General features: G+C 74.2%; 41 protein-coding genes, 1 tRNA gene and 3 rRNA genes (2 of these 45 running past the window's edge). 21 read left to right on the forward strand and 24 right to left on the reverse strand.

The window, feature by feature from the left end:
- From ilvD to aceB, 5 genes are all read right to left on the reverse strand, one after another.
- Positions 1-1,088 carry the 5' portion of a dihydroxy-acid dehydratase gene (gene ilvD / locus MF406_RS13140; RefSeq protein WP_242894566.1) on the reverse strand. It extends 622 nt beyond the left edge of the window, so only the first 1,088 of its 1,710 coding nucleotides appear in the window; it begins with the start codon at positions 1,086-1,088; its stop codon lies beyond the left edge, outside the window.
- A 446-nt stretch (positions 1,089-1,534) separates the two neighbouring features.
- Positions 1,535-1,651 (reverse strand): 5S ribosomal RNA (gene rrf, locus MF406_RS13145).
- A gap of 95 nt (positions 1,652-1,746) precedes the next feature.
- Positions 1,747-4,865 (reverse strand): 23S ribosomal RNA (locus MF406_RS13150).
- Between the two features lie 299 nt (positions 4,866-5,164).
- Positions 5,165-6,691 (reverse strand): 16S ribosomal RNA (locus tag MF406_RS13155).
- The 16S, 23S and 5S rRNA genes sit together here, the layout of an rRNA operon.
- A 787-nt stretch (positions 6,692-7,478) precedes the next feature.
- Positions 7,479-9,086: a malate synthase A gene (gene aceB / locus MF406_RS13160; protein WP_242894568.1), complete on the reverse strand. Its 1,608-nt coding sequence runs from the start codon at positions 9,084-9,086 to the stop codon at positions 7,479-7,481.
- Between the two features lie 565 nt (positions 9,087-9,651).
- Here aceB and MF406_RS13165 point away from each other — a divergent pair.
- Entirely contained in the window at positions 9,652-10,200 is a 549-nt protein-coding gene (locus MF406_RS13165; protein WP_242894570.1) for a DoxX family protein, read from the forward strand.
- A gap of 303 nt (positions 10,201-10,503) precedes the next feature.
- Here the strand turns inward: MF406_RS13165 and gatB are convergent, their stop codons facing one another.
- The 4 genes from gatB to MF406_RS13185 all read right to left on the reverse strand — a co-directional run bounded on the left by gatB (position 10,504) and on the right by MF406_RS13185 (position 14,458).
- Positions 10,504-12,012: an Asp-tRNA(Asn)/Glu-tRNA(Gln) amidotransferase subunit GatB gene (gatB, locus tag MF406_RS13170; protein WP_242894571.1), complete on the reverse strand. Its 1,509-nt coding sequence runs from the start codon at positions 12,010-12,012 to the stop codon at positions 10,504-10,506.
- The gene (gene gatA / locus MF406_RS13175) at positions 12,009-13,517 is read right to left on the reverse strand and encodes an Asp-tRNA(Asn)/Glu-tRNA(Gln) amidotransferase subunit GatA (RefSeq protein WP_242894573.1); all 1,509 of its coding nucleotides are present in this window, start codon (positions 13,515-13,517) and stop codon (positions 12,009-12,011) included. Before gatA ends, gatB begins: the two co-directional genes overlap by 4 nt.
- Positions 13,514-13,813, reverse strand: a complete 300-nt coding sequence (gene gatC, locus MF406_RS13180) for an Asp-tRNA(Asn)/Glu-tRNA(Gln) amidotransferase subunit GatC (RefSeq protein WP_242894575.1) — start codon at positions 13,811-13,813, stop codon at positions 13,514-13,516. Before gatC ends, gatA begins: the two co-directional genes overlap by 4 nt.
- 228 nt (positions 13,814-14,041) lie before the next feature.
- A complete protein-coding gene (locus MF406_RS13185) occupies positions 14,042-14,458 on the reverse strand; it encodes a pilus assembly protein CpaE (protein ID WP_242894577.1) in 417 nt (138 codons plus the stop codon).
- Between the two features lie 201 nt (positions 14,459-14,659).
- Here MF406_RS13185 and MF406_RS13190 point away from each other — a divergent pair, with 201 nt between their 5' ends.
- The gene (locus MF406_RS13190) at positions 14,660-15,949 is read left to right on the forward strand and encodes a phosphatidylserine/phosphatidylglycerophosphate/cardiolipin synthase family protein (RefSeq protein WP_242894578.1); all 1,290 of its coding nucleotides are present in this window, start codon (positions 14,660-14,662) and stop codon (positions 15,947-15,949) included.
- Between the two features lie 51 nt (positions 15,950-16,000).
- Here MF406_RS13190 and MF406_RS13195 read toward each other — a convergent pair whose 3' ends face one another.
- Positions 16,001-16,507: a GNAT family N-acetyltransferase gene (locus MF406_RS13195; protein ID WP_242894580.1), complete on the reverse strand. Its 507-nt coding sequence runs from the start codon at positions 16,505-16,507 to the stop codon at positions 16,001-16,003.
- A 439-nt stretch (positions 16,508-16,946) separates the two neighbouring features.
- Positions 16,947-19,373: an NAD-dependent DNA ligase LigA gene (ligA, locus tag MF406_RS13200; protein ID WP_371744496.1), complete on the reverse strand. Its 2,427-nt coding sequence runs from the start codon at positions 19,371-19,373 to the stop codon at positions 16,947-16,949.
- Between the two features lie 246 nt (positions 19,374-19,619).
- Here ligA and MF406_RS13205 point away from each other — a divergent pair, with 246 nt between their 5' ends.
- The 4 genes from MF406_RS13205 to MF406_RS13220 all read left to right on the forward strand — a co-directional run bounded on the left by MF406_RS13205 (position 19,620) and on the right by MF406_RS13220 (position 25,708).
- A complete protein-coding gene (locus MF406_RS13205) occupies positions 19,620-21,068 on the forward strand; it encodes a sensor histidine kinase (protein WP_242894582.1) in 1,449 nt (482 codons plus the stop codon).
- On the forward strand, positions 21,065-21,742 hold the full coding sequence (locus MF406_RS13210) for a response regulator transcription factor (RefSeq protein WP_242894584.1): 678 nt from the start codon (positions 21,065-21,067) through the stop codon (positions 21,740-21,742). Before MF406_RS13205 ends, MF406_RS13210 begins: the two co-directional genes overlap by 4 nt.
- Positions 21,743-22,190: 448 nt before the next feature.
- The gene (locus tag MF406_RS13215) at positions 22,191-22,988 is read left to right on the forward strand and encodes an ABC transporter ATP-binding protein (RefSeq protein ID WP_242894586.1); all 798 of its coding nucleotides are present in this window, start codon (positions 22,191-22,193) and stop codon (positions 22,986-22,988) included.
- A complete protein-coding gene (locus tag MF406_RS13220) occupies positions 22,985-25,708 on the forward strand; it encodes an FtsX-like permease family protein (protein ID WP_242894587.1) in 2,724 nt (907 codons plus the stop codon). Before MF406_RS13215 ends, MF406_RS13220 begins: the two co-directional genes overlap by 4 nt.
- 232 nt (positions 25,709-25,940) lie before the next feature.
- On the opposite strand, the gene MF406_RS13225 is transcribed toward MF406_RS13220, so the two are convergent.
- Positions 25,941-26,093 (reverse strand): hypothetical protein, encoded by a 153-nt coding sequence (locus tag MF406_RS13225; RefSeq protein ID WP_242894589.1) that lies wholly within the window; start codon positions 26,091-26,093, stop codon positions 25,941-25,943.
- Between the two features lie 479 nt (positions 26,094-26,572).
- Here MF406_RS13225 and MF406_RS13230 point away from each other — a divergent pair, with 479 nt between their 5' ends.
- Complete coding sequence (locus MF406_RS13230) at positions 26,573-30,181, forward strand: FtsK/SpoIIIE domain-containing protein (RefSeq protein WP_242894591.1); 3,609 nt, start codon at positions 26,573-26,575, stop codon at positions 30,179-30,181.
- A 61-nt stretch (positions 30,182-30,242) separates the two neighbouring features.
- Here MF406_RS13230 and MF406_RS13235 read toward each other — a convergent pair whose 3' ends face one another.
- Entirely contained in the window at positions 30,243-30,821 is a 579-nt protein-coding gene (locus MF406_RS13235; protein ID WP_242894593.1) for a hypothetical protein, read from the reverse strand.
- 259 nt (positions 30,822-31,080) lie between these two features.
- Between MF406_RS13235 and MF406_RS13240 the strand changes: the two genes are divergently transcribed.
- Entirely contained in the window at positions 31,081-31,329 is a 249-nt protein-coding gene (locus MF406_RS13240; protein ID WP_242894595.1) for a WhiB family transcriptional regulator, read from the forward strand.
- Positions 31,330-31,523: 194 nt separating this feature from the next.
- Here MF406_RS13240 and MF406_RS13245 read toward each other — a convergent pair whose 3' ends face one another.
- Positions 31,524-32,972 (reverse strand): sensor histidine kinase, encoded by a 1,449-nt coding sequence (locus MF406_RS13245; RefSeq protein WP_242897790.1) that lies wholly within the window; start codon positions 32,970-32,972, stop codon positions 31,524-31,526.
- A gap of 185 nt (positions 32,973-33,157) precedes the next feature.
- Between MF406_RS13245 and MF406_RS13250 the strand changes: the two genes are divergently transcribed.
- Positions 33,158-33,652, forward strand: coding sequence for a DUF2505 domain-containing protein (locus tag MF406_RS13250; RefSeq protein WP_242894597.1), 495 nt, complete (start codon positions 33,158-33,160; stop codon positions 33,650-33,652).
- A 24-nt stretch (positions 33,653-33,676) separates the two neighbouring features.
- Here MF406_RS13250 and MF406_RS13255 read toward each other — a convergent pair whose 3' ends face one another.
- Positions 33,677-35,110 carry a glucose-6-phosphate dehydrogenase gene (locus tag MF406_RS13255; RefSeq protein WP_242894598.1) on the reverse strand — a complete coding sequence of 478 codons (1,434 nt, stop codon included), beginning with the start codon at positions 35,108-35,110 and terminating at the stop codon, positions 33,677-33,679.
- Between the two features lie 65 nt (positions 35,111-35,175).
- On the opposite strand from MF406_RS13255, the gene MF406_RS13260 reads away from it, so the two are divergent.
- Positions 35,176-35,607 carry an OsmC family protein gene (locus MF406_RS13260; RefSeq protein ID WP_242894600.1) on the forward strand — a complete coding sequence of 144 codons (432 nt, stop codon included), beginning with the start codon at positions 35,176-35,178 and terminating at the stop codon, positions 35,605-35,607.
- Entirely contained in the window at positions 35,604-36,278 is a 675-nt protein-coding gene (locus MF406_RS13265) for a hypothetical protein (RefSeq protein ID WP_242894602.1), read from the forward strand. The genes MF406_RS13260 and MF406_RS13265 overlap by 4 nt, the downstream gene beginning before the upstream one ends.
- A gap of 100 nt (positions 36,279-36,378) precedes the next feature.
- Here MF406_RS13265 and MF406_RS13270 read toward each other — a convergent pair whose 3' ends face one another.
- Positions 36,379-36,867 carry a flavodoxin domain-containing protein gene (locus MF406_RS13270; protein WP_242894604.1) on the reverse strand — a complete coding sequence of 163 codons (489 nt, stop codon included), beginning with the start codon at positions 36,865-36,867 and terminating at the stop codon, positions 36,379-36,381.
- A 681-nt stretch (positions 36,868-37,548) separates the two neighbouring features.
- On the opposite strand from MF406_RS13270, the gene MF406_RS13275 reads away from it, so the two are divergent.
- Complete coding sequence (locus MF406_RS13275) at positions 37,549-37,971, forward strand: Hsp20/alpha crystallin family protein (RefSeq protein WP_242894606.1); 423 nt, start codon at positions 37,549-37,551, stop codon at positions 37,969-37,971.
- 292 nt (positions 37,972-38,263) lie between these two features.
- On the opposite strand, the gene MF406_RS13280 is transcribed toward MF406_RS13275, so the two are convergent.
- Positions 38,264-38,644 carry a hypothetical protein gene (locus MF406_RS13280; protein ID WP_242894608.1) on the reverse strand — a complete coding sequence of 127 codons (381 nt, stop codon included), beginning with the start codon at positions 38,642-38,644 and terminating at the stop codon, positions 38,264-38,266.
- Positions 38,645-38,875: 231 nt separating this feature from the next.
- Here MF406_RS13280 and MF406_RS13285 point away from each other — a divergent pair, with 231 nt between their 5' ends.
- Together MF406_RS13285 and MF406_RS13290 are read left to right on the forward strand one after the other, a co-directional pair.
- On the forward strand, positions 38,876-39,700 hold the full coding sequence (locus tag MF406_RS13285; RefSeq protein WP_242894610.1) for a thymidylate synthase: 825 nt from the start codon (positions 38,876-38,878) through the stop codon (positions 39,698-39,700).
- Between the two features lie 9 nt (positions 39,701-39,709).
- Positions 39,710-40,198 (forward strand): dihydrofolate reductase, encoded by a 489-nt coding sequence (locus tag MF406_RS13290; RefSeq protein ID WP_371744498.1) that lies wholly within the window; start codon positions 39,710-39,712, stop codon positions 40,196-40,198.
- A gap of 25 nt (positions 40,199-40,223) precedes the next feature.
- Here the strand turns inward: MF406_RS13290 and MF406_RS13295 are convergent, their stop codons facing one another.
- From MF406_RS13295 to MF406_RS13310, 4 genes are all read right to left on the reverse strand, one after another.
- Entirely contained in the window at positions 40,224-40,601 is a 378-nt protein-coding gene (locus MF406_RS13295) for a type II toxin-antitoxin system death-on-curing family toxin (protein WP_242894613.1), read from the reverse strand.
- Positions 40,598-40,801 (reverse strand): CopG family transcriptional regulator, encoded by a 204-nt coding sequence (locus tag MF406_RS13300; protein ID WP_242894614.1) that lies wholly within the window; start codon positions 40,799-40,801, stop codon positions 40,598-40,600. Before MF406_RS13300 ends, MF406_RS13295 begins: the two co-directional genes overlap by 4 nt.
- Positions 40,802-40,945: 144 nt before the next feature.
- A tRNA-Met gene (locus MF406_RS13305) sits at positions 40,946-41,022 on the reverse strand.
- Between the two features lie 142 nt (positions 41,023-41,164).
- Positions 41,165-44,272, reverse strand: coding sequence for a UPF0182 family protein (locus MF406_RS13310; protein WP_242894616.1), 3,108 nt, complete (start codon positions 44,270-44,272; stop codon positions 41,165-41,167).
- Positions 44,273-44,654: 382 nt separating this feature from the next.
- On the opposite strand from MF406_RS13310, the gene MF406_RS13315 reads away from it, so the two are divergent.
- Complete coding sequence (locus MF406_RS13315) at positions 44,655-45,212, forward strand: PPA1309 family protein (RefSeq protein WP_242894618.1); 558 nt, start codon at positions 44,655-44,657, stop codon at positions 45,210-45,212.
- A 36-nt stretch (positions 45,213-45,248) separates the two neighbouring features.
- Here the strand turns inward: MF406_RS13315 and MF406_RS13320 are convergent, their stop codons facing one another.
- Entirely contained in the window at positions 45,249-46,469 is a 1,221-nt protein-coding gene (locus MF406_RS13320; protein WP_242894620.1) for a PDZ domain-containing protein, read from the reverse strand.
- A gap of 310 nt (positions 46,470-46,779) precedes the next feature.
- Between MF406_RS13320 and MF406_RS13325 the strand changes: the two genes are divergently transcribed.
- From MF406_RS13325 to MF406_RS13350, 6 genes are all read left to right on the forward strand, one after another.
- Positions 46,780-47,109, forward strand: coding sequence for a PadR family transcriptional regulator (locus MF406_RS13325; protein WP_242894622.1), 330 nt, complete (start codon positions 46,780-46,782; stop codon positions 47,107-47,109).
- Complete coding sequence (locus tag MF406_RS13330; protein WP_242894624.1) at positions 47,109-48,275, forward strand: hypothetical protein; 1,167 nt, start codon at positions 47,109-47,111, stop codon at positions 48,273-48,275. The genes MF406_RS13325 and MF406_RS13330 overlap by 1 nt, the downstream gene beginning before the upstream one ends.
- A gap of 332 nt (positions 48,276-48,607) precedes the next feature.
- A complete protein-coding gene (locus tag MF406_RS13335) occupies positions 48,608-48,925 on the forward strand; it encodes a hypothetical protein (RefSeq protein ID WP_242894626.1) in 318 nt (105 codons plus the stop codon).
- Positions 48,926-49,489: 564 nt separating this feature from the next.
- The gene (locus MF406_RS18755; RefSeq protein WP_256463894.1) at positions 49,490-52,429 is read left to right on the forward strand and encodes an HNH endonuclease signature motif containing protein; all 2,940 of its coding nucleotides are present in this window, start codon (positions 49,490-49,492) and stop codon (positions 52,427-52,429) included.
- Between the two features lie 110 nt (positions 52,430-52,539).
- A complete protein-coding gene (locus tag MF406_RS13345) occupies positions 52,540-54,135 on the forward strand; it encodes a zinc-dependent metalloprotease (protein WP_242894628.1) in 1,596 nt (531 codons plus the stop codon).
- 195 nt (positions 54,136-54,330) lie between these two features.
- On the forward strand, positions 54,331-55,485 hold the full coding sequence (locus MF406_RS13350; protein ID WP_242894630.1) for a ThiF family adenylyltransferase: 1,155 nt from the start codon (positions 54,331-54,333) through the stop codon (positions 55,483-55,485).
- A gap of 98 nt (positions 55,486-55,583) precedes the next feature.
- Here MF406_RS13350 and MF406_RS13355 read toward each other — a convergent pair whose 3' ends face one another.
- On the reverse strand, positions 55,584-55,973 hold the full coding sequence (locus MF406_RS13355; protein ID WP_371744499.1) for a WhiB family transcriptional regulator: 390 nt from the start codon (positions 55,971-55,973) through the stop codon (positions 55,584-55,586).
- 436 nt (positions 55,974-56,409) lie between these two features.
- A protein-coding gene (locus MF406_RS13360) for an ATP-dependent helicase (protein WP_242894632.1) crosses the window boundary here: on the reverse strand, positions 56,410-57,671 show its 3' portion. It continues 766 nt past the right edge of the window; only the last 1,262 of its 2,028 coding nucleotides appear in the window; its start codon lies beyond the right edge, outside the window — the gene reads right to left on this strand; it ends in the stop codon at positions 56,410-56,412.

Here is a 57,671-nt window from a genome sequence, read left to right on the forward strand (position 1 = left end):
GCGACGGTCTTGCCGGTGACCGTCAGGCACTCCCCGTCCAGCAGCCCCGCGTCCAGGAGCGTCTTCATGACGACCTGGATCCCGCCGACCCGGTCGACGTCGTACATCACGTACTGGCCGTAGGGCTTGAGGTTGGCCAGGTGCGGCACCTTGGCGCCGATGCGGGCGAAGTCCTCGAGGGAGAGGTCGACGTCGGCCTCGTGGGCGATGGCCAGCAGGTGCAGCACCGCGTTGGTGGACCCGCCGAAGGCCTGGACGACGGCGATCGCGTTCTCGAACGCCGCCTTGGTCATGATGTCGCGGGCGGTGATGCCCTGGCGCAGCAGCCCGACGACGGCCTCGCCGGCGCGGTGGGCGGCGGCGTCGCGGCGCCGGTCGGCCGAGGGCGGCGTGGCCGAGCCGGGGATGGACATCCCCATCGCCTCGGCGACGGTGGCCATGGTGTTGGCGGTGTAGTAGCCGCCGCAGGCGCCCTCGCCCGGGCAGATGGCCCGCTCGATGCGCCCGAGGTCCTCGTTGCTCATCAGGCCGCGGGCGCAGGCGCCGACGGCCTCGAAGGCGTCGATGATCGTCACGTCCTTCTCGACGCCGTCGCTGAGCTTGACCCGGCCGGGCATGATCGAGCCGGCGTAGATGAACACGCTGGCCAGGTCCAGGCGGGCGGCCGCCATCAGCATCCCGGGGAGGGACTTGTCGCAGCCGGCCAGGAGCACGGAGCCGTCGAGGCGCTCGGCCTGCATGACCGTCTCGACGGAGTCGGCGATGACGTCGCGGGAGACGAGCGAGAAGTGCATGCCCTCGTGGCCCATCGAGATGCCGTCGGAGACGGAGATGGTGCCGAACTGGAGGGGGTAGCCGCCGCCGGTGAAGACGCCCTCCTTGGCCGCCTGGGCGAGGCGGTTGAGCGAGAGGTTGCAGGGGGTGATCTCGTTCCACGAGCTCGCGATGCCGATCTGCGGCTTGGCGAAGTCCTCGTCGCCCATGCCGACGGCGCGCAGCATGCCGCGGGCGGCGGTGGCCTCGATGCCGTCCGTCACCTGGCGGCTGCGCGGCTTGATGTCCGGTGTCGTTGGGGCCTGGATGGTCATGGGGGCGAGTGTAGGACCGGGCGCGCGGGTGCCGGCTGCGGGGTCGGCACGTGGGATGCGGCTGCTCGACGCCGCCGCGAGAGTCGACGGGGTGCAGGGCGTTGCCGGTGCAGGCCCACGGCGGTCCCGGCCGCCGGGGGCGGCGCGCCATCGCGGGCTGACGGCGGCAGCGCGGCGTCGACGTGGCCGGTCGACGGCGGCACCGCGGCGTCGACGTGGCCGGTCGAGGGCGGCAGCGCGGCGGGCCGGGCCGACCGCGGCAGCGCCGCCTCGACGTGGCCGGAGATGAGCGTGCCGCAGTGGGAGAACGGCAGCAGGGGCGATCCGAGGGCGCCGCGGGCCGGCGCCCGTGTCGACGGCTCCAATGCCGAGCCACGGGGCCGAGTACCGAACTGGAAATGCCGAGGAGGCCGCAACGTGGGTTGCGGCCTCCTCGATGCACGGGTGTTCGGCGGTGTCCTACTCTCCCACACGGTCGCCCGTGCAGTACCATCGGCGCTGAGGGGCTTAGCTTCCGGGTTCGGAATGGGACCGGGCGTTTCCCCCTCGCTATGACCGCCGTAACTCTATGGAGATATCAACCACCGGCGGGGGTGGGTATCTCGGGAACCGTACAGTGGACGCTCGCACCCAGCAGCCAACGTTGTGGTGCTGGTTCGTGGTTAAGTTGTCGGCCAATTAGTACCGGTCAGCTTCACGGGTTGCCCCGCTTCCACGTCCGGCCTATCAACCCAGTAGTCTGCTGGGGGCCTTCCCACCACAAGGGTGGCGGAAACCTCATCTTGAAGCAGGCTTCCCGCTTAGATGCTTTCAGCGGTTATCCCTCCCGAACGTAGCCAACCAGCCGTGCTCCTGGCGGAACAACTGGCACACCAGAGGTTCGTCCGTCCCGGTCCTCTCGTACTAGGGACAGGCCTTCTCAAGTTTCCTGCGCGCGCAGCGGATAGGGACCGAACTGTCTCACGACGTTCTAAACCCAGCTCGCGTACCGCTTTAATGGGCGAACAGCCCAACCCTTGGGACCAGCTCCAGCCCCAGGATGCGACGAGCCGACATCGAGGTGCCAAACCATGCCGTCGATATGGACTCTTGGGCAAGATCAGCCTGTTATCCCCGGGGTACCTTTTATCCGTTGAGCGACGGCGCTTCCACAAGCCACCGCCGGATCACTAGTTCCGACTTTCGTCCCTGCTCGACCTGTCAGTCTCGCAGTCAAGCTCCCTTGTGCACTTGCACTCGCCACCTGATTGCCAACCAGGCTGAGGGAACCTTTGAGCGCCTCCGTTACGTTTTAGGAGGCAACCGCCCCAGTTAAACTACCCACCAGGCACTGTCCCTGGTCCGGATCACGGACCGAGGTTAGATGTGCAGTACGACCAGAGTGGTATTTCAACGGCGACTCCACGACCACTGGCGTGGCCGCTTCACAGTCTCCCACCTATCCTACACAAGCCGCACCGAACACCAATACCAAGCTATAGTAAAGGTCCCGGGGTCTTTCCGTCCTGCTGCGCGAAACGAGCATCTTTACTCGTAGTGCAATTTCGCCGAGCTCGTGGTCGAGACAGCAGAGAAGTCGTTACGCCATTCGTGCAGGTCGGAACTTACCCGACAAGGAATTTCGCTACCTTAGGATGGTTATAGTTACCACCGCCGTTTACTGGGGCTTAAATTCTGAGCTTCGCCACTCGCGTGGCTGACCCGTCCTCTTAACCTTCCAGCACCGGGCAGGCGTCAGTCCGTATACATCGTCTTGCGACTTCGCACGGACCTGTGTTTTTAGTAAACAGTCGCTTCTCTCTGGTCTCTGCGGCCCGCAAGAGCCAGCCAGCAATGTGGCCTCACCCCGCGGGCCCCCCTTCTCCCGAAGTTACGGGGGCATTTTGCCGAGTTCCTTGACCACGATTCTCTCGATCGCCTCGGTATACTCAACCTGACCACCTGGGTCGGTTTAGGGTACGGGCGGCTAGTCCCTCGCGTCGAGGCTTTTCTTGGCAGCATAGGATCACCCTGCTTCCCCCCTACGGGGTCACCCTCGGACCTCAGGCGTATGGGGTGCGGATTTGCCTGCACCCCGCCCTGCATCCTTGGACGTGCGTTGCCACTAAGCACGCGGTGGCTACCTGTCTGCGTCACCCCTGTTAACACGCTTACCTACTGACGGATCGGGTCCCACGCTCCCCCACCCAGCTCCCCGAAGGAAGACGGGCGGGTTCGGGTGGTCAGCATCACCGGGCTCGGTATGGTCGGTCCTTCGCCGGTACGGGAATATCAACCCGTTGTCCATCGACTACGCCTGTCGGCCTCGCCTTAGGTCCCGACTTACCCAGGGCGGATTAGCCTGGCCCTGGAACCCTTGGTCAATCGGCGGACGGGTTTCTCACCCGTCTTTCGCTACTCATGCCTGCATTCTCACTCGTGCGGGATCCACCGCTGGGTCACCCCGCGGCTTCGCCTCCCGCACGACGCTCCCCTACCCACCCGCGCCCCTGAACCACGCAGCAGTGCCGCGTGGCTGGGGTCATGCGCAGGTGCCACGGCTTCGGCGGTGTGCTTGAGCCCCGCTAAATTGTCGGCGCAGAATCACTTGACCAGTGAGCTATTACGCACTCTTTCAAGGGTGGCTGCTTCTAAGCCAACCTCCTGGTTGTCTGTGCAACTCCACATCCTTTCCCACTTAGCACACGCTTGGGGGCCTTAGCCGGTGGTCTGGGCTGTTTCCCTCTCGACGACGAAGCTTATCCCCCGCCGTCTCACTGCCGTGCTCACACTTACCGGCATTCGGAGTTTGGTTGACGTCAGTAACCTGGTAGGGCCCATCGGCCATCCAGTAGCTCTACCTCCGGCAAGCAGCACACGACGCTGCACCTAAATGCATTTCGGGGAGAACCAGCTATCACGGAGTTTGATTGGCCTTTCACCCCTACCCACAGGTCATCCCCTCAGTTTTCAACCTAAGTGGGTGCGGTCCTCCACGCGGTCTTACCCGCGCTTCAACCTGCCCATGGGTAGATCACTCCGCTTCGGGTCTAGAGCACGCGACTGTGTCGCCCTGTTCGGACTCGCTTTCGCTACGGCTCCCCCACGACGGGTTAACCTCGCCACGCACCGCTAACTCGCAGGCTCATTCTTCAAAAGGCACGCCGTCACCCCCACCAAGGAGGCTCCGACGGGTTGTAAGCACACGGTTTCAGGTACTCTTTCACTCCCCTCCCGGGGTACTTTTCACCTTTCCCTCACGGTACTTGTCCGCTATCGGTCACCAGGGAGTATTTAGGCTTACCAAGTGGTCTTGGCAGATTCGCACGGGATTTCACGGGCCCCGTGCTACTCGGGATCCCTGCACGGAGGCCGCGGTGTTTCGCCTACGGGGGTCTCACCCGCTACGCCCGGCCTTCCCAGACCGTTCGGCTACACCACGGCTTGCTCACTCCGCACCGCCCCGGCAGAGGCGGCAAGCAGGTCCCACGACCCCGCGGGTGCAACGCCTGCCGGCTGTCACACACCCACGGTTTAGCCTCATCCGCTTTCGCTCGCCACTACTCACGGAATATCTTCTCCTGCGGGTACTGAGATGTTTCACTTCCCCGCGTTCCCGCCGCACGCCCTATATATTCAGGCGCGGGCGACCGCACATGACTGCGGCCGGGTTCCCCCATTCGGACACCCTCGGATCACAGCTCGTTTGCCAGCTCCCCGAGGCTTATCGCAGGCTACGACGTCCTTCTTCGGCTCCTGGTGCCAAGGCATCCACCGTATGCTCTTAAAAACTTGACCACAAGCACTACAACAAAAAACTACAAGATGCTCGCGTCCACTGTACAGTTCTCAAGCTACCCACCGACACCACACCGCACCCCACCAGCAGGTGGGGCCCGGCCCGGGCGGCCCTCTCGAGCGAACCAACCCCCACACCCCCACGTCGCGGGGGTGGTGGCGGGCCTGCTCCCTCAGGACCCAACAGCGTGCCAGCCTCTGACGTTCCACCCAGCTGAGCAACCCCCCGCACGGACACTCGCCGTGCGCCGGGGCCACCACCACACCCCCGACAGGGGCGCGGCGACAGTGCTCCTTAGAAAGGAGGTGATCCAGCCGCACCTTCCGGTACGGCTACCTTGTTACGACTTCGTCCCAATCGCCAGTCCCACCTTCGACGGCTCCCCCCCACGAGGGGTTGGGCCACCGGCTTCGGGTGTTACCGACTTTCATGACGTGACGGGCGGTGTGTACAAGGCCCGAGAACGTATTCACCGCAGCGTTGCTGATCTGCGATTACTAGCGACTCCGACTTCATGGGGTCGAGTTGCAGACCCCAATCCGAACTGAGACCGGCTTTTTGGGATTCGCTCCACCTCACGGCTTAGCAGCCCTTTGTACCGGCCATTGTAGCATGCGTGAAGCCCAAGACATAAGGGGCATGATGATTTGACGTCATCCCCACCTTCCTCCGAGTTGACCCCGGCAGTCTCCCATGAGTCCCCGGCATAACCCGCTGGCAACACAGGACAAGGGTTGCGCTCGTTGCGGGACTTAACCCAACATCTCACGACACGAGCTGACGACAACCATGCACCACCTGTACACCGACCTTGCGGGGCACCCATCTCTGGGCGTTTCCGGTGTATGTCAAGCCTTGGTAAGGTTCTTCGCGTTGCATCGAATTAATCCGCATGCTCCGCCGCTTGTGCGGGCCCCCGTCAATTCCTTTGAGTTTTAGCCTTGCGGCCGTACTCCCCAGGCGGGGCACTTAATGCGTTAGCTGCGGCGCGGAACCCGTGGAATGGGCCCCACACCTAGTGCCCAACGTTTACGGCATGGACTACCAGGGTATCTAATCCTGTTCGCTCCCCATGCTTTCGCTCCTCAGCGTCAGTAACGGCCCAGAGACCTGCCTTCGCCATCGGTGTTCCTCCTGATATCTGCGCATTCCACCGCTACACCAGGAATTCCAGTCTCCCCTACCGCACTCGAGCCTGCCCGTACCCACTGCAGGCGCGGGGTTGAGCCCCGCGTTTTCACAGCAGACGCGACAGACCGCCTACGAGCTCTTTACGCCCAATAATTCCGGACAACGCTTGCGCCCTACGTATTACCGCGGCTGCTGGCACGTAGTTAGCCGGCGCTTCTTCTGCAGGTACCGTCACCCGGAGGCTTCTTCCCTGCTGAAAGAGGTTTACAACCCGAAGGCCGTCATCCCTCACGCGGCGTCGCTGCATCAGGCTTGCGCCCATTGTGCAATATTCCCCACTGCTGCCTCCCGTAGGAGTCTGGGCCGTGTCTCAGTCCCAGTGTGGCCGGTCACCCTCTCAGGCCGGCTACCCGTCGTCGCCTTGGTAGGCCATCACCCCACCAACAAGCTGATAGGCCGCGAGCCCATCCCCAACCGACACAGTCTTTCCAGACCACCCCATGCGAGGCGGCCTCATATCCGGTATTAGCCCCGGTTTCCCGAGGTTATCCCGAAGTCAGGGGCAGGTTGCTCACGTGTTACTCACCCGTTCGCCACTAATCAGGCCCAGCAAGCTGGACCGTCATCGTTCGACTTGCATGTGTTAAGCACGCCGCCAGCGTTCGTCCTGAGCCAGGATCAAACTCTCCGTTAAAAACCAAAGCCCGTGACCACCCGACCGGGCAGCCACGACCATCGATACGAAGAAAACAATCCAAGCAAGCACCCACCCCGAAACCGGGGGCACCGAGGCAGGCACCAACCAAGAACAAAAAACTTCGACCCCCGCACCCGACCACCACCCCCCACCACGAACGGCAAGGACCAGCAGCCACGCACGACGATCACATGGCATCAAAAACTTGGCACGCTGTTGAGTTCTCAAGAAACAGACACACACCGTCGAATCCCCACCGCGAGGCAGGAACCCGAACCGGGGCAGGCGTTCTACTTTATCTCTGCCGGCTGGCGCTGTCAACCGGGCCGCTGTCGGTCCGAAGGTCAGGCTGTCCGGCGACCGGTCGGCAGGCGCGGGTCTCCGCTGCTGCTTCTCGGTCCTCCCGCGGGATCGGCCACCGGTCTCGGTGTCCGCTGCTCCCTGGCGGGCACGAGTAGGTTAGGCAGGCGCCGGGACGCGGGTCAAACCGTCACGGGATGACGTGGACCACAGCTTGTGGACGGTGGGCGCCCGGATAGGGAGCGGACGGGCGCACGGGGCCGCACCGGCGACACCGTGCGGCGTCGGCGGTACCGAGAAGGGCGAGAGGCCGCCGTCGGGCCCGGGAGGGCGAGAGGCCGCCGTCGTGCCTGCCCTGCAGCGCCCCTCCTCCGCAGGTCGCCCGGGCACCCGTGCCGACCGGCCCCGGCGAGGCCAGCGCGGGAGCGTGCGGGCGTGCACCCGCTCCGGACGCCCCGCTCGTGCCGGGCCGGCCCGGCGGCCGTCAGGGCATGCGCTCGTAGGCGGGCAGGGTGAGGAAGTCGGCGTAGTCGTCGGCCACGGCGACCTGCAAGAAGGTCGCGCGCGCGTCGGCGTAGTCGGCCGCGTCGCCTGGGAGCGCGGCGACCTCCTCATCCACGAGGCGCTCGACCAGGTCCTTGGTGACCTGGGCACCGGTGTCGGCCAGGGTCACCGAGCTGTGCAGCCACTGCCAGACCTGGGACCGGGAGATCTCGGCGGTGGCCGCGTCCTCCATGAGGTTGAAGATCGCCACCGCCCCCTGCCCGTTCAGCCACGCGGCGAGGTACTGGATCCCGACCGAGATGTTGTTGCGCAGGCCGGCCTCGGTGACGTCGCCGGGGGTGGCCGCGACGTCGAGCAGCTGGGCGGCCGTGACGTGGACGTCCTCGCGCGTGCGGTCGATCTGGTTCGGCCGGTCGCCCAGGACCTCGGTGAAGACCTCCTTGCAGAGCTCGACCATCCCGGGGTGGGCGACCCAGGACCCGTCGAACCCGTCGGCGGCCTCCCGCGCCTTGTCGGCGCGGACCTTGGCGAAGGCCGCCTCGTTGACCTCGGGGTCCTTGGCCGGGATGAAGGCGGCCATCCCGCCGATCGCGTGCGCGCCGCGCCGGTGGCAGGTGCGCACGAGCAGCTCGGTGTACGCCCGCATGAACGGGACGGTCATCGTCACCGCGTTGCGGTCGGGCAGCAGGAAGTCGGACCCGCGGGTCCGGAAGGACTTGATGACGGAGAACATGTAGTCCCACCGGCCGGCGTTGAGCCCGGCGGAGTGCTCCCGCAGCTCGTAGAGGATCTCCTCCATCTCGAACGCGGCCGGGTAGGTCTCGATGAGCACCGTGGCCCGGATCGTACCCCGGGGGATGCCGAGGAAGTCCTGCGCCAGAACGAACGCGTCGTTCCACAGCCGCGCCTCGAGGTGGGACTCCATCTTCGGCAGGTAGAAGTACGGCCCACGGCCCTTCTCGATCTGCCGGCGGCCCGCCGTCGCCAGGTACAGGGCGAAGTCGACCAGGGCGCCGGACGTGCGCCGGCCGTCGACGGTGATGTGCTTCTCCGGCAGGTGCCACCCCCGGGGCCGGACGATGATGGTCGGCAGCTCCTCGTCCGGGCGCAGCCGGTACTCCTTGCCCGTGTCTGGGGCGGTGAAGTCGATGGTCCGGTTCAGGGCGTCGAGCAGGTTGAGCTGGCCCTCCACGACGGCGTCCCACCGCGGGGTGCTCGCGTCCTCGAAGTCGGCCAGCCAGGCCTTGGCGCCGGAGTTGAGGGCGTTGATCGTCATCTTCCGGTCGGTCGGGCCGGTGATCTCCACCCGCCGGTCCACCAGCCCGGGGGCGGGCGGGGCGACCTGCCAGGACTCGTCCGCCCGGATCTCGGCGGTCTCGGGCAGGAAGTCCAGCGTGCCGCCGGCGGCCAGCTCGGCGATCCGCCGCTCGCGTGCCCGGAGCAGGTCCAGCCGGCGGTCGTCCAGGGCGCGGTGGAGCCGGACGATCAGCTCCAGCGCCTGCGGGCTGAGGATCTCCTCGTACCGGGGGCCCACCGGACCGGTGATCTCCAGCCCGGCAGGGGTCTGCAGCGTCGTCGCAGTCTCCATGACACTCCTCGGTTTTCGCTATGCGGAAGTGGCGATCTCCTTCGTGGAAAGGTATCGGCCGGTGTACCGGACGGTCAATGCGGCCGACGGCGGCCGACGGCGAGCCGTGCACCGCCAGGGACATCGCGGCCGACGGCGGCGACCGCGGGCCGCGCACCCTCAAGGACATCGGCCGGCTGTGTCTGGGCACGGCCGGCTGTCTCCGTCCCTGCCCGGCCAGCGCCCGCAGCCGACCGTGGCCGTACCCGCGTCGACCGACGATGCGCACCAGGCGGTGGGGACGACGTGGCGCCCGGCAGCCAGCACCCAGCAGGTCGGCACCCAGCACGTCGGCACCCAGCACGTCGGCACCCAGCAGGTCGGCACCCAGCAGGTCGGCACCCAGCACGTCAGCACGCATGCCCGGTGGGACCGGCACGTACGGCAGAGTTTTCCGGCACCAACCGGCGCTATTGGGCAACTTGGAACTCCGGGACGTTAGCCCCACGAACTGGACATAGCGGGCCACCATGATCGGTGATGACACCAGATCCACGGTCACTGCCCGATCCAGAAGGAGATCACCATGGCCACCCCGACAGTCCCCCGGACGGCACCCGCCGGGCGGACGATGTACCAGGAGGAGATCGTCACCTCCGGCGCCGCGCGCAAGGTCCTCGCCATCGGCCGCATCATCATCGGCTGGACGTTCCTGTGGGCCTTCCTCGACAAGACGTTCGGCCTGGGCTTCATGACCCCCAGCGAGGGGGCGTGGATCAACGGCGGAACCCCCGCCCAGGGGTTCATCAAGGGCATCGAGGGCCCGTTCCACGGGTTCTTCCAGATCTTCGCGAACCCGTTCGGTGACTGGCTCTTCCAGCTCGGCCTGCTCGGCATCGGGGTCGCGATGATGCTGGGCGCGGGCCTGAAGATCGCCGCCGTCGCCGGCACGCTGCTCCTGGCGTTCATGTACCTCGCGGAGCTGCCCCTGGTCCTCGGCGGCACCAACCCCATCACCGACTCGCACTGGATCGAGGCGATGCTGCTCATCATCTCGGCGGTCACCCTCGCGGGCGACACCTGGGGCCTCGGCAAGTGGTGGGCCGGCAAGGTCGGCAACAACTGGCTCCGCTGACCGACCCTTCCTGAGCGGCCCCGGTCCAGCGACCGGGGCCGCACTGCATCCACCAGCACCAGGCCCCGGTCCACCGACCAGGGCCGCACGACGCCCAGCCCGACCCGCCCAGCCCTGGGCCGTCCTGCCCGGCAGCAGCCAGCGCCCGATCCGACCACCGTCCAGCGAGTCGAGCAGCCGGGGCCGCGCCGCGTCCCGCGCCTCTCGGCCGGACCAGAACGGTGGGCGCTCGTCCGGCCGCGCCTGACGGTCGGGGCCCTCCCGAGTGCCCGGCCGGGCGCCGTCGGCCGGCCCGGAAGCGGCTCAGCCCACCCGGGCCATCAGGATCTCGCGGACGCGGGCCGCGTCCGCCTTGCCGCGGGTGGCCTTCATGACCGCCCCGACGATCGCACCGGCGGCCTGGACCTTGCCGCCGCGGATCTTCTCCACCACGTCCGGGTTGGCGGCGAGGGCCTCCTCGACGGCGGCCTCGAGGGCGCCGTCGTCGGAGACCACCTCCAGCCCGCGGGCGGTGACCACCTCCGCCGGCGACCCCTCCCCGGCCAGCACGCCGGCGAGGACCTGCCGGGCGAGCTTGTCGGTGAGCCGGCCGGACTCCACCAGGGCGGCGAGCTCGGCCACCTGCCCGGGGGTGATGGCCAGCTCCTCCAGCGCGGTGCCGTCGGCCTTGGCGATCCGGGCGAGCTCGCCCATCCACCACTTCCGGGCGGCGTCCGGGCGGGCGCCGGCAGCGACCGTGGCCCCGATGAGGTCCAGCGCGCCGGCGTTGACCACGTCGCGCATCTCGGCGTCGGCGTAGCCCCACTCGGCCTGCAGCCGGCGCCGGCGCACGGCCGGCAGCTCGGGCAGCTCGGCGCGGAGCCGCTCGACCCACGCCCGCTCCGGCGCCAGCGGGACGAGGTCCGGCTCGGGGAAGTACCGGTAGTCCTCCGCGTCGGACTTCACCCGGCCGGGCGACGTCGTCCCGTCCTCCTCGTGCCAGTGCCGGGTCTCCTGGACCACCGACCCGCCGGCGTCCAGCACCGCCGCCTGCCGGGAGATCTCGTACCGGACGGCCCGCTCGATGGAGCGGAAGGAGTTGACGTTCTTGGTCTCGGTGCGGGTGCCGAGCGGGGCGTCCGGGGCCGGGCGCAGGGAGACGTTGACGTCGGCGCGCACGTTGCCGCGCTCCATCCGGGCCTCGGACACCCCGAGGGTGCGGAAGATGTCCCGCAGCGCCGAGACGTACGCCCGGGCCACCTCCGGCGCCCGCGTCCCGGCGCCGGTGATCGGCCGGGTGACGATCTCCACCAGCGGGATGCCGGCCCGGTTGTAGTCCACCAGGGAGTAGGCCGCGCCGTGGATGCGCCCGTCCGCGCCGCCGACGTGGGTGTTCTTGCCGGCGTCCTCCTCCATGTGGGCCCGCTCGATCTCCACCCGGACGGTGGTGCCGTCGGCGAGCTCGACGTCCAGGTACCCGTCGGCGGCGATCGGCTCGTCGTACTGGGAGGTCTGGAAGTTCTTCGGCACGTCCGGGTAGAAGTAGTTCTTCCGGGCGAACCGGCAGCTCTCGGCGATGGCGCAGTTCAGCGCCAGGCCGATCCGCACGGCGTACTCCACCGCCCGGGCGTTGACCACCGGCAGCGCGCCGGGCAGCCCGAGGGAGACCGGGGTGATCTGGGTGTTGGGGTCGGCACCGAAGCTGGCGGGGGCGCCGTCGAACATCTTCGACGCCGTGCCGAGCTCGACGTGCACCTCGATGCCCAGCACCGGGTCGTAGCGGCTGACGGCGTCGTCGTAGTCGACGAGGTCCGCGGTCGTCTGGGTGCTCATCGGGGTGCCACCTCCAGGTCGGGGGCCTGGGCGAGGATCGGCCCGCCCCAGGTGTCGGTCAGGAGCCGCTCCAGCGCCCCGCCCACCCGGTACAGCGTCGCGTCCTGCCGGGCCGGGGCGAGGATCTGGACGCCGACCGGCAGCCCGTCCTCGCCGAGCCCGGCGGGCAGGGACAGCCCGGGGACGCCGGCGAGGTTGGCGGGGATGGTCGCGACGTCGTTGAGGTACATCGCCATCGGGTCGTCGAGCTTCTCGCCGAAGCGGAACGCGGTGGTGGGCGCCGTCGGGGAGACCAGCACGTCCGCGCGGGCGAACGCGGCGGCGAAGTCGCGCTGGATGAGGGTGCGGACCTTCTGGGCCGAGCCGTAGTAGGCGTCGAAGTACCCGGCGGACAGGGCGTGGGTGCCGAGCACGATCCGCCGCTTGACCTCGTCGCCGAACCCGGCGCCGCGGGTGGCCGCCATGACGCGCTCGGCGGTGACCGGCCCGTCGGCGGGCTCGACCCGCAGGCCGAAGCGCATGCCGTCGAACCGGGCCAGGTTGGAGGAGGCCTCGGCCGGCATGATCAGGTAGTAGGCGGCCAGGGCGTAGTCGAAGCTCGGGCAGGAGACCTCCACGACCTCCGCGCCGGCCCCGGCCAGCAGCGCCACCGCCTCCTCGAACCGGGCCCGCACCCCGGGCTGGTAGCCGGCGCCGCCGAGCTCGGTGACGATGCCGACCCGCAGCCCGGCCAGGTCCCCGGTGCGCGCGGCGTCGACGAGCCCGGTGACCGGGTCGGTGAGGGAGGTGGAGTCCAGCGGGTCGTGCCCGCCGATGACCTCGTGCAGCAGCGCCGCGTCGGTCACCGTCCGGGTGACCGGGCCGGCCTGGTCGAGGGAGGAGGCCAGGGCGATCAGGCCGTAGCGGGAGACCCCGCCGTAGGTCGGCTTGACCCCGACCGTGCCGGTGACCGCGGCGGGCTGGCGGATCGAGCCGCCGGTGTCGGTGCCGATCGCCAGCGGCGCCTCGTGGGCGGCGACGGCGGCCGCGGACCCGCCGCCGGAGCCGCCCGGGATACGGCCGAGGTCCCAGGGATTGCGGGTCGGGCCGAACGCCGAGTGCTCGGTGGAGGAGCCCATCGCGAACTCGTCCATGTTGGTCTTGCCGAGGATCGGCAGTCCGGCCGCGCGGAGCCGGGCCACCACGGTGGCGTCGTAGGGCGGGACCCAGCCCTCCAGGATCCTTGAGGCGGCGGTGGTCACCTGCCCCTTGGTCACCACGACGTCCTTGACCGCCACCGGGACCCCGGCGAGCTCGGCCAGCTCCTCCCCTGCGGCGCGGCGGGCGTCGACGTCGGCGGCGGCGGCGAGCGCCTCCTCGGCGTTGACGTGCAGGAAGGCGTGCACGGCGCCGTCGACGGCGGCGATTCGGTCCAGGTGGGCCTGGGTCACCTCCACGCTGGAGACCTCCCCGGTGCACAGCAGGGCGGCGAGGTCGGCGGCGGTGCGCCGGGTCAGGTCGGTCATGCGTCCTCCCCGAGGATCTGCGGCACCCGGAACATGCCGTCCTGCGCGGCGGGGGCGGCGGCCAGGACGGCGTCGAGGTCGAGCGGCTCGACCACCTCGTCCGCGCGCATGACGTTGGTCAGCGGGATGGGGTGGGAGGTGGCGGGCACCTCGGGCGTGGCGACCTCGCTGACCCGGGCGACGGCGGTGGCGATGACGTCGAGCTCCCCGGCCAGGCGCTCGACCTCCTCCGCGGTCAGCTCGATCCGGGCCAGGGCCGCGACCCGCGCGACCTCGTCGGCAGAGATGGTGGACATGGCGGCGAGTCTATGACGCGGCGCCGGCGGGGCCGGCAGGTGTCCGACGGCGGCCGGGGGTCCCGTGAGGGTCGAAGGCGCCGACAGTGGCGGCGAGGGTCCGGTGCGGGGGATCGGCGTCCGACGGCGGCGGGGGTGTTCGACGGCGGCCGGAGTCGTCCGACGGCGGGTCGAGCCCAGGTGCACGGGCGAACCCGCGGTCCGGTCATGCCCGCGGTGACGGCCGGGCTACTCCGCCGACCGTGCGATCAGGTCGAGCAGGGCCAGGGCGTAGGCGTCGGCGGCCTCGGCGGCGGCGTGCTCGTGGGGCGAGGGCGCGGACCCGGGCGGGACCGTGGTGACCCGGAACTCGCCGTCGTCCCGGTCCAGGCCCCGGAAGGTGCCGCCGAGGAGCTCGCGCAGCTGGTCCTCGCGGGGCAGCCACAGCGTCTCCTCCAGTGCCACGGAGTCCAGCGCCCACTCCGTCGTGCCGTTGAACCCGAGGATGGTGCCGGTGGGGAACCGGTGCACCTCGACGGTGAAGTCGGCGAGGGTGAACACCTCCCCGAGGAGGTCTGGCTTGTCGATGGTGAACCGGTCGCCCGGCTCCGGCCGCCAGGCCAGGCCGGCGTCGGCGAGCTGGCGGGCGAGCGTCACGGAGATCACCTGTCCAGTATCACCGCCGTGGCGAACGCCGTGCTCCGCCGGGGCGGGCACCGTGCTCCGCCGGGACGAACGGCGTGCTCCGCCGGGGGCACCCTGCTCAGCCGGGACGAACGGCGTGCTCCGCCGGAGCGCACCGCGCTCAGCCGGGCAGCACCGATAAAGGGCCGCGGGGCGCCCCGGCACATGCTCTACGTTGTCGCCATGAGGCTCGCCCAGCGATTCGGTCGCGCCCTCCCGCTCCGGGCCTGGCTGCGCTCCCGGCGCCTCTGGCAGATGGTGCGCCTGTACCTGGCCTTCGCGGCGGGGGTCCAGCTGGCCGCCGTCGGCGCCGTGGTCGCCGTCGACGAGCTGCGCAAGCGCCGCGAGCCGCCGCGGGGAGAGTTCCCCCGCACGCCGCCGGAGACGCTGCCCGTGGCGGACTCCACGGTCACGGTCTTCACCTTCGGCGACGACCTTTACGCGGACATGCTGGAGACGATCAGGTCGGCGCAGCAGACGATCTACTTCGAGACGTTCATCTGGAAGTCCGACGACGTGGGCCAGCGGTTCAAGGACGAGCTGCTGGCCGCCGCCCGGCGCGGGGTGGAGGTGTTCGTCGTCTTCGACAGCTGGGGCAACCTCGTCGTCCCGCCGTCGTTCAAGCGGTTCCCGGACCTGCCCCACCTGCACGTGCTCCGCTTCCCGCTGCTCCGCACCGGCCTGCTCACCCTCAACCTGCGCAACACCGGGCGGGAGCACCGCAAGGTGCTGGTGGTGGACGGCCGGGTCGGGTACCTGGGCGGGTACAACATCGGCTCGCTCTACGCCACCCAGTGGCGGGACACCCACCTGCGGGTGGACGGCCCCTCCACCTGGGAGCTGGAGAACGCCTTCGTCGACTTCTGGAACCACCACCGCAAGCGCCACCACCCCGAGCTCCCGGACCGGGGGGCCAGGTCGTGGGACGCGCGGATCCGCACGGCCCAGAACGTGCCCGCCCGGCTGCTGTTCCCGGTGCGCTGGACCTACCTGGAGGCCATCGACCGGGCCGAGCACACCATCTACATCACCCAGGGCTACTTCATCCCGGACCGGGAGATCCTGCACGGCCTCGTCACCGCCGCCCGGCGGGGGGTGGACGTCCGGGTGCTCATCCCGGAGTACTCCAACCACATCGTGGCCGACTGGGCCGCCCGCTCGTACTACGCCGAGCTGCTGCAGGCCGGGGTCACCCTCTGGCTCTACCAGGGGGCCATGGTGCACGCCAAGACGATGACCGTGGACGGGCGCTGGACAACGGTCGGGACGACGAACATCGACCGGATGTCGATGACCGGCAACTTCGAGATCAACCTCGAGCTGTTCGACGACGGGCTGGCCGCCCACATGGAGCGGGTGTTCGCCACCGACCTGACCAACGCCCGCCAGCTGACGACGGCCGAGTGGGAGCAGCGCGGGATGCTCCCGCGGCTCGGCGAGCGCCTGCTCAAGCCGCTCGGCCCACTGCTCTGACGTGGTCCGACCCGACCCGGCTTCGCTGAGCCGATCTGGCCGGATCTGCCATCACACCGGGCGGCGGTAGCACCACATCTGCGGGTGGGACTCCCAGTCGCCGACGTAGTCCCGGCCGACGTCGCGGCGGAACCCGAGCCGCTCGTAGAGGCGGTGCGGGGTCCCGGGCCCGTCGGTGCTGACCACCGACAGCACGAGCGCGTCGTGGCCGTGCTCCGCGGCCCACCGGATGGCCGCCCGCAGCAGCGCCTCGCCGGCGCCCCGCCCCTGGGCGGCCGGGTCGACCGCGAGCATGCGGACCTCCACCTCGCCGGGACGGGCGAGGTCGGCGTACCGGCCGCCCGCCGTGGCGAGCGTGACGGAGCCAAGCACCTCCGAGCCGTCCCGGGCCACCAGCACGACGGCGTCGCTCGCCCGGGTGGCGACGTCGCACAGGACGGCCGCGTAGTCGGCGCTGAGGAGCTGCGCGGCCTCGAAGGCGTTCACCCCGATCTCCCCGATGCGGTCGAGATCGGCGGGACGTGCAGGGTCGACGACGATGCGGGAGGTGTCGAGCACGGACGGCATTATGGCCCGACGACGGTGCGGGGCCGGCGCGGCGAGGCGGTGCGGCCGGGGCGGCGACGTGGCGCCGGGGCGACGGCGCGGCACGGCCCGTGTGCGCAGGCACAACGACCACCGGGAACACCCACAGGCCGTCGCGGCGGCAACCGCAGAGCGCCGTGACCCGGTCGACCGGCGGGCGTGGCCGTGATCCGCTCGGCGGCGCCGGAAGGTTGCACCTGCGCCAGCACCGGCGCACCCCCTCTGACCAGGATCCACTCCGGAGGCGAAAATGTGCGAGATCAGCACACTATCCACTCCGGAGGCGATTTTGGTCACCCGGATCAATCCGGAGTAGAAAACGAGTGCCATATGCCTGGCACCTACTTCAGAGGCGACCGCAGTCACCGGGATCAACTCCGGAGCAGAAAATGCGTGCCATATCCCCGGATATCTACTCCGGAGCGTCTCCGGGGCCGCGCATCTCCGCCGCCTCCGCCGCCACCGCCCCCGGTCCGCCCTCGAGGAGCGCGACGAACCCGGCCTCGTCCAGGATCGGGCGGCCCAGCTCACGGGCGCGCGCCTCCTTGGTGCCGGCGTTCGCGCCGACCACCACGAAGTCGGTCTTCTTCGACACCGACCCCGACGCCTTCCCGCCCCGGGCGATGATCGCCTCCTTGGCGGAGTCGCGGCTGAAGCCCTCCAGCGAGCCGGTGACGACGACGGTCAGGCCCTCCAGCGTGCGCGGGACCGAGGCGTCGCGCTCGTCGGCCATGCGCACCCCGGCCGCCGCCCAGCGGCGCAGGATCTCCTGGTGCCAGCCGACGGTGAACCACTCCGCCAGCGCCTCGGCGATCACCGGCCCCACGCCGTCGACGGCGGCGAGCTCCTCGGCGTCGGCGCGCTGGATGGCGTCCAGCGAGCCGAGCTCGGCGGCCAGGGCGCGGGCCGCCGTCGGGCCGACGTGGCGGATGGACAGCGCGACGAGGACCCGCCACAGCGGCTGGGACTTGGCCTTGTCCAGCTCGGCGAGCATCCGCTCGGTGGTGGCGGTGGGCCTGGACGGCTCCTTGACGGTGCCGTCCTTGCGCACCGCCGGGGTGGTCCAGAAGAACAGCCGCTGCTCCCACCGGCCGGTGCCGGCCCCGTCCTTCTTGACCTCCCGCCACACCCGGACCTCGGCGAGGTCCTCGGCGGTCAGCTCGAACAGCCCGGCCTCGGTGGTGAGCACCGGCTGCTGGCGCCCGGGCAGCCCGGCCTCGGCGGCCGCCCGGGCGGCGGGGTCGGCCGGGTCGTCCCCGGCCGCGGCGGCGCGGGCGGCGATCACCTGGTCCCGGCCGGCCTCGGGGTCGGTCAGCGCGAGCGCCGCCTCCCCGCCGAGGGCCTCGATGTCCAGCGCGCCGCGGGAGGCGATGTGCGCCACCCGCTCGGTGAGCTGGGCCGGGCAGGAGCGGGCGTTGGGGCAGCGCAGGTCGACGTCGCCCTCCTTGGCCGGGGCGAGCGGGGTGCCGCAGGACGGGCACCGGTCGGGCATGACGAAGGCGCGCTCGGTGCCGTCCCGCAGGTCCACCACCGGGGCCACGATCTCCGGGATGACGTCCCCGGCCTTGCGCAGCACCACGGTGTCCCCGATGAGCACGCCCTTGCGGCGCACCTCGTTGGCGTTGTGCAGGGTCGCCATCGACACGGTCGAGCCGGCCACCAGCACCGGTTCCATCACCCCGTAGGGGGTCACCCGGCCGGTGCGCCCGACGTGCACCCGGATGTCCAGCAGCCTGGTGTTGACCTCCTCCGGCGGGTACTTGTACGCCACCGCCCAGCGGGGGGCGCGGGAGGTGGAGCCGAGCTGGCGCTGGAGGGCGAAGTCGTCGACCTTGACCACGATGCCGTCGATCTCGTGCTCGACGGCGTGCCGGTGCTCGGCGTAGTGGTCGATCATCTCCTCCACGGCCGCCTCGGTGTCCACCACCCGGGTGTGCGGGGAGACGGGCACGCCCCAGGCGCGGAGCTGGTCGTAGAGGTGGGACTGGCGGGACCACTGCGCCGGCGGCCCGCCGGGTCCCCAGTCGACGGCGCCGACCCCGTGGGCGAGCATGTCCAGCGCCCGGCCGGCGGTCACCCGCGGGTCCTTCTGCCGCAGCGACCCGGCGGCGGAGTTGCGGGGGTTGGCGAACGGGGCCTTGCCCGCGGCGACCAGGGAGGCGTTGAGCTCCTCGAACGCCGCCACCGGGAAGAAGACCTCGCCGCGGACCTCGATGCTCGCCGGGTGGTGGTCCCCGGCCAGCCGCTGGGGCACCGCGTCGATGGTGCGCACGTTGAGCGTGACGTCCTCGCCGGTGCGCCCGTCCCCGCGGGTGGCGGCCCGGACCAGCCGGCCGTCCTCGTAGAGCAGGTTGACGGCGAGCCCGTCGATCTTCAGCTCGCAGGTCATCGCGACGTCGGTGCGGCCGGCGGCCGCGTGCACCCGGGCGGTCCACTCGCGCAGCTCCTCGACCGAGAAGACGTCGTCCAGGCTCTGCATCGGCTGGCGGTGCTGGACGGTGGCGAAGTCGGTGGAGTAGGTGCCGCCGACGCGCTGGGTGGGCGACTCCGGCACCCGCAGGTCCGGGTGGGCCTCCTCCAGGGCGGTGAGCTCGCGCAGCAGGGCGTCGTACTCGGCGTCGGAGATCGTCGGGGCGTCGCGGACGTAGTACGCGAACTGGGCGGCGTCGATGTCGGCCGCGATCTGCTGCCACCGCTGGCGCAGGTCCGCCCCGGCGGGCTCGGTGGTGCCGGCCGGCGGCGGGCCGCCGGGGGACGCCGCGCCGTCGGGCAGGTCCTCCCCGGAGGCCGCCGCGGGGGGCAGGTCCTCGGGCACGGGCTCGACCACCGAAGCGCTCACCCCCACATGATGGCCCAGGCCCCGGGTCCGGGGCGCGTGAAAAGCCCGCGCCCAGGCAGGGGTCACGGCGGCACGGCGCACGGCGGCACGGCGGACGACGGCGACCGTCCCGTGGGCGCACCGGCCGCCGTCGGCGGTGGTGCTCCCGGTGCCCCGGCCACCTGCACCCACGGGATGACCGCACCGCCCGCCGGTCCCCCGCCGGTCGGACGCGGCGGCGGGCCGCCGGCTCCTACCCTGGTGGCCATGGCGAGGGAGGTCGGGCTGCGGGCGCGGCTGGCCGACGTCAGCACCCGGCGCTCCACGATCGACTCCCTGGCCGCGCTCGCCGCGCTGTTCTTCCTCGGGCTGCCCTCGATCACGGTCACCGGGAGCCTCGGCCAGCCCGGCGGCGCGGCCGCCGTCGCCGCGGGCATCGTCATGCCCGTGGCCCTGGCGTGGCGGCGCAGCCGCCCGGCCGCCTCGGCCGCGACCGTCTACGCCGCGGCCCTGGTGCACCTCATCGCCGGCGCCGTGGTCATCCCCGCCGACGTCCTCGTCCTGGTCGCGCTGTACTCGGTGACCATCTACGGCCCGGTGTGGGCCCGCCGGGCCGGGCTCGCCGGCGCCCTGGCCGGGGCGGTCCTGCTCCCCCTCGCCGCCGGGTACACGTACGGCCCGCCCGCGCCGGCGGCGGTCGCCACGATGAGCTTCGGCGTCGGCGGCGTGGTGCTGGCCGTGTGGGGCCTGGCCATCATGCGCCGGGGCCGGGTCGAGCGGCTCGCGGCCCTGGAGGAGCGCGCCCGCCGGCTGGAGGTCGAGCGCGACCAGCAGGCCCGCATCGGTGCCGCGGCGGAGCGGGCCCGGATCGCCCGGGAGATGCACGACGTCGTCGCCCACTCCCTCTCGGTGGTCATCGCGCAGGCCGACGGCGGCCGGTACGCCGCGGCCACCGACCCCGCCGCCGCGGAGCGGGCGCTGGTGACCATCGGCCAGACCGGCCGGGACGCGCTGGCGGACATCCGCCGCATCCTGGGGGTGCTGCGGCAGGAGGACGAGGACGGCGGCGCGCTCCTCCCCCAGCCCACCGGCAGCGACCTGGACGCGCTCGTCGGGCAGGTCCGCGCCGCCGGCCTGCCGGTCTCCCTGGTCCGCACCGGGGCCGAGCGGCCGCTGCCCGCCGGGGCCGGCCTGGCGCTGTACCGGATCGTCCAGGAGGCGCTGACCAACACCCTCAAGCACGCCGGCCCGGCCGCCCGCGCCACCGTCCATCTGCAGTGGTCCCCCGGTGCCGTCGCGGTGCAGGTCGACGACGACGGCCGGGGCGCCTCCGCGCTCGACGACGGCCAGGGCCACGGCCTGCTCGGCATGCGGGAGCGGGCGGCGCTCTACGGCGGCACGGTCGATGCCGGGCCGCGGCCGGGTGGCGGGTTCCGGGTCCAGGCCCGGCTGCCGCTGGACGGGTCGGCGGCCGGCGCCGGCGCACCGGGCGGGGACCGCGCGGCGGCCGCAGCACCGGGCGCTGACCGAGCGGCGACCGCGCCGGGCGCGCACCGAGCGGAGGCCGCGCCGGGCGCGGGACGCCCGGCAGCCGGCGGGGCTGGCAGGATGCCCCCCGGGCCCGTCCGGCCCGCCGCCGCACCGGAGGCGGGCGGCCCAGCAAGGGCCGGCGGGGCGGGCACCGCCCCCGCCGCCGCGCCCTGGAGACAGCCATGACCACCGAGCCCGCCGCCCCCATCCGGGTCGCGCTCGTCGACGACCAGCAGCTCGTCCGCGCCGGGTTCGCCATGGTCATCGGCTCCCAGCCGGACATGGACGTCGTCCTCGAGGCCGGCGACGGCGCGCAGGCGCTGCGGCTGCTCGCCTCCCACCCGGTCGACGTCGTCCTGATGGACGTGCGCATGCCGACCCTAGACGGGCTCGCCGCCACCGCCGAGCTCACCGGCGACGGCGGCCCTCGGGTCATCATCCTGACCACCTTCGACCTGGACGAGTACGTCCTGCGCGCGATCCGGGCGGGCGCCAGCGGCTTCCTGCTCAAGGACGCCCCGCCGGAGGAGATGCTCGCCGCGATCCGCACCGTCCACTCCGGCGATGCCGTCATCGCGCCCTCCTCCACCCGGCGGCTCATCGAGCGCCTCGCGGAGATCCTCCCGCCCGAGCAGCAGACGCCACCGGCGGTGCTGGACACGCTGACCGACCGCGAGCGCGAGGTGCTCGTGCTGATGGCCCGCGGACGGTCCAACACCGAGATCGCCGCCGACCTCTTCGTCGCCGAGGCCACGGTCAAGACGCACGTGGGCCGGGTGCTGGCCAAGGTCGGGGCGCGGGACCGGGTGCAGGCGGTCGTGCTGGCCTACGAGACCGGGCTGGTCACGCCCGGGTCCTGACGCCCGGTGAGGACGCCCGAGGGCGACGCAAACCCGCTCGGCGCCGACGCTCGGTTGCGGGCGCTCGACGGCCGGTTCCGCACGTTGTGGCGGCTCCGGGCGCCCGATGCCTGGCGCCGCACGACCGCAGTCCGGCTACCTGACGCTCCTACCGACCGAGGTCCGGCTGCCTGACGCCAGGCGCCCTCATACCCGGCTCCGCCCGGCCCCCACCGCCGCCCACCTCCTGGTGGAGCCCCCGGGGCCGGCGTCCCCCCGCGGGATGACGCGAGGACCAGCCCGCCGCCCGATCACCAGACGCCGCCCCGTCCGTAACGTCGTGAGCACCGAAGACCCCCGGGACGGCCGGCCTCCGCGCCGCCGCACCGGGACGCCCCGGCCGGCGCCGCCGTCGGCCGCACGAGAAGCAGGCCGGCCGCCGCCGTCGGCCGCACGAGAAGGAGTGCCCATGACGACCGCCCCCGCCCCCGCCCCCCGGCCGGACAGCCCCGGACCGGCCGTCCGCGCCGTCGGGCTCCGGAAGACCTACGGCAGCGGGGACACCGCGGTCCGCGCGCTGGACGGGGTGGACGTGGCGTTCGACGCCGGCCGGTTCACCGCGATCATGGGCCCGTCCGGGTCCGGCAAGTCCACCCTCATGCACGTGCTCGCCGGCCTGGACGAGGCCGACGGCGGGCAGGTCTTCCTCGGCCCGACCGAGCTCACCAGCCTGGACGACAAGCGGCTGACCCTGCTGCGCCGCGCGCGGGTCGGCTTCGTCTTCCAGTCCTTCAACCTGCTGCCGATGTACACCGCGGAGCAGAACATCACCCTGCCCGTCGAGCTGGCCGGCGGCGACGTCGACCGCGCCTGGCTGGCCACCCTGGTACGGACGCTGGGGATCGAGGGGCGCCTGACGCACCGGCCGGCCGAGCTCTCCGGCGGGCAGCAGCAGCGGGTGGCGATCGCCCGGGCGCTGATCACCCGGCCCGACGTCGTCTTCGCCGACGAGCCGACCGGCAACCTCGACTCCCGGTCCGGGGCGGAGGTGCTGTCCTTCCTGCGCACCTCGGTGCGCGAGCTGGGGCAGACGGTGGTCATGGTCACCCACGACCCCACCGCCGCGAGCTACGCCGACCGGGTGGTCCTGCTGGCCGACGGGCGCATCGCCGGGACCATCACCGACCCCACCCCCGAGTCCGTCCTCGCCGGCCTGGACGCGCTGCGCGGGCCGGAGCTGATCGGCGGGGAGGCGCTGGCCCGATGATCCGCCTCACCCTGGCCCAGATGCGGCGCAGCGTCGGCCGGCTGACCGCGGCCGGCGTCGCGATCGCCGTGGCCGCCGCGTTCGTCGCCGCCAGCCTGCTCGCCGGCGGCGTGTTCCGGGAGACCACCTACCGGGCGGTGACCGCCGGGATGGCGGACGCCGACGTCGTCGTGCACCCCGCCGACGGCCGGCTCACCCCGGACACCGTCGCTGACGTCGCCGCCCTCGACGCGGTGACGGCGGTCGGCGGCGTGGCCGAGGTCTACGGGCAGGTGCTGGTGGGGGGACAGCGCGCCGGCGTCGTCCTCGTCCCCGTCCCGCCGGACCCGGCGCTCGACCCCTACACCCTGACCGCGGGCGACCGGCCCGCCGACGGCACCGGCATCGCCCTGACCGACGACGCCGCCGAGCGGCTGGGCGCCGAGGTCGGTGACACCGTCCGCGTCGAGTGGGAGCGGTGGGACGCGAGCGCCGGCACCCCGGACGCCGCCGGTGCCGCTCCCGCTCCGGCCGACGGCGACGCACCCGCCGCCGCCGAGACCTCCGGCGGGTGGGTCACCGAGACCGCCGACCTGACTCTCACCGGGATCGTCACCGCCCCCTCCGCGCTCGTCTCCGGCGGCGCCACCGCGCTGGTGAGCCAGGACAACCTGGACGCCTGGGCCGCCGCGGCCGAGCCGGACGGGCAGGTGGCCTACTCGGCGCTGCACGCCGTCGCCGCGGCCGGGACCAGCCCCGAGACCGCCGCGGAGCAGGTGCGGGACGCCCTGCCGGGCGACGTCCTGGTGCGTACCGCGACCGAGGAGGCCGAGGCCCAGACGGCCGACCTGACCGGCAACGACCAGATGCTGACCTACCTCGCCCTCGGCTTCGCCGCGGTGGCGATGGTGGTGGCGGCCCTCGTCATCGCCAACACCTTCCAGGTGCTGGTGGCCCAGCGGACCCACACCCTGGCGCTGCTGCGGTGCGTCGGGGCCACCAAGGCGCAGGTGCGCCGCTCGGTGCTGGTCGAGGCCGGCCTGCTGGGGCTGGCGGCCTCCGCGGTGGGCCTGCTCGGCGGGCTCGGCCTGGGCCAGCTGGCGCTGCTCGTGCTCGGCCGCTCCGACGCCGGCGCCCTGCCCACGGCCATCTCCCTGACCCCGGCCGTCGTCGTCGTGCCCCTGCTGACCGGCACCGTGGTCACCGTGCTCGCCGCCCTGGCGCCGGCCCGCGCGGCCACCCGGGTCCGCCCGGTCGCCGCGCTGCGCCCCGCCACCCCGGCGGGCGGCCGGGCCGGCGGGCGCGGCCGCTGGTGGCTCGCCCTGCTCACCACCCTCGCCGGCGCCGCCCTGCTCGGCGGCGCCGTGGCCGGGGTGCTGCTCGCCGACCTCGACATGGGGCTCGCGCTCGCCGTCGGCATCCTCGGCGGCATCGTGTCCCTGACCGGGGTGCTCGTCGGGGCGGTGTTCCTCGTGCCCGGCACGGTCCGGGCGGCCGGCCGGCTGCTCGCCGTCGTGCTGCCCCGCCGGCACCGCCTGACCGCGCGGCTGGCCACCGTGGACGCCACCCGGCAGCCGCGGCGCACCTCGGCCACGGCGTCCGCGCTCGTCATCGGGGTCGCCCTGGTGGTGATGATGTCCACGGCGGCCGCCACCGCCCGCTCCAGCCTCTCCGCCGAGCTGGACCGGCAGTTCCCGGTGGACCTGCTGGTCAGCTCGGCGAGCCACGATGGCGCGGGCACCGCCGCGCTCACCCCGGCGCAGCTGGCCGCGCTGTCCGGCACGGCCGGGGTGCGGAGCGTGGCCGAGCTGGCCGAGGCGGACGTCGAGGTGCGGGCCGACGGCGCGTCGCTCACCACCACCGTGCAGGGCCTGGACCCGGCGGCGGCCGAGCGGGTGCTGCGCGACCCCGCGCCAGTGGCCGCGCTCGCCGACGACGTCCTGCTGGTCGGCCCGGACGCCGCCGAGGCGCTCGGGCTCCCGGACGGTGCGGGCGGTGGCAGCGGCGGCGGCCGGGACGCCGACGGCGGTGCCGACGGCGCCGGGGATGGCGGCAGCGGCGCGGAGGTGACCCTGGCCGGCGACGGCGGGTCGGTGACCGTGCGCGCCCGGGTCGCCGAGGTCGGCGCCGCGCAGGTCCTCACCACCCCGGCCACGCTCGCCGACGTCGAGCCGGACGCGCGGACCACCACCGCCTGGGCGCAGCTGACCGGTGACGACGCGGCCGCGACTGTGGCCGCGGTGCAGGATGCGGTGGCCGCGGCCACCACGGCCGACGCCGCGGTGCCCCAGGTGGTCGGGGCGGCCGCAGAGCGGGAGGCCTTCGCCAGCACCATCGACACCCTGCTCGCGGTGGTCGTCGGGCTGCTGGCGGTGGCGGTGGTCATCGCGCTCATCGGCGTGGCGAACACCCTCTCGCTGTCGGTCATCGAGCGGCGCCGGGAGCACGCGGTGCTGCGCGCGATGGGCCTGACCCGGGGGCAGCTGCGCGGCATGCTGGCCGCCGAGGGGGCCGAGGTCGCCGTCGTCGGTGCCGCCCTCGGCGCGGGCCCGGGCCTGCTGTACGGCTGGGCCGGAGCGGCGGTGCTGCTCGGTGGGCTCGGGGAGCTGCAGCTCGCCGTGCCCTGGCCGCACCTGGCGGCCGTGCTCGCGGTCGCCCTCGCCGCCGGCCTGGTGGCCTCGGTGCTGCCGGCCCGGTCCGCCACCCGGGTGCCGCCGGTGGCGGCGCTGGCCGCCGAGTGAGGGCGGCGCCGGCCGCGGCGGGGACGCCCGGCCGGCCCAGATCTGGTGCCGGGGCGGTGGAGGGCCGCCCCGGCACCCCGCCGGGGCCGGATCTGGTGCCGGGACGGTGGAGGGCCGTCCCAGCACCTCACCCGGGCCCGGGTCCGGTGCCGGGACGGTGGAGGGCCGTCCCGGCACCTCGTACGTCCCGGCGCCGGGCCGCCGGACGCGGCGCCGTCACCGGCGGCGCCGGTCAGGCCGGAGGCTCGAGGACCTGGAGGAACGGCTCGACGAACGCGTCGAGGAAGCTGGCGACCGACTCGTAGCCGAACGGGTGGGGCGCCTCGGGGTCGGCGACGCCGACGGCTGCGCGCAGCGTCTCGACGGCAGCGGTCCCGTCAGCCATGAGCGGCATCCCATCTCCTTCGACCGTGGCTCCCTCGGCCGGTAGCGGGCCAATCATGCCCGATACCGGCGCCGTGGGCCCACCGGTCGGTGCGGGGCACGAGGTCCGAGTCCCGGCGACGAGGGCGCGCCGACCCGCGCCGCCCCGCACGTCGAAACAGCGCTGGCAGTGCCACGCCTGGCCCGGCCAGACCTTGGCCGGCGAGCTGTGGACTCCGCAGGCGGTGGAGCACCGGGATGTGGACCATGCCGAGCCGTCCACACCAGGTGCCGGCACCCTCACCCGGACCCGCGAGGACCGGGCACCGTGGGCAGGTGCCGATCCCTGCCGCCGGGCTCCCGGACCCGGACGATGCCGGTGAACCGCGGCCGACGGAAGCGCCGCGGCCGATGGAAGCGCCGGGGCGGCCGGCCGCCTCGGTCGCGCCGGCCGCGGCCGGAGGCCCCGACGCGGCCCACGGAGCCGGGCCGGACCCAGTCATGGCGCTGCGCTGCGCGTTCCACCTCGCCGTGCTCACCGGGCCGGAGACCGGCTGGTGCCTGGGGCTGGCCGGCCGGGCCGTTGTCGGCCGCGGACCGGGCGACCTGGTGCTCACCGACCCGCTCGTCTCCCGCCGGCACCTCGAGCTCCGGCTGCGGGCCGGCCGCGTCCAGGCGCGCGACGCGGGCTCGGCGAACGGGACCTGGTGGCACCGCCCGCGGCCGCGGGGCGGGGTGGGGCGGCGCCGCCGCCTGCGCCGGGGCTGGCGCGAGCTGGTGGTCGGCACCCGCCTGGTGGTGGGCGCGACCGTGCTCGAGGTGCGGCGCCGGCCGACCTCCCTGCACCTGCCGGCGCCGCCACCGACGGGGGCCGTCGCCGGGGCCGGTGCTGCGGCGGGCACGGGTCCCGGCGACCGGCCAGCGGGTGGTCGCCGGCGGTGGGGCCGGAGGACGCAGCCGACCGCGGCGCCCGGCCCCGGGGCACCGGACCAGCCCGGGCCGCGGCGCCCGCGCGCCTGGGACCGCACCGACGTGCTGCGCGTCGGCATCCCGCTCCTGCTGTGCCTGACCACCGCCGGGCTGCTCCTCGGCTCCGGCGCCGGCCCCGCCCGGTGGGCCCTCCTCGCCCTGCCCGTGGGCATGCTCGCCCTCGCCCTCGGGGCTGCCCGGCCCCGGCCGCCCACCGCCGGATCGGACCCGCGACCCGACGCCGCGGCGCTGCTGCTCCTCGCCGCCGCCGCCCCGCCGCCGCTCGCCCCGGGCGCCGTCCTGCACCTGACCCTGCCCGGTGCAGATGGCGGTGGTGGTGGCGGCGGAGGTGACGGCGGCGGTGCCGATGGTGGTGCCGGGGCGGGTGCCACCCTGGACGTCCGCCCGGGCGACGCCGTCGCCCTCCTCGGCCCGGCCGACGCCGCCGCCCGGGCGGCCCGGCTGCTGCTGGCCGAGGTCGGCGTGCTGCACGGCGGCCGGGTCGGGCTCGCCGTCCCGCCGGACTGGCCCGCCCCACCGCCGCCCGACCCCGACCCGGCCTGGTGGCTGACCGTGGTCGACGCCGCGGAGCCCCAGCCGGCACCGCCCGCACCGCCCGCCCCGGCGCCGCCCGCAGCGGCCTCGCCCGCCTCGGCCCCGCCCGCGCCGGCCACCAGCACCCTGGTGCTGGCCGAGCGGCTCGCCGCGGTGCCGCCGTGGTGCACCCGCGTCGTCCCGGTCAGCGGCGGCGTCGGCGCGCCCTGGGCGGCGGCCGTAGCAGCCCTGCTCGCCGCCCGGCGCCGGGAGCCGGGCGCGGCGCTGCCCACCGAGGTCCGGCTCACCGCGGCCGTCGGCCCGCTGACCGCGGACGCCGTCGCCAGCGCCTGGCGCGCCGCCGGCGCCACTCTGCCCGGGCCGGTGGGCGCGGACGCCGAGGGGCTGGTCGAGCTCGACCTGGTCACCGACGGCCCGCACGCGCTGGTGGCCGGGACCACCGGGTCGGGGAAGTCCGAGCTGCTGCTGGCCTACCTGCTCGGCCTCGCGCTGCGGCACTCCCCCGCCGACCTCCAGCTCGTCCTGCTCGACTACAAGGGCGGGGCGACGTTCGGCCCGCTGGCCGACCTGCCGCACGCCGCCGGAGTGCTCACCGACCTCGACCCGGCCGGCACCGCCCGGGCGCTGGCGTCGCTGCGGGCGGAGGTGCGCCGGCGCGAGCGCCTCCTCGCCGCCGCCGGCGCCAAGGACCTGGCCGAGCACCGCGCCCGCGGCGGCACCGGCCTGCCCCGGCTGCTCGTCGTGGTCGACGAGTTCCGCACCCTCGCCCAGACCCACCCCGACGTCCTCGACGCCCTCGTCCGGCTCGCCGCCCAGGGCCGCTCCCTGGGCGTCCACCTGGTGCTGGCCACCCAGCGGCCGGGCGGGGCGGTGGGCCCGGACGTGCGGGCGAACCTCACCGCCCGGCTCTGCCTGCGGGTGCTCGACCCGGCCGACTCCCTGGACGTCCTGGGCACCGCCGCGGCCGCCGCCCTGCCCGTGCACCCCGGCCGGGCCGTCCTGCGGACCGACCGGACCCGCACGCTCCAGGCGCTGTGGTGCGGGCCGCCGGACGAGGCGGTGGTGGCACGGGCCTGCGCGGCCGTCACGGCGGCCTGGCAGCGGCAGGGTGCCGGGGCGCCGCCGCGCCCGTGGGCCCCGGCCCTGCCGACGAGGGTGACGCTCGCCGAGCTCGCCGCCGAGGCCGACGGGCCGGGGCTGGCCGCCGGGCCGGGGCCGGCCGCCGGGTCGGGGCCGGCCGACGGCGGCGGTCCCGGCCGGGCCATGGGACCGCTGCTGGCCCGGACCGACCTGCCCGAGGAGCAGCGGCTCGGGGTGTGGGCCTGGGACAGCAGCGCGCTGCTGGTCACCGGCGGCCCGGGCACCGGCCGGACCGAGCTGGTCCGCGCCGCCGCGACCGGGGCCCTGGCCGCGGGCGTGGAAGTGGCGATGACCCGGAACGTCGGGGCCCGGCCCGAGGCGTTCGCCGACCTCGGCGGGCCCGCGCTGGGCACGGTGGTCGGCACTGACGACCCGCGCCGCGCGGCCCGGCTGCTGGAGCCTGCTCGGCCGCGGCGGGCGGGGCCGGCAGGTGCTCGCCGTCGACGACGCGGACGCCGTGTGCGAGGCCCTCGACCTCGTGCGCCCGGCGGGCGGGGCGGCGCTGCTCGCCGGGGCGGTGCGGGACGCGGCGCGCACCCAGGTGGCGGTGGTGCTCACCGGGCCGCCGTCGCTGGCCGCCGCCCGCTGGACGGAGGTGGTCCGCACCCGGCTGGTGCTGGCGCCGCGGGACGAGGCCGAGGCCCTGCTCGCCGGCGTCCCGCGCCACCTGATGGGCGCCCCGCCGGTGCCGGGCCGCGGGGTGCTGCTCGAGCCCGGCCGGGCCACCGCGGTGCAGGTCGCCCTCGCCGCCCGGCCGTCGGCGGGGCTGGCGACCGGGCCGGCGACCGGGCCCGGGAGTTGGGCCCCGGCCCGGGGTGGGGCCGGTCCGGCGCCCGAGTACCCGGCCCTCCGGCTCGTGCCGCTGCCGCCGGTGGTGGCCCTGGCCCACCTCGGCGCGGCCGGGTCGGGCCGGGTGCTGCTCGGCGCCGGCGGGGACGACGCCGGCCCGGTGGGCGTCCCGCTCGCCGCCGGGGACCGGCTGCTGGTGGTGGGCCCCCCGGGCAGCGGCCGCAGCACCGCGCTCGCCGTCGTGCGGGCCCAGGCCCGGGCGCCGCGGCGGTGGACCTCCGGCCGGGCCCGACGCCGGCGGGGCCGACCCCGGCCGCGCCGGCGGCCGCCGGCCCGGGCACGGTGGCGCTCGTCGACGACGCCGACGCCTGGCCGCCGGAGGCCCTGGCCGCGCTGGTGCAGGGAACCTTGGCCGACCGCGCGGCGCTCGTCCTGGCGGCCCGCACCGAGACCGTGCTCGCCGCCTTCCGCGGACCCCTCGCCGAGGCGCGCGCCACCGGCCCGGTGCTCGTCCTCGCCCCGGCCCGGGGCGGGGCCGCCCGCCTGACCGACCTCGACCTGACGACGGCGATCGACCCGGTGCGCCCCTACCACTCCGGGCTCGGCGTCCTCGTCCGCGGCGGGTCGGCGCAACCGGTCCAGGTGGCGCTGCCCTGACGGCGGCGACCGCCCGGCCCCTGGGTGGATCTGGCCGTGCTGGCCGGACCGGTCGGGACGGTCAGGCCACCGCGTCCGGGGCGCTGGTGCGGTCGGCCCAGGCGCGGGAGGAGGGCCACAGCGTCCCGCCGATGGCGACGGCGGCGGCCGCGACCAGGACGACCACGAGCCACCCCGGCAGCAGCGGCGCCATCGCCAGGACGCTGGCGCCCTGGAGGAGCTGCCAGGTGAGCACCGGCCCGCGGCCCCACCGGCGCCGGCGCCACAACGCCCGGCCGGCACCGGCCAGGAGCAGCGCGAAGCCGGCGAAGAAGACCGCCATGGCCAGCGCGGTGCCGGCCTCGCTGGTCGCCCCGCGGAGGACGTCCACCACGAACGTCACCGCCATCCCGAGCAGGGCGCCGGCCTCGAGGAGCACGACCACCAGGGCGGTCAGCATCGGTCCCGGGAGGCGCGGGTCGCTCTGGTGGGACGGGCCCGCCGGTGGGCCGGTGGGCCGGCCGGTCCGGCGGGCCGGACCCGTGGCCCGGGCGCCGGACCGGCCACCGGGGCGGGCAGGCTCCCGGCCGGCGGGCGTGGGGTGGGCAGCGGGACGGTCGGGGCCGGCCGACCGGCCGGCGTCGGCGGGTCGGGAGCTCATCAGCCGAGGGTATCCGGGGCCGGCGGCTGCCGGCCAGGACCACGCCCACCACCACGGCGCCGCAGGCATGTCAAGACTTCGGCCGAGAACCGTCCGTTGTGAGGAAGACCACCGGTGGCAGCGCCTTGCGGTCTCCGCCGCACCCTTTACGGACCGATTTCGGCATGCCAACCTTGACGGAGCAGCTTGAAACCCCTGGCGGGTGCGCTGCTCCCCGGAGCGAGGAGCCGTGGTCCGCCGTATGCCTGAAGGAGTATGCATGGACTGGCGTCACCGCGCTGCCTGTCTCACCGAGGACCCCGAGCTGTTCTTCCCGATCGGGAACACCGGGCCGGCCCTGGTGCAGATCGAGGAGGCGAAGGCGGTGTGCCAGCGCTGCCCCGTCGTCGACACGTGCCTGAAGTGGGCGCTGGAGAACGGGCAGGACTCCGGCGTCTGGGGCGGCCTCTCCGAGGACGAGCGCCGCGCCCTCAAGCGCCGCACCGCCCGCGCCCGCCGCGCCGGCTGACGCCGCCCCCGCTCGGCCGGTTGGCCGCGCCCGCGCGGCCGACCAGGAGGCCCCGCAGACCGCCGTCTGCGGGGCCTTCGCACGTCCGGGCCCGGGGTGCCGCCGGCCGGGCGCTCACCGGCGCCCGCACCGGACGCCGTCGCCCGCACGCCGGCCGGCGCGGTGGTGGCGTGTCGCGCGCTGCCGGCCGGCGGTCAGCCGCGGGCGCCCTTGGGCCGGGCCTGGCCCAGGTGCGCGTGCAGCACCACCTCGGTGCCCCCCTCGGGCCGCGGCGCCCAGTGGATGGAGCCGTGCAGCTCGTTGGTCACGATCGTGGAGACGATCTGGGTGCCGAGCCCGGTGAGCACCTTGCCCTGCTCCAGGCCCACGCCGTCGTCGGCCACCCGGACGGTGAGCTCGAGGCCGTCCCGCTCGGCGGTGACCGTGACGGTGCCGGACCGGGACTGCAGCCCGTGCTCGACGGCGTTGGTGACCAGCTCGGTGAGGACGACGGCGAGCGCCGTCGCCGCCTCCGCGCCCACCGCGCCGAAGGTCCCCTCCACCACGGTGCGGACCGAGGAGTCCGGCGAGGCGACGTCGGCGGCCAGGCGCAGCGCCCGCCCGAAGACCTCGTCGAAGTTCACCACCTCGTCCAGGTTCTGCGAGAGCGTCTCGTGCACCAGGGCGATGGTGGCCACCCGGCGGGTGGCCTCGCCGAGCGCGGCCCTGGTCTCCTCGTTGGGCGAGCGGCGGGCCTGCAGGCGCAGCAGCGCCGAGACGGTCTGCAGGTTGTTCTTCACCCGGTGGTGGATCTCCCGGATGGTGGCGTCCTTGGTGAGCAGCTCCCGCTCCCGGCGGCGGACCTCGGTGACGTCCCGGCACAGCAGCAGCGCGCCGGACCGCTCGCCGCGGTCGAGCAGCGGGACCGCCCGCAGGGACAGGGCGACCCCGCGGGCCTCGATGTCGGTGCGCCAGGGCGCCCGGCCCATGACGACGACGGCGAGGGCCTCGTCCACGTTCGTGTGCTCCTCCAGCAGCGCGGTGACGAGCTCGGCGAGGACGGCGCCCTTGAGCTCGCCGATGACGCCCAGCCGGTGGAAGTTGCTCACCGCGTTGGGGCTGGCGTAGAGCACCCGGCCCTCCGCGTCCAGCCGGACCAGGCCGTCGCCGACCCGCGGGGCGCCGCGCCGGGACCCGGTGGGCGCGGGCTGGGGGAACTCGCCGCGGGACATCATCGCGCAGAGCACGTCGGCGATCTCCATGTAGGAGATCTCCAGCCGGGAGGGGACCCGGGAGGTGGGCAGCGCGCTCTCCCGGGTCAGCACCGCGACCGCCCGCCCGTCGTGGACGACGGGGATGACGACCTCGCGCAGCCCCCGCTCGCCGTCGTGCTCGGCCCGCAGGTGGATGCCCCGGTCCAGCAGCGTCTGGTTCATGAGCTGGCGGCGCGGCTCGGTCGGGGTGTCCCCGACGATGTCGTCGTAGTGGACCGTCCCGGCGGTGGACGGGCGGCAGTGGGCGGCGACGACGAAGGAGCCGTCGTCGGTGGGCAGCCACAGCACCAGGTCGGCGAAGGCGAGGTCGGCCACCACCTGCCAGTCGCCCACCAGCTGGTGGAGCCACTCGGCGTCGGCCGGCTCGACGTCGGCGGCGGCCGCGATCATGTTGGCGAGGGTGGGCACCGGTCAAGCGTAGGTGAGGGCAGGGCAACCCACGGCTCGGGCGAACCACGGCGCGGGGGGACCACGGCGCGGGGCAACGACGGCGCGGGGCGTCCACGGCGCGGGGCAACCACGGCGCGGGGAACTACGCTGGCAAGTGTCCTGACGTTCCACGGAAAGGCACCGACGTGCACTTCGCCGCCAGCATCGACCTCCCCGCCGACGTCGAGACCGTCGCCGCCATGCTCGCCACCCGCGACTTCGCCGACCGGCGCGCCGCCGCCGTCGGCGCCCAGGAGCACAGCGTGCAGATCGACCGGGCGGGCGAGGCCTTCACGGTGACCGCCGACCTGACCCTGCCCACCACCATGGTCCCGGCCTCCTTCCGCTCCTTCGCCCCGGCCACCGTGCGGGTGCGGCTGGTGGAGGCCTGGGGGCCGCCCGCGCAGGACGGCTCGCGCACCTCCACCCTCACGGTGGACCTGCGCGGGGTGCCGGTGTCGGTGCGCGGCAACCAGCAGCTCGTCCCCGCCGAGGGCGGGTGCGTGGAGACCTACCGCGGGGACGTCACCGCCTCCGTCCCGCTGGTGGGGAAGCGGATCGAGTCGGCCGCGGCCGGCGCGGTCCAGAAGATCGTCGACGTGGACCGGCAGATCGGCCGGGACTACCTGGCGCAGCGGTAGCCCGACGGCGCCCGCGGAGGGCGGCTACTCCCCCAGCATCCACCGGTACGGCGCGGCGAGCCGCCGCGCCCCGGCCGGTCCCCAGGAGCCGGGCGGGTAGGGCAGCGGGTCCGGCCGGGCCGGGCCCTGGAGCGGGGCGAAGGCGGTGAACGCCGACCGGAGCCCCGCGGCGGTGGTGTACAGCGACCGGTCCCCCACCAGCGCGTCGTGCAGCAGCGAGGCGTAGGCCGAGATGGGCTCCCCGCCGGGGACGTCGTCGAGCTCGAGCACCGCCGTGCCGGCCGAGTAGGTCAGGTCCGGCCCGGGCGTCTTGACCGTCACCCCCAGGCGGATCTCGCCGTCGCCGCGGAAGCCGATCTCGATCGTGTTGGGCTCGGTGACCTCCCCGGCCAGCGGGCCGGGCGGCGGCTTGAGCACCAGGGTGATCCGCTGCTCGGTGCGGGCCATCCGCTTGCCGGTGCGCAGCAGGAACGGCACGCCGCGCCACCGGTCGGTGTCCACCCACAGCCGGGCGGCGACGAAGGTGTCCTGGGTGGAGCCGGCGGGGACGCCGTCGATGTCGGTGTAGCCGGCGAACTGCCCGAGCACGACGTCGCGGGCCGGGTCCAGCGGCCGGAAGGCGCCGAGCACCTCCTCCCGGGCGTCGATGATGCTCGCCGGGTCGCGCAGGTCCGGCGGCGGCTCCATCGCCACCTGCGCGGCCACCTGGAACAGGTGGGTGACGAGCATGTCCAGGCTCGCGCCGGTGGCCTCGTAGAACGCCGCCCGGTTGGCGACGTCGAGCTCCTCGGGCACGTCGATCTGCACCTGGTCGATGCTCTCCTTGCTCCACTCCGAGCCGAACAGCTGGTTGGCGAAGCGCAGGACGTAGATCGTCTGCACGCCCTCCTTGCCCAGGAAGTGGTCGATGCGGAAGACCTGGTCCTCCGCGAGCACCTCCTTCACCAGCGCGTCGAGGTCCTCGAAGGACGCCAGGGAGGTCCCGTACGGCTTCTCGTAGACCACCCGGGCGCCGCGGGCCAGCCCGTGCGCGCCGAGCCCCCGGGTGATCGCGGGGAAGGCCGACGGCGGCACGGCGAGGAAGTGCAGCACCGCCGGGTCCGCGCCGCTCGCCGCCCGCAGCTCGGCGCGGGCCGCCGCCAGGTCCGCGCCGAGCTCGCCGCCGTCGTCGGCGGAGAAGGCGCCGGCGCAGTAGCGCACGTGCGCGCGGGCCTGGGCCCACCCCGGCGGCACCCCCCGTGGGCTGCGGGCCAGGGCGGCCGCGACGTGGTCGCGGAAGGCGTCGTCGTCCAGCGGGGTGGTGGCTACGCCGACGAGGCGCCAGTGCTCGGGCAGGAGGCCGCGCTCGTGGAGCTCGAACAGGGCCGGCAGGACCATCCGGCCGGCCAGGTCGCCGGTGGCGCCGAAGAGCACCACCACGACGGACGGGGGCAGCTGCTCCTGGGCGTTCGCGGTCACGCCGGCCAACCTACGGCCCGCCCCGCCGGCGCGCCGCCCGGGCGGCGGCGTGGCAGCATCGCGGCATGACCGAGGACGACACCAGCCCGCCCGCGCTCTGGGCGGAGCGGACCGGCACCCGCACCTACATCGGCCGCAGCTCCCGCGGCGCGGAGGTCCCGATCGGGGAGGGGCCGGGCGCCTTCACCCCCGGCGAGCTCCTCCAGATCGCCCTGGCCGGCTGCGTCGGGCTCTCCGCCGACCACCGGCTCGCGCACGCCCTCGGCCCGGACTTCGCCGCCGTCGTCGGCGTGTCCAGGGCCAAGGACGAGACGGCGAACCGGTACACCTCCTTCGCGGTGGAGGTGGTCGCCGACCTGGACGGGCTGGCGGAGGACGTCCGGGCCCGGACGGTCGAGCGGGCCGAGATCGCCATCGAGCGCCAGTGCACGGTGGGCCGGACCCTGGAGGCCGGGGCCGGGCACACGCTGCGCTTCACCAGCGAGCGGCCGTCATGAGCCGGGCCCGCCGGTCCGCGGTCGACCGCCTGGTGGACCGGGCGGTGCGCCGCGCCGCCGGGCCGGCCGCCCGCCGGCTGGCCGAGCTGCGGGCGGCCGAGCCTGATGCCACCCCCGCCGCGCTGGTCGACCGGCTCGGGCGCCGGTACGTGCGCCGGGTGGCCGCCGCCGGCGGCGGGGTGGGCGCGGTCGCGGCCGTCCCGGCCGTGGGCACGGTGGCCGCGGCCGCGCTGACCGCCGCCCAGGCGGCCACCTTCGTGACCGCCTCCGCCGAGTACGTCACGGCCGTGGCCCTGGTGCACGGGGTCGCCGCCGACGACGAGGAGCGCCGCCGGACGCTGCTGCTCGCCGCCCTGCTCGGCGAGCGCGGCGGCGCGGCCGTGCGCGGCGGGGCCGGGCTGGGCACCCTGGCCTGGGCGAAGACCGTGCTCACCCGGCTGCCCCTGGGCACGGTGCGGTCGGTCAACGCCATGCTCCGCCGGCAGCTGCTGCGCGCCGCCCTCGCCCGCGGCGGCGCGCTCGCCCTGGGCCGGCTCGCCCCGTTCGGGGTCGGTGCCGCCATCGGGTACGTCGGCGGCCGGGCCACCGCCCGCGCCGTGGTGCGCGAGCTGGCGACGGCGCTCGGCCCGGCGCCGTCGGCGCTCCCGGCCACGGCCCCGGGACCCGCCTGATCGGTGGGCCCGGCCGGAACCGCCGGTGGGCGAGCCGGCACACGGTGGGCTCGGGCGGGTGCCTGATCTCACGTCCAGGCCCGCCGGTGGGCGAGCCGGCTCAGCCCGTCCCGAGCTCGGCGGCGATGCCGCGGGCCCACTCGGCGACGGCGGCGAAGTCCCGGAAGTCGCCCATCGGTGCCCGCAGGCCCCGCACGATGGCTCGCTCGGCGAAGGGCAGCTTGTGCTTGTCCAGGGCGCCGGGGAAGACCCGGTGGTCGCGGGCGCCGGTGGCCCGGACGAGGGCGGAGACGTCGATCTCCTCGGCGGGCATCGGCGGGTCGCCCAGCGGGCCGGAGGAGAAGAGCCAGACGGGCCGGGTGGCGAGCTCGGCGCCGAGGCGGTCCACGAGCTCGCGGGCGGGAGCGAGCCAGCTGCCCGCGTAGACGGCGCTGCCCAGGACGACGGCGTCCACGCCGGCCAAGTCCGTCACGTCGGCCGGCGGGCGGACGTCGACGGCGTGCCCGGCCTCGGCGAGCGTGCGGCCGATGGCCTCGGCGATCTCGGCGGTGGCACCGTGCCTGCTGGCGGCGCTGACAAGGACGTTCATCGTTGACCTCCCGGGCCGGCTCCGCTGCTCTCCCCCAGCATGCCGGTCGGACGGGGTCCGCGCCTGGGACGTCGGGCCGGGAAGCGTGAGCGGGTTCACCGCGACCCGGGGCATGCCTCGGGGAGACGCTCCGTTGCGCCGGGTGACGCCCCCCGGCGGCGTCATGCACCCACCGACCAGCTCCTGGAGGACTGCCGATGCTTCTGCCCACTTCCGTCCGGATCAACCGAGGCGCGTTCCGCGGCCTGCTCCGCCGGGTCGACGACTACACCCTCTGGGCGTTCAACCCGCCCCGGCCGGTCCGCCGCTGAGCAGAACGGCCACGGACAGCACCGACGGCCCTCCCGCCACCCCGCCGCAGCGGGCCCTGGCGGGAGGGCCGTCGGTCACGCGGCCGGCCGACCGCCCGGCAGTCCATGAGCCAGTGCCCGGGGAGCACCACCCAGCCCGACGCCTGGACCAGGCCAAAGGCGGCTGGACACCGCCACCCTGCGCGGCCTCGCCGGCCCACCTTGAGCCACCTCGGCTCAACTTTTCGCCAGCAGCGATCAGCGCGCTCAGCGTTAGCACTCACCAGGGCCGAGTGCTAGAACTGAAGTCAGCAGCCGGACGAGCCGCCCGCTCGGGCCGGCCCGCCGACCCGGACGGTCCGGGCCGGAGAGCACCATGGAGGTGGATCTCATGCCTACCCGTTACGACCCCTTCCGCGAGATGGACCGCTGGCTGACCGGGGCCCTGCGCCAGGTGCCGTCCACGCCCGGGATGCCGCTGGACCTGTACCGCAGCGGCGAGGAGTTCGTCGCCAAGATCGACCTGCCCGGCGTCGACCCCTCCTCGATTGACATCGACGTGGACGACCGCACCCTGACCGTGCGGGCGGAGCGTCGCGCCGAGGTCGACGAGAACGCCCAGTGGCTCTCCCACGAGCGGCCGACCGGCACCTTCGCGCGCCAGATGACCCTGGGCAACGGCCTGGCCACCGACCAGATCAGGGCCGCCTACGCCGACGGCGTGCTCACCCTGACCATCCCGGTCGCCGAGGAGGCCAAGCCGCGGAAGATCGAGGTCGCGCACACCCAGGCGCAGAGCACCATCGAGCAGTGACCAGCCGGGGCTGACGCGCCCGGTCGGCGGAGGCTGACGCACCCGGTCGCCCGAGGCCGCCGGTGACGACGCCCGGCCAGCACTACCCCAGCCCGGGTGCACCGCAGCAGCGGTGCACCCGGGCTTCGTCGTCAGCGACGACCCGCCGTCGAGAGCGCGTTCCGCGCCGAGGCCGCCTCCCGCCGTCGGACGCGCCACCGGCAGCACCGGCCGGCCGCCGCACCCACCGACACCGGAATGATGTGCAGACCCGTCAGGTCACACGTCGTGGCCTGCTCGGCTGCACCCCGGTTCACCCTGCGTGGATATCCTCGACGAACGCAACCGCGGCGCCGAGCACCTCGGCGGCCTTCTCGTCGACGACGTACTGCAGCGGGAGGTCCTCGCCGAGCAGCGGGTTGGCCCCGACCAGCCAGGCGAGCGCGACGCTCGGGCCCTGCGCGCTGCTGATGGTCCACCACACCCGGTACCCCAGGCGCAGGCGACGCTGGGCGTCAGGCCGCGGCGTCGGGCCGTCCGGCTTCGCCCACTTGCTCGGCAGCGTCCGGTCCTTCACGCCCGCGATCGTCTGCACGATCGTCGGCCCGACGTTCTCGTTCAGCGCGCGCACGAGATCGTGGATGTCCTCCTGCGTCGCCGCAGCGTGAGCCCTGGTGCGGATGCTGGTGCTCATAGCGCTCACCCTACGCCGGAACCCGCCTCTCCACAGCAGCAAATGCAACAAAGGTGCCACGTTGATTCTGCCGCTCCGGGACGTCGGGACCACCCGGGACCTGTGTGCCCCTGCCCTGCGCATGTCAGGATGCTCAGCCGGACCGGCCAGTGCCCTCACTCCCCCGCCCGTCCGCACGGTCCCAGCGCGCCGCGCCGACCGCCGCGCACCCCGGGCTCGTAGGATGCGGCCGTGACCTCACCGGCCGCCGCCCCCACCACCACCTCCACCGCCTACGAGGACCTGCTGCGCCACGTGCTGGAGCACGGGACCGAGAAGGCGGACCGGACCGGGACCGGCACCCGCAGTGTCTTCGGCCACCAGATGCGGTTCGACCTGACCCGCGGCTTCCCGCTGGTCACCACCAAGCGGGTGCACCTGAAGTCGGTGGTGTACGAGCTGCTGTGGTTCCTGCGCGGGGACTCCAACGTCCGCTGGCTGCAGGAGCACGGGGTGCGGATCTGGAACGAGTGGGCGGACGACGACGGCGAGCTGGGCCCGGTCTACGGCGTCCAGTGGCGGTCGTGGCCTACCCCGGACGGGCGGCACGTCGACCAGCTCCAGCAGGTGCTCGACACCCTGCGCACGAACCCGGACTCGCGCCGGATGCTCGTCTCGGCATGGAACGTGGCCGACCTGGACAAGATGGCGCTGATGCCCTGCCACGCGTTCTTCCAGTTCTACGTGGCCGACGGCCGGCTGTCCTGCCAGCTCTACCAGCGCAGCGCCGACCTCTTCCTCGGCGTGCCGTTCAACATCGCCTCCTACGCCCTGCTCACCCACATGGTCGCCCAGCAGGTCGGCCTGGAGGTGGGCGACTTCGTCTGGACCGGCGGGGACTGCCACATCTACAGCAACCACCTCGCGCAGGTCCGCGAGCAGCTCGCCCGCGAGCCCTTTCCCTTCCCCACCCTGCGGCTGCGCCCGGCGCCGTCGCTCTTCGACTACACCTTCGACGACGTCGAGGTCCTCGGCTACCGGCACCACCCCGCCATCCCGGCGCCGGTGGCGGTATAGATGCTCGGGATGATCTGGGCCCAGGCCCACCACCGCGTCATCGGCGCGGGCGGCGCGATGCCGTGGCACCTGCCTGAGGACCTCGCCCACTTCCGGCGCACCACCGCCGGCGCGACGGTGATCATGGGCCGACGGACGTGGGAGTCCCTGGACCCGCGCTACCGGCCGCTGCCCGGGCGGCGCAACCTCGTGCTGACCCAGCAGCCGCGCTACCCCGCACCCGGTGCGGAGACCGTGGCCGATCTCGACGCCGCCCTCGCGCTGGCCGACCCCGGGGACGTGTGGGTGATCGGCGGGTCGCAGGTGTACGAGCAGGCGCTCGACCGGGCGGACGTGCTCGTGGTCACGGACGTCGACCTCGACGTCGACGGCGACACCCACGCCCCCGCGCTGCCCCCGGACCGGTGGGAGGTGGCCGCCGTCGACCCGGCCGAGGGGTGGCACACGGCCGCCGACGGCACGCGCTACCGGTTCACGACCTGGCGGCGCCGGGCCTGACGGCGCAGGGCAGGGCCTGGCTCGCTCACGGCTGCGCCGGTTCGGTCCACTCGGCGAGCGTCTCGGCCACGTACCGATAGTTGGTACGACCGTCGGCGACCGCGATGACGAGGTCGTAGGCAGGGTCCTCGGGTGCATCGAGCTCGATGCCGTTGAGGCCGTAGAACACGACGGCTGCAACCCAGCCGAGGCGCTTGTTGCCGTCGACGAGCGGATGGTTGCGGACGATTGACTCGAGGAGAACAGCGGCCTTGCTGTGGAGGTCCGGATAGGCCTCGACGCCGAACAGGACGCTTGCCGGCCGGTGCGCCGCGGAATCGAGCAGGCCGACGTCCCGGACCTGGAGCCGGCCGAGCTGGTCGCACAGGATGAGGAGGTCCTCGACCGTGAGGTAGGTGGTCACTGAGCCAAGCGGTCCAGGAGGTCGCGGTAGCGGTCGATAGCAGCCTCGCCCAGCTCCCGCACGCGTCGCTGGTGTGCCTGCCGGGCCCATGCGTCCTCGATGGCGCGGGCCGCAGCCTCGTTCTTGCTCACGCCCTGCGCTGCGGCGAGCTCGTTCAGCGCATGCTGCTGAGCCGTGCTGAGACGAAGGTTCATGGCCATAGAGACCATGGTACTAATCCGGTACCAGTTCGCCGGGGCGGTTACTGCGGTGAGTTGTGGCGCTCCGACCAGCGGGGGCCACCGGGCCGCACTGCCACGGCAAAAAACGGCGGGACCGCAACTCTCGTTGCGATCCCGCCGTAGTGGTAGCGGGGGCAGGATTTGAACCTGCGACCTCCGGGTTATGAGCCCGGCGAGCTACCGAACTGCTCCACCCCGCGTCGACAGAGACCACACTACGTCGCCGCGAGCGAGGACAGCAACCCTGGCCGGGGTGCCCTCTCTCACAGGGCTCCCGCCCGTCCGGCCAGGCCCGGCGGCCACGGTCAGGTGGCCACCCGGCCCAGCCGGCGGTGCCAGGGCTCAGCCCTCGCCGCCGCCGTCGGCCGGGGCTTCGGTGGCCCCGTCGGCGGGGGCCTCGGTGGCGCCGTCGGCCGGGGCCTCGCCGTCGGCCGGGGCCTCCCCCGCCGCCGGCTCCTCCCCGCCGGCCTGGGCGATCTCGTCCTCGGCGGCCATCGCGGCCTCGATCGCCGCGGTGAGCCGCTCCTGGGCCTCGCCGTAGGCGGTCCAGTCGCTCTCGGCCAGGGCCGCGTTGCCGTCGGCGAGGGCCTGCCGTGCGTCGGCGAGCGCCTGGGTCAGCCGCTCCTGGGCGGCGGCGGGCACCTCGGTGGTGCCGCCGGGCTCGGGCTCCTCCCCCTCGGCCGGCGGTGCGGTGGGTTCGACGCCGGCATCGCCGGCCTCGGCCCCGGAGTCGCCGCCGAAGACCTCGTCCAGGGCCTCGTCCAGGGTGGCGGCGAAGCCGATCTCCTCCCCGAAGGACACCAGCACCCGCCGCAGCAGCGGGTACTGGGTGCCCTGCGCGGACTGGACGTACACAGGCTGGACGTAGAGCAGCCCGCCGCCCACGGGCAGCGTCAGCAGGTTGCCGAGCAGCACGTCGGAGTTGCCCTGCCGGAGCAGGTTCAGCTCGCTGGAGACCGCGGGGTTGGAGTTGAAGTTGTTCTGCACCTGGCCCGGGCCGGGGACGGTGACGTCCGAGGGCAGCTCGAGCAGCCGCAGCTGCCCGTAGCCCTCGCGCACCTCCCCGGGCGTGTCGCCGGTCTCGGAGTCCACCGCGAGGAACCCGGTGAGGATGTTCCGCTCGGTCTGCCCGCCCGGGATGAAGCTGGACGTCAGCGAGAACTGCGCCTGGTCCTGGTCGGGCATCTGCATGGTCAGGTAGTACGGCGGCTGGGGCACGCCGCCGCCGACCGTCGGGTCAGTGGGGATGTGCCAGAAGTTCGAGCCCTCGTAGAACGCCCCGGCGTCGGTGACGTGGTACTCGCTGAGCAGCTGGCGCTGGACCTTGAACAGGTCCTCCGGGTAGCGCAGGTGGCTCATCAGGTCCCCGGAGATCTCGCTCATCGGCTGGACGTGCTCGGGGAAGATGTTCTGCCAGGTGTTCAGGATTGGGTCGTCCTCGTCCCACTCGAACAGGGTCACCTTCCCGTCGTAGGCGTTGACGACCGCCTTGACGGAGTTGCGGATGTAGTTCACCTGCTCGGGGGCGACGCCGGCCGCGGCGGCGGGCAGCGCCTGGTCCTGGGTGAGGGAGTCGGTCGTCGCCTCCTCCAGCGACCGCCGCGCGGAGTACGGGTAGTCGTTGGTGGTGGTGTACCCGTCGACGATCCAGACCAGGTCCTTGGGCGTCTCGGCGTCGCCGTCCATGTCGACGACGGCCGGGTAGGCCCGGTGGTCCAGCGTCAGGTACGGGGCTACCCGCGCCACGCGTCGGTGCGGGTCGCGCTCGAAGAGGATCTGGGAGTCCTCGGTCACCCGGTCGGAGAAGAGGATCTGCATGTCGCCGAACTTCAGCGCGTAGAGCAGCTTGCTGAAGATGTTCCCGACCGACGGGCCGCCGTCGCCCTCGTAGGTGTTGTACACGGCGCCGTTGGGGGCGTCGTCGTCGGGGTAGTCGAGCTCCCACGGGTCGGTGCCCTCGGGGGCGCCGACGATGGAGTAGGCCGGGCTCTGCTGGCCGAAGTAGACCCGCGGCTCGTACTCGCCCAGCTCGCCCACGCTCGGGATGCCCTGCTGGTAGAAGGCCGGCCGCCCGTCCGCGCTGGTGGTGTTGCCGTAGGCGGCCACCACGCCGAAGCCGTGGGTGTAGACGGTGTGGTCGTTCACCCAGGTGCGCTGCTGCCCGCTCAGGCCCTGCTGGTTCAGCTCGCGCACGGCGATGACGGTGTCCCGGCTCTCGCCGTCGATCTCGTACCGGTCCACCGCGAGGGTGGACGGGAACCCGTAGTACTGCCGGTTCTGCTGGAGCTGGTTGAAGGTGGGCGAGACGATGTTGGGGTCGAGCAGCCGGATGGACGCGGTGGACTGGCTGTCCTCGCGCAGCTGGCCGGCCTCGGCCTCGGTGGCCGCGGAGTAGGTCTCGGTCTCCAGGCCCTCGAGACCGTAGGCGGCGTGGGTCGCGTCGATGTTGCGCTGGATGAACTCGCTCTCCGCCTCCTGCGCGTTCGGCTCCACCTGGAAGCGCTGCACCACCGCCGGGTAGGCGGTGCCGACGACGATCGCGGAGACGACCATGACGGCGATCCCGACCACGGGCAGCCGCCACGTCCCGCGGAAGGCGGCGACGACGAAGAGGACGACGACGACCAGCGCGATCGCGGCGAGGATCGCCTTGGCGGGCAGGTTGGCGTTGACGTCGGTGTAGGACGCCCCGGCGAAGCGGTCGTTCTCGCTCACCAGCAGGGAGTACCGGTCCAGCCAGTAGCTCGCCGCGATGAGCAGGACGAACACGGCGGCGAGCACGGCGAGGTGGACCCGGGCCGCCGGCGAGACCTTCTGCTGGCGCGGGGCCAGGGAGATCCCGCCGTAGAGGTAGTGCGTGACCAGGGCGGCGACGGCGGAGATGAAGACCACCGTCATGAGGAAGGAGACGAGGGAGCGGACGACCGGCAGGGTGAAGACGAAGAAGGAGATGTCGTGCCCGAACTCGGGGTCCACCTCCCCGAACGGCTCGCGGTTGAGCCAGGTCAGGACCGAGCGCCACAGCGAGGACAGGGAGCTGCCGGCGAACAGGCCGAGGACGACGGGCGCGCCGACCATGATCACCCGGCGCAGCGGCTCGATGCTCTCCCGGTACCGGTCGAGGTTGCGCTCCTCGGGCGTCGTCGGCGGGTAGACCTGACGGCGGGAGTAGGCCAGGTGGAGGTTGAGCCAGACCGCCCCGCCCATCACCGCGAAGCCGAGCACGAAGAGCAGCACCCGGGAGGTCCACTCCCGCACCAGGACCTGGGTGAAGCCGACCTGCTGGAACCACTGCACCTCGGTCCACACCTGGGCCAGGCCCATGACCACGGCGGCGAGAACGGCCAGGACGACGATCGTCGGGATCAGCGCCCCGCGACGGCGGGCCGGTCGGATGCCCCCGGGAGGGCGGGCGCCCCCGGGCGGGCGGGGGACGGATGCGGAGCTCACGGGTGCAACACCTCAGAAGTGGTCGCGGCGGTCGGGCAGGGGCAGGTCGGCATCGGCGTCGCCGCGGACGGTGCGGCACCGTCATCAACGCCTGGGCCTCAGGGTTAGTTTCCCATACCGGTGAGGGGTGGCGGGTGCCCGCCGACGGCGCCCGGCCGGGTGGGTGGCGACCCGCCGGACGACGGCGCCCCGCCGGACGACGGCGGCCGGTCGGGTGGGGACGACCGCGCCCGGCCGGAGGGGGTGGCGTAGCCATCGGCTGGGACGACCGCGCCCGGGCGGGTGCCTTGGTGAGCCGCCCGGGTGGGAACGACCAGGCCTGGATGGCCGGGAGCGCCGGGCGTGCGCGCTGACTGCGGCCGGCGCGGGTGATGATGGGGCGATGACCGAAGCGACGCCCGCTCCCACCCCGCGCCTCCTCGGCCTGCGCCAGGCGGTGGTCGACCTCGAGCGGTACGCCGCCGCCCAGGGCTGGGACGGGCCGGTGTACGTCTTCGCCCTGGTGCGCACCGCCCGGGCGCTGGCCGACTCCCCCGCCCTCGCCCAGGAGCTCCCGCCCGAGGCCGTCGAGGCCGCCCGGGAGGACCCCGAGCACCTCACCAGCATCGAGCAGGACGGGCTCCCGGCCGCCGAGACCCTCGAGGAGCTGCTCAGCCAGCTCGCCTGGCCGGAGCAGGTCGACGGCGCCGCGATCGTCGTCGAGCGGATGGTCGTGCCGCCGGAGGCCGAGGCGGGCCTGCCCAACGACCCCGCGGCCGCGCTGCAGCAGCTGCTCGACCACCCCAGCCGGCAGGACGTGCGGATGGCCGCCGGCGTGCTGCGCAGCGGCGAGTCGTGGTGCGCGCTGCGGACGCGGAGCAACGACAGCGACGACGCCGTCGCCGGCGCCCCGGACGCGGTCCCGGGCCTGGTCGAGGCGCTCCGCGCCACCTTCCGGTAACCGGCCCGGTCCGGTGACCGGCTGGACCGAGCCGGGTCAGGACGCGGGGCAGCCGGGCAGGCGGTCGCCGTCGCCGGCCGCGATGGCAGCCACGGCCGCGTGCGCCTCGGCCAGGGTGTCGACCGCGACGACGTCCAGCCCGGCCGGGACGTGCCCGGCCACCTCCGCGCAGTTCGCCTCCGGGGCGAGGAACCACCGCGCGCCGTCCCGCGCGGCGCCGAGGAGCTTCTGCCGGATCCCGCCGATCGCGCCGACCTCCCCGTCCAGCCCGATCGTGCCGGTGCCGGCCACGCTGGCGCCGCCGGTCAGCGGCCCGGGGGTGAGGACGTCGACGATGCCGAGGGCGAACATCAGGCCCGCGCTCGGCCCGCCGATGTCCTCGATGTCGAGCTCGACCTGGACGGGCAGCTCGACGTCGGGCATCAGGACGACGCCCAGCACGCTGCCGCGGTCCCGGGCCGGGTCGGCCGTCGTCGTGAGGTCGAGGACCTGCGCAGCGCCGTCCCGCTGCACGCCCAGCGCCACCTCGGTGCCGGCCGGGGTGGTGGCGAGCACCGCGGTCAGGTCGGCGAAGGTGGTGACCTCCCGCCGCTCCTCCCCGGCGGCCTGGATCGAGGTGACGACGTCGCCCGGCCGGACCACGCCGTCGGCGCCGGAGCCGTCGAGGACCTGGTCCACGGTGAGCACCATGGGCACCTCGTGGCCGACCTCGGCGAGCGCGGCCACGGTGGCGTTGGTCTGGGAGGAGGTCATCTCCGCGGTGGACTCGGCGTCCAGCGCCTTGCGAGTGCGCCCGTCGGGGAAGACCGACTCCACCGGCAGCACGACCTCCTGCGCGGACAGCCACCCGGCGAGCACGTCGACGGCGGTCACCGGGTAGCCCGGGCCGCCGCTGACCGTGACGGTGGTGAGCAGCAGGTCGCCGGCGGTCGGGTAGGTCTCGGCGCCGTCGACGTGGATGAGCGGGTCGCCGTCGTGCTCGCCGAGGGTGTCGACGGTGGGACCGGGCCCCTCGACGGCGTACGGCAGCGGCACCACCGCCGCGACGAGGCCCAGCAGGGCCAGCACGGCGCCGGCGACGACGAGCGTCACCGAGCGGCGGGAGACCACCGGTTCGCGGTCGGTCCCGGGCGCTGCGGCGGCGTCGCGCCCGACGGCGGCCGGGCCGGGGGCGGCCGGCCCGGCGACGGCCGCGGGGTCGGCCGCCCGACGGTCGGGGTCCTCCCGCCCGGCCGCGGGAACGCGCTGCTGCCGCACCGGGCCATCATGCCGCAGCGCCCGGGGCGGGTCCGGACTCGAGTGGCGCGGGCCCGGACACCGGCGGGCCCGGACACCAACCAGGACGCCTTCGCTGCAGATCCATAGTCGACCGGGCCGGGCGCGACCCGAGTCACTTCCAAGCCGACACGCCCAGCGATACTGCGATCCGCGCGGTACAACGCATAACGCGCTAGTGTGCTTGGCAGGCGACGTCGCGAAGCAGTTGAGCCGACGACGCTCGTCAGCCGGGTGGGAGCGGGGAGGGTCCGCTCCCACCCGGCGCCCGGCACGACGAAGGCAGAGGTGGATGGACACCACGCAGCTCCTCAAGGGAATGCTCGACCTGGCGGTGCTCGCCGTCGTCGAGCGCGAGGACTCCTACGGGTACGACGTGGTCCGGCGGCTGCGCGCCGCCGGGCTCGCCGAGGTGGGGGACGCCTCGGTCTACGGGACGCTGCGCCGGTTGTACGCCGCCGGCGCGCTCACGAGCTATGTCGTGCCGTCGGAGACCGGACCGCACCGCAAGTACTACGGCGTGACGCCCCAGGGCCGTACCACGCTCGCTCACCAGTCGAAACAGTGGCGGGAGTTCGCCACGACGATGACCGACCTTCTCGACGTGCCGGAGGCCTCCTGATGTCCACCATCGCCCGACCGGACGCCGTCGCCAAGTACGCAGGCGCGGTCCGCGACCACCTGCGCGCACTCGATCCGGAGACGCTCGATGAGCTCACCGGAGGGCTTGAGGCGGACCTCGCGGACGCCCTCGCCGACGAGGCGGCACAGGACCCGGCGCTCGACCTCCCCGCGCTCGATATCCACGACATGACGACCCGGTTCGGGCCTGCCGAGGCCTACGCTGACGAGCTGCGGCAGGCGGCGGGCGTCGACCTGCCTGCAGCCGCGCCCCGCTGGCGCCGACGCGTGCGCGACGCCGCCGCGGGGTGGCGGGCCGACGTCCTGGAGATCGCAGCGAACCACCGGTGGCTCGCTGCCACCCTCGACGTCCTCGGCGCACTGCGGCCTGTGTGGTGGGTGGCGCGCGCGTGGGTCGTGCTCTGCGCCCTGCAGGGGATCGTCGGCAGCCGGCCGGTCGGTGTGCCGAACCGGTTCGTGGACTGGGTCGTGCTCGCCGTCCTCGTGGTGCTGAGCACGCAGTGGGGCCGCGGCCGCCTCGGTCAAGGCCGGTTCTGGCACGGCGTCGGTCGCCTGACGAGCCTGGTCACCGCCGTCGCCCTGCCGTTCCTGATCTTGGCCGTGCCAACGGGCATGCAGCACGCGCTCGACCGGTCGTCGTACGAGCAGGGCTACGCCGACGCCTCTGCATCCGCCGGCGTGCCCGGCTATGAGGACCCGCGTGAAGCGGCGGTGGCGGGGCCGACCAACCTGTTCGTCTTCGGCCCCGACGGTGAACCGATCGACGGCGCGCAGATCGTCGACCAGGACGGGCGCCCATTCGTCCTCACGGACCCGACGTTCGGTGGCGCCTGGGACGCAGGGATGCTGGACGATTACCTCACCACGGAGACCGACGTGCCCGCCGGCGTGGTCAGCGGCGACGTTCCGCTCAACGTCTACCCGTACCGGATGATCGACGCTGACCGCACCGTCTGGTCCGACGACGGCGAGCCGAGCCCCGACCTCGATCTCGCCGAGGACCCGCAGTGGCCCGCCGGATCGCTGTTCCCCGTACCAGGGTTCGCGTTGGACGGGGGCAACGACACCGCCAACCCGGAAGACGCAGCCACCGAAACCCCAGGTGACGCGCCGACCACAAGCCCGAGCGGCGAACCAAGCCCGTGACGTCGGCAAGATGGCCACATCCGAGCCGGAGGAACGGTCACCGTAGCCGGGATCTGCCCCCAGCAGCGAGCCCCGTCGGCGGACGTCCGAACCCGAACCGCCACAGAATGGCGACAGAGCCCGGCCACTGTGGGTCGAACGCCCCGCGGGCCCCTCACCCGCGCCGGGAACGGACAGCTGCGCAGTTTCCGGCGTGCTCGGTCGGCTGCAGGCCCAGTTGCTGCGTCGTCCCGGAGCCTCCTGACACCGGATCGAGCCCGGGCGCAAGGGCGGGGCGAGTCTCGCACGCAGATGAACCATCGATATAACCTCAGTTGTGGAAGTGATAGCGAATGAGTCCGACAACCCGGCCTGAACCGAGCGTGCAGCGCGCCCGGGCGGCGCCCGCCTTGCCCGAGGGGTTCACCGGGGCGTCGCCGTACGAGATCGCCGAACGCTTCGCGGTCCGGGAGCTCACGCGCGAGCAGGTCGTGGACGAGCTCACTCGGTGGCCGTACGACCCGTCACCCACCAGCGACGGGTACGACGCCCTGATCGTCAACCAGTCCGGTACGCACTCCTGGGGCGAGGTAGAACGCGCCGCGGACGACGGTCTGATCGACGAGGACATCTACGACGAGATCGGCGAGACCATGCGGACGAACATGTAGCCTCGCCACGGCTGATGACCGCGCAGACTCTGATGTTGCTGCCGTGCGTAAGCGTTGAGTCGAGCCACTGCTGTCGCGCGGATGACATGCGCTTCCGCCCAGCGGCCAGCAACACCGGGGGATGGGCACTGCCGCGGACCTCTGCCTCAGCTAGCAGCCATCGGTGACTCTGTCACTTGCCAGGGTGATGGGACCACCTCCTTGCTGCCCCTGCTGCCAGCCCACTCGGCGGGGCACCGATGCTCTCCCCTTCCACAGGGTGGGGCGGCTCGGGAGCCCGATGTTGGTGGTCGGTCGTACGTTCGATTCATGTTTGAAGAGGAGCGCGTGGAGCCGGCGGGCGATGCTGCCGACGGCGCTTCCGGCGGTCCGGTCCCCGGAGAGCGGGGACGTGCCGGGTCCGATGTGGGTGGGCCCACTTACTCTGGACACATGTTCGACGCGGAGCGGGACGAGCCGGCAGCCGGTGGTGCCGCCGGTCGCTCCGGCCGTCCTTCTGCCCGGCTCCCCAAGGGTGAGGACGGGCCGGGGTTCGATGTCGGACGCCCCACCTACTCTGGACACATGTTCGAGGGTGAGCGGGACAAGCGACCTGCGGCCGGCGCTGCCGCTGGTCGCCCGGGCGGTGCTGCCGGTCCGTCCGACGTTGGGTGGGACGGTCCGGGCCCGGACGGGTGGTTGGTGTGGTCCCCGGCAGACGAGGCGGCCCAGGCGCGGGGGTTCTGCTGCGCCGAGGACTTCGAGTCGAACGAGCCGTGCCGGCACATGCGCCACTTCGCCGCGGTGATGGCCGCCCAGGACCGAGTCGCAGCGGTGCGGGCGGCGGCCGCGGGGGAGCTGTGGGACGAGGACGCCCTCGACGACGGCGGCGACCCGGCCGAGGACGACCCTGACGCCCGGGTCCGGGTGCGGGTGTGGCTGGTGGCCTACCAGGTCCTCGCCGAGGCCGCGGTGGCGGCCGGGGTGGCCCGGACCTCGGAGATCACCGGCGACGTCGCCCTCGCCCCGGGTGAGGTGGAGGAGACCGCCGCCCGGCTGGCCCGGGCGGCGGAGGCGGCGACCCGGGCCCGCGGGGAGGAGATCACCCCGCCGGTCCAGGAGTTCTTCCGGGTGGCGGCGGCGATGGCCCCCCGCGAGCCGCTGGCCGACGCCGAGCGCACGGTGGTGCTGTCGGGTGAGCAGGTGGCGGCGGGGGTCGAGCTGTTCCTGGCGGTGGCCCGCGGCGAGACCGACGTGGTCGTCCCCGACGAGCCCGGCCCGGCGCCGGTGACCGAGGCGCCGTACAGCCCATGGGAGGCGGCCGGGGCGGCCGGGGACGGCTGCCTGCTCACCACCATCGGGGTGGACACGGACTCCCTGGCCAGGTGCCCGGCCGGGCCCGAGCTCGCCGCCCTGCTGTCCGGGGTGAACCTTGCCGAGCTGGATGGGTTCGCGGCGGTGGAGGCCCTGGCCGCGATACGCCGGGTGGAGAGCTGGGCCGCCGCGAGGTCCGCCGAGCTCGCCGACGTGGTCGCCACCCGGTGCCGGGACATCTACGACGCGAGGGTGGTGAAGGGTCCGGGCGGGACGGTGCTGGACGGCTCCGCCCAGGAGATCGCCATGCGCCTGGGCATCTCGGTGACGGAGGCGAACCGGCTGATCCGCACCGGGCGGGGCATGCGGGGGGCGTTCACCGACACCGCCCAGGCGCTGCGGTCCGGGGCGATCGACTACCGCAAGGCCGCCACGATCATCACCACCCTGGCCGAGCACGCCCTCCCGGTCGCGGTCCTGGCCGAGGCCGAGGTGCTGCCCACCGCCCCCACCAGGACGCATGCCCAGCTCGTCAAGGACCTGGCCGCGGCCCTGGTCAAGGTCGACCCCGCCGCGGCCACCGAGCGCCACCACCGGGCCCGCGCCGGCCGGAAAGTGACGCACCCGCAGCCGTTGGCGGACGGGATGGCCTCGCTCTACGCGGTGCTCCCCGCCGAGGACGCCGTCCGGGTCGACCTCGCCCTGGAGGCCATGACCACCACCGCGAAGGCCCACGGGGATGACCGCACCCGGGACCAGCTCCGCGCCGACGCCCTGGCCGTCCTCGCCCACGGCGCCCTGATCACCGGCTGGGCCGGCCCCCCACCCGGAACCCAACCCCCACACCTCAACCACCCAGGCGACAGCCCCGCAGGCGACGCCGGCGACGATGCCGCGTCCGCTGGCGCTGACCACGACAGCGGCCACGACGTGGGCGACGAGGCGAACGCAACTGACGCAATCGACACAACCGACGACGGTGCGGGCGCGGGCGACGACGTTGAGATGCGTGCAAGCGATGAGGACGCGCGCGTGGGCCCGCCCGGCCGGGGAGCCGAACCCGGCGTCGAGGACCGTGCAGCGCCCATGGCGGGTGCACCGCCTGACCCTGGCCCGCCGGGCTCACCGCCCGAGTCTGGTCCGCCTGGCTCAACGCCTGACCCTGCTCTGTCACGTCCTGACCCGCCGCCCCGCACCCAGGAGCCGCCGGCACCGCCGGGCTCACCGCCCGAAACGGCACCCAGCAGCGGACGGCAGGGCCCCGAGGGACGCGGGACGGGCGCCTGGGTGGAGTGCCCGGGCACCGGGGATGTCCCCGACCTGCACCTGCTGCTGTCCTGGCGCTCGGGCATGCCGCTGGGCGACCCCGGCAGCAACCGCACCCAGATCCGCGTGACCATCCCCCTGTCCGTCGCCCTCCCCCCGCACGACGAGACCCCCACCGGCACGAACGGCGGATGCGACGACCCCGCCAGCGTCACCGCCGGGAGCGTCGGCACCACCGCCGGCGGGGACGACGACACCGACGCCACCGCCGGCACCGCCGGCACTGCCGGCACCGCCGGCACTGCCGGCACTGCCGGCACTGCGACTGACGGTGACAAGGCGGCCGCAGCCGCAACGGGTAACGGCCCCGTCACCGGCGGTGCCGTGCCCGCCGCCGGGCGGGACCTGGACCTGGACCCCGACCCGGGGGAGGTGGCCGAGCTCGCCGGCTACGGCCCCATCAGCCCCGACGTCGCCCGCGCCCTGGCCGCCGGCGGGACCTGGCGCCGCCTGATCATCGACCCCCTCTCCGGCACCGTCCTGGACGTCGGCCGCACCCGCTACCGGCCCCCCGCCGACCTCGCCGAGCACGTCCGCACCCGCGACCGCACCTGCGTCCGCCCCGGCTGCACCACCCCCGCCGAACGCTGCCAGATCGACCACACCCGCCCGTTCTCCCAGGGCGGGAGGACCGCCGCCGCCAGCCTCGGCGCCCAGTGCACCACCGACCACGCCCTGAAGAGCGCCGGCACGTTCAAGACCACCCAGCCCACCCCCGGCGTGTTCGAGTGGCTCACCCCCACCGGGCACGCCTACCGCCGCAACCTCGACGGCACCACCACCCCCCTGAACACCTGGCGAGGACGAGCACGCGCCAGCACGATCGGCACTTTCGGCACCGCCGGCACCCACGGCGACGACGACTACGGCGACCCGCCGTTCTGACGTGGGCCTTGGTGCGCCGACAGCGAACCGAGCCCGCCCACGCGCGACCGGAGACGGTCCGCGAGCGCCGGCGTGGTTACCGTGGTGCCCCACGACCGCGAGGAGCCGACATGAGCCAAGACCCTGCCCGTCCCCCGGGCGACGAGCCCTCCCGCTGGGAGGAGCTGCTGCGCTCGATGCTGGGGCCGCAGGCGGCCGAGGAGGCGATCCGGGCGATGCGCGCGTCCGGGCTGGACCCGGAGGCGATGTCTGCCGCCGCCGGCCTGCCCGCCGACCGTAACCAGCTCATGCTCATGATCACCCAGATGCAGCAGCTGCTCGCCGCAGGCGGGGGCGGGCCGGTCAACTGGGACCTGGCCCAGTCCCTCGCCCGGCAGACCGCCTTCGCCGGCGGCGACCCGGCCGTTACCGCCGCCCAGGCGGAGCAGGTGCGCTCGGCGCTGCAGGTCGCCGACCTGTGGCTGGACGCCGCCACCGAGCTGGGACCGGCCGGCGGCGGCGCGCACGCCTGGAGCCGGGGCGAGTGGGTCGAGCGCACCCTGCCGACCTGGAAGCGGCTGAGCGAGCCCGTCGCCGCCTCAGTGGCGCAGGCGCTGGTGGACACCGTCACCGCGCAGGCCGAGCACATGCCGCCCGAGATCCGGGCCATGGCCGAGCAGATGGGCGCGGCGCAGGGGATGCTGCGCCAGCTCGGCGGGGCAGTGTTCGGGATGCAGCTCGGGCAGGCGGTCGGGACCCTGGCCCGGGAGGCCTTCGGTTCCACCGACACGGGCCTGCCGCTGGTGGAGGAGCCGCTCGCCGCCCTGGTGCCGGCCAACGTGGCCGAGTTCACCGAGGGGCTGGACGCGCCGGCGGACGAGGTCCGGCACTTCCTCGCCGTCCGGGAGGTCGCGCACACCCGGCTCTTCGCTCAGGTGCCCTGGCTGCGGGCGCACCTGCTCGGGATCGTCGAGGCCTACGCGCGGGAGATCACCATTGACACCGACGCGATGGAGGAGGCGGTCCGCGGCATCGACCCCACCAACCCCGAGCAGCTCCGCGAGGCCATCTCCGGCGGGGTCTTCGCCCTCGAGCACAGCCCGGCCCAGCAGGCCGCGCTGCTCCGGCTGGAGACCGCGCTGGCCGTGGTGGAGGGCTGGGTGGAGGAGGTCACCGCGCAGGCGGTCGCCCCCCACCTGCCCCACGCCGTCGCGCTGCGGGAGATGCTGCGCCGACGGCGGGCGACGGACGGCCCGGCCGAGCAGACCTTCGCCGGGCTCGTCGGCCTGGAGCTGCGGCCCCGCCGGCTCCGGGAGGCGGCGACGCTGTGGGCGAGCCTGGGGGCCGACCGCGGGATCGCCGAGCGGGACGCGCTGTGGTCCCACCCGGACCTCATGCCCACGCCCGAGGAGCTCGACGACCCGCGCGCCTTCGTGGCCACGCGGCAGGCCGCGCGGGCCGCGGAGCAGGACGTCGACGACGCCCTGGCGGCCCTGCTGGCCGGCACGCTGCCGGAGGCGGACGACGACGCCGACGCGCAGGAGGGACGCGCGGCCGGGGAGCAGAACCCGGACGAGGCGGACGCGGACGCACGTCAGGAGCGCGCGGCCGAGGAGCCCTCTGCCGGGGACGGCGGCGACGACGCCGGCCCCGACGCCTTGCAGGACCCTCCGGACGAGGAGGGGCCCACCGGCGGCGACGACGGCGACCCCGCCCCCTCTCGCTGACCGGCACCGCCTCGCCAACCCGGCCCCTGACCACCACCTCCCTGGCCCGATATCGCCTCATTGACGGGGCGCCGGAGACTGCCCGCCCACACCCCCGCCCGTCCGCCAGCCCTCCTGTGGATGGCGGGCACGGGGCGCCCTCCCCCGTGGCACGGTGCCTGCTGACGCCGGCGAGCGCCGGCGGGGACGGGGCCGATGATGCGACTGCGGCCGGGACTCGCGGTGCTCTGGCGCCGCCCCGGGGAGTGCCAGATCGGGGTGGACCCGCGCTGCGCCGTCGTCCTGGAGGGCCTGACCGAGGCCGAGCACCGCTTCGTCGACCGCCTCCACGCCGACCGCAGCGAGACCGACGTGCTCCGCGTGGCCCGGGCGGCAGGCGTCAGCACCCCGCGGGCCCACGAGCTGCTCGACCTGCTCGGCCGATCGGGCGTGCTGGACCGCGCCGCGCCGCGGGTGCGGGAGGAGCTGACGCCCGAGGAGGCCTACTGGGCCCGGCTCCGGCCGGACGCCGCCGGTGACGCGATCGTCGCCCGCCGCCGGGCCGCCACGGTCGCCGTCCTCGGCCTGGACCGGCTGGGGATGACGCTGGCGACCTTCCTCGCCACCGCCGGGGTGGGCACGCTGCTGCTGACCGACGAGGCGAGCGTCTTGCCGGCGGACCTGGGCCCGTACCACCCCCGCGACCTCGGCGTGCCGCGGCAGCGGCGCGCCCGCGAGCAGCTGTCCTCGGCCTTCCCGCACGTGGCCACGACGGCCCGGCCGGGCACCCGGGTCGACGTCGCCGTCGCCGTCTTCCACGGCGTGGCCGACCCGGTCCGGCTGCGCCCGCTGGCGCAGGAGGACGTCGTGCACCTGCCGGTGGTGGTGCGCGAGGTGGACGTCAGCATCGGCCCGCTGGTGACCCCCGGGGTCGGTCCGTGCAGCCGCTGCCTGGACCTGCACCGCACCGACGCCGACCCCGCCTGGCCCGCGCTGGCCACCCAGCTGCGGGTGCAGCCGGCGCCGGGCACCGACGCCGCGGTGGCCCACCTCGGCGCCGCGCTCGCGGCGCACCAGGTGCTCGCGGCCGTCGACGGGCGGGCGACGGCGCTCGTCTCGGCGACCCTGGAGGTCGACGCGCTGGACCCGCTGCCGGTGCTGCGGCGGTGGAGCGTCCACCCCGAGTGCGGCTGCGGCGGCCTGCCGGTCCCGGACCGCCCGGGCGGCGGCGCGGCGCCCGCCCGGAAGTCGTCCGACGGCGGCCGCACCGCTGGCAACGAGGCCACCGGCGCCGGCGCGAGAACGACGGGCGGGTCCGGTGCGGGCGCGGGCACGGCGACGCCGGTGGCCGCCGCCCCGAAGGACGGCTGACCACCGGCGTGCGTCCTGGCCGACCAGCGTGCCGACCGGCCGGCCACGACGTGCGGACCGACCGACCTGCCGGTCGGTCAGCCGACCGGCCGGGCCGGTCAGGCGGCGCTGGTGTCCTTGCGGGGCCGGCCGCGGCCGCGCTTGCGGGCCACCACGACACCGTCGACGAACACCTCGCCGCCCCAGACCCCCCACGGCTCGGCGCGCTCGACGGCGCCGGCGAGGCAGGCCTCGCGGACCGGGCAGGTCCGGCACAGGGCCTTGGCCTGCTCGACGTCGTCGGTGCGCTCGGCGAACCACAGGTCGGAGTCCTCCGCCAGCTGGCAGGGCGTGGCGACCGCCCCGCCGGGGGTGGACAGGACGCCCCATCCCGACTCCGCCGCGAGGTCGCTCGTGCGGCGGGCGGTCACGGTGGCAGGGGCCGGTGCCACCGGCCAGGAGGTCGAGGATCCCTGGCTGATCTGGTCGAGAAGGGCGGTGAGCTGCACAGCTGCTCCTGGGGTCGTTTCGTCCGGTTTCGCTGGTCCGCGAGCCGTCGGGTACGACGACGGCCGCGGACCTTGGGGGGTCCGCGGCCGGTGCAGCAGTGCTAGATCCGGTCCGGGGACCCCGGGGGGGCGCCGAGGGTGGTACGAGGGCGCGCGCCACCCACGAAGGAGCCGTGGTTGGGCGCGATGCTGTACGGGCGACCCGGCTGGGCGATGGCGCTGATCACTGCTCGGCACCTCCTCTCGGTGGCCGGAATCCTTGGTCGCTGGCTAGGCAGGATTCGGGGCGGACGGAACATCGGAGAGCCTAGACCCGGGCTCGCGCGGCGGACAACTGATTTATCCGGCGAGTTTTTCGGGGGCCGAGGGTCAGCGCGCGAGCCGCTCCGCGCGGCGCCGGCGGTCCGCGCGCGCCCGTCCAGCGCGGCGCCGGCCGTCAGCGCGCGAGCCACTCCGCGACGTCGACGTCCTCCCCGCGCACGAGCGCCAGGACCTGCGGGCCGTACGTCTCGAGCTTGGTGCTGCCGATCCCGCGCAGCACGGCGAGCTGGCGCAGGTCCTTGGGCTTGGCGGTGGCGATCGCCTGCAGGGTGGTGTCGTGCAGCACGGTGTACGCCGGCTTGCTGATCGCCCGGGCGACCTCCCCGCGCCACTCCCGCAGCCGGTCGAAGAGGGCGGCGTCGGCGGGGTGCTCGGCGGCGAACTCGGCGGTCCGGGCGCGGGCCGCCGCCCGGCGGCCGCCAGCCGGGCGGGCGGCGTCGTCGGGCCAGATCCCGTCGAGGAACCGCGAGCGGGTGCGCGAGGCCCGCCCGCCGACGGTCCGGGCCCGGGCGAAGGAGAGCTCGAGGTGCTCGCGGGCGCGGGTGATGCCCACGTAGAGCAGGCGCCGCTCCTCGGCCACCGCGTCCGCGCCCTCGGCGAGGGAGATGGGCAGCAGGCCCTCGCTGACGCCGGTGAGGAAGACGGCATCCCACTCCAGGCCCTTGGCGGCGTGGAGGGAGGCGAGCGTGACGCCGGCGACGGTGGGGGCGTGCTGGGCGGCCACCCGCTCGTCGAGCTCGGCGACCAGGCCGGCCATGTCCGCCCCACGGCTTGCCTGGAGGTCGTCAGCGAGGTGGACCAGGGAGTCCAGGGACTCCCACCGCTCCCGGGCGGCCCCCCGCCCGGCGGGCGGCTGCGCGGCCCAGCCCACCGAGGCGAGCACGTCCCGCACCGCCTCCCCCAGCGGCTGCCCGGCGCTGGCGCGCACCGCCCCGCGGAGCAGGACGAGCGCCTCGCGGACCTCCCGGCGGGCGAAGAACCGCTCCCCGCCGCGCACCAGGTAGCCGATCCCGGCGTCGGCGAGCGCCTGCTCGAACGCCTCCGCCTGGCCGTTGGTGCGGTACAGGATGGCGATCTCGCTCAGCGGCACCCCGCGGGCGGTGAGCTCGCCGATCCGGGCGGCGACGCCGCGGGCCTCGGCGACGTCGTCGTCGTAGGTGGTGAACCGCACCGGGACCGAGGTGGGCCGCTGGGCGAGGAGCTCGACGGCGGCGCTGTCCCGGTGCCGGCCGGCGCGGGCCAGGACCCGGTTGGCCACGTCGACCACCTGGGGCGTGGAGCGGTAGTCCCGGACCAGGCGCACGACCTGCGCGCCGGGGTAGCGGCGGGGGAAGTCGGTGAGGAAGCGGGGGGAGGCGCCGGTGAAGGAGTAGATGG

It is taken from the genome of Georgenia sp. TF02-10 (genome assembly GCF_022759505.1).
Classification (GTDB): Bacteria; Actinomycetota; Actinomycetes; order Actinomycetales; family Actinomycetaceae; genus TF02-10.

Excerpts from the sequence above, each read along its gene's own strand:
- aceB (WP_242894568.1), bottom strand. The coding sequence starts at position 9,086 with ATGGAGACTGCGACGACGCTGCAGACCCCTGCCGGGCTGGAGATCACC.
- MF406_RS13165 (WP_242894570.1), top strand. The coding sequence starts at position 9,652 with ATGGCCACCCCGACAGTCCCCCGGACGGCACCCGCCGGGCGGACGATG.
- gatB (WP_242894571.1), bottom strand. The coding sequence starts at position 12,012 with ATGAGCACCCAGACGACCGCGGACCTCGTCGACTACGACGACGCCGTC.
- gatA (WP_242894573.1), bottom strand. The coding sequence starts at position 13,517 with ATGACCGACCTGACCCGGCGCACCGCCGCCGACCTCGCCGCCCTGCTG.
- gatC (WP_242894575.1), bottom strand. The coding sequence starts at position 13,813 with ATGTCCACCATCTCTGCCGACGAGGTCGCGCGGGTCGCGGCCCTGGCC.
- MF406_RS13190 (WP_242894578.1), top strand. The coding sequence starts at position 14,660 with ATGAGGCTCGCCCAGCGATTCGGTCGCGCCCTCCCGCTCCGGGCCTGG.
- MF406_RS13205 (WP_242894582.1), top strand. The coding sequence starts at position 19,620 with ATGGCGAGGGAGGTCGGGCTGCGGGCGCGGCTGGCCGACGTCAGCACC.
- MF406_RS13210 (WP_242894584.1), top strand. The coding sequence starts at position 21,065 with ATGACCACCGAGCCCGCCGCCCCCATCCGGGTCGCGCTCGTCGACGAC.
- MF406_RS13215 (WP_242894586.1), top strand. The coding sequence starts at position 22,191 with ATGACGACCGCCCCCGCCCCCGCCCCCCGGCCGGACAGCCCCGGACCG.
- MF406_RS13220 (WP_242894587.1), top strand. The coding sequence starts at position 22,985 with ATGATCCGCCTCACCCTGGCCCAGATGCGGCGCAGCGTCGGCCGGCTG.
- MF406_RS13225 (WP_242894589.1), bottom strand. The coding sequence starts at position 26,093 with ATGGCTGACGGGACCGCTGCCGTCGAGACGCTGCGCGCAGCCGTCGGC.
- MF406_RS13230 (WP_242894591.1), top strand. The coding sequence starts at position 26,573 with ATGGCGCTGCGCTGCGCGTTCCACCTCGCCGTGCTCACCGGGCCGGAG.
- MF406_RS13235 (WP_242894593.1), bottom strand. The coding sequence starts at position 30,821 with ATGAGCTCCCGACCCGCCGACGCCGGCCGGTCGGCCGGCCCCGACCGT.
- MF406_RS13240 (WP_242894595.1), top strand. The coding sequence starts at position 31,081 with ATGGACTGGCGTCACCGCGCTGCCTGTCTCACCGAGGACCCCGAGCTG.
- MF406_RS13245 (WP_242897790.1), bottom strand. The coding sequence starts at position 32,972 with ATGATCGCGGCCGCCGCCGACGTCGAGCCGGCCGACGCCGAGTGGCTC.
- MF406_RS13260 (WP_242894600.1), top strand. The coding sequence starts at position 35,176 with ATGACCGAGGACGACACCAGCCCGCCCGCGCTCTGGGCGGAGCGGACC.
- MF406_RS13265 (WP_242894602.1), top strand. The coding sequence starts at position 35,604 with ATGAGCCGGGCCCGCCGGTCCGCGGTCGACCGCCTGGTGGACCGGGCG.
- MF406_RS13270 (WP_242894604.1), bottom strand. The coding sequence starts at position 36,867 with ATGAACGTCCTTGTCAGCGCCGCCAGCAGGCACGGTGCCACCGCCGAG.
- MF406_RS13275 (WP_242894606.1), top strand. The coding sequence starts at position 37,549 with ATGCCTACCCGTTACGACCCCTTCCGCGAGATGGACCGCTGGCTGACC.
- MF406_RS13280 (WP_242894608.1), bottom strand. The coding sequence starts at position 38,644 with ATGAGCACCAGCATCCGCACCAGGGCTCACGCTGCGGCGACGCAGGAG.
- MF406_RS13290 (WP_371744498.1), top strand. The coding sequence starts at position 39,710 with ATGATCTGGGCCCAGGCCCACCACCGCGTCATCGGCGCGGGCGGCGCG.
- MF406_RS13300 (WP_242894614.1), bottom strand. The coding sequence starts at position 40,801 with ATGGCCATGAACCTTCGTCTCAGCACGGCTCAGCAGCATGCGCTGAAC.
- MF406_RS13315 (WP_242894618.1), top strand. The coding sequence starts at position 44,655 with ATGACCGAAGCGACGCCCGCTCCCACCCCGCGCCTCCTCGGCCTGCGC.
- MF406_RS13325 (WP_242894622.1), top strand. The coding sequence starts at position 46,780 with ATGGACACCACGCAGCTCCTCAAGGGAATGCTCGACCTGGCGGTGCTC.
- MF406_RS13330 (WP_242894624.1), top strand. The coding sequence starts at position 47,109 with ATGTCCACCATCGCCCGACCGGACGCCGTCGCCAAGTACGCAGGCGCG.
- MF406_RS13335 (WP_242894626.1), top strand. The coding sequence starts at position 48,608 with ATGAGTCCGACAACCCGGCCTGAACCGAGCGTGCAGCGCGCCCGGGCG.
- MF406_RS18755 (WP_256463894.1), top strand. The coding sequence starts at position 49,490 with ATGTTCGAGGGTGAGCGGGACAAGCGACCTGCGGCCGGCGCTGCCGCT.
- MF406_RS13345 (WP_242894628.1), top strand. The coding sequence starts at position 52,540 with ATGAGCCAAGACCCTGCCCGTCCCCCGGGCGACGAGCCCTCCCGCTGG.
- MF406_RS13350 (WP_242894630.1), top strand. The coding sequence starts at position 54,331 with ATGATGCGACTGCGGCCGGGACTCGCGGTGCTCTGGCGCCGCCCCGGG.